The sequence below is a fragment of the Streptococcus sp. SM5 genome, assembly GCF_027497975.1.
Map to the genome: position 1 here is coordinate 171,397 of NZ_JAJNSC010000003.1, position 55,968 is coordinate 227,364.

A 55,968-nucleotide genomic window follows, 5' to 3' on the forward strand; every position below is an offset into this window, starting at 1 on the left:
AGCTTGAAGCGAGCTTCTTGACGATGACTAGTAACGGCAGAATACATAGATGCAAATTTTGAAGTATAGACTTTGACGTTTTCTTGACCGTACTCTTTGATTGCTTCTTCCTCAGTCAGACCGACTGTTCCGATTGCTGGGTGTGAAAAGACTACAGTTGGAATAGTAGTGTAGTCCATTTTGGCATTGGTTTTACCGTTGAAAAGTCTCTCGGATAGGGTACGACCAGCCTTGATTGCTACAGGCGTTAGTTCCTTTTCACCTGTAACATCCCCAAGAGCGTAGATTCCGTCAACGACTGTGTTCTGGTATTCATCAACCTGGATAAAGCCACGTTCATTGAGGGTAACACCAGCTTTTTCGAGTTGAAGTCCTTCAACGTTTGGACGGCGACCAGTTGCCCAGATAACTTGACTGGCAGTATGAGTGCTGCCATCTTCGAAATGAATAGTAATACCTTGAACTGTTTTTTCAAGTTTAGCAGGAACCTTGTGAGTGTGGAGGTTTAGTCCAGTATTGGCCATTTCTTGAACTAGACTCTCAACAATATAGCTATCAAATCCACGGAGCGGACGCTCGCGACGGACGAATAAATCTGTCTGCACACCAAGGGTATGGAGCACGCCAGCCAATTCAACAGCAATGTAACCTGCACCAAGAATGGCTACAGAATCTGGCAACTCTTCCCAAGCAAAGACATCATCTGAGCTACCCCCTAACTCAGCACCAGGAATAGCTGGAATATGTGGCTGAGCTCCAGTTGCAATGACAATGTGCTTGGCAAGGATCAATTCACCATTAACACTGACTGTATGAGCATCTACGAACTCTGCACGTCCTTCAATCAAATCAACTCCGTTACGTTTGAAGCTTCCATCATAAGAAGAACGAGCACGATCAATATAGGCTTCACGATTTTTACGAAGGGTAGAAAAATCAAAATTGACACCAGTATTTGTAAAACCATAGTCAGGTCCATACTGGTGGATACTTTCTGCAATTTGAGCTCCGTACCACATAATTTTCTTAGGAACACAACCTAAATTAACACAAGTTCCACCTAATTTATTTTCTTCGATTACTGCAGCCTTAGCACCGTGCTCACCAGCACGATTCATAGTAGCAATACCTCCGCTACCTCCTCCGATAGCAATGATGTCGTATTCTCTCATAGGATCTCCTTTGGTAATTTTCTAAGACATATTCTATCTTTTTTTAATACTGAATGCAAAAATCTGCTACGCTTAAAATTTTTAAGAAAATGCTTGCAAAAATAAAAAAGAAGTTGTATTATATAACTAACACAACAATAAAAGATTCGGCAATAATTTTTGGATGGTCGGAAATAAATTGTCCATTTTTAGGACTTGTGCTATAATCTTAATATATGTTTTAAAAAGAGGTATTAAAATGAAGAAGAAGTCAAAAGCTAAAAAATGGCCTTTATATACTGCTATCGGTGTTGCGACAGCCCTGGTGTTAGGGGCAGGAACTATCTTGCTTTTCAGACAACCGAGTGAAACAGTAGCTAGCGATGAACCGAGTCACATCGTGATTGCAAAAGAAGGAACGGTTGCTTCCTCGGTTCTCTTATCTGGTAGTGTAACTGCTCAAAATGAGCAATATGTTTATTTTGATGGAAGTAAGGGCGAACTAGATGAGGTCTTGGTTTCGGTTGGAGATCAGGTTAGTGAAGGGCAAGCTTTAGTAAAGTATAGTAGTTCTGAAGCGCAAGCTGCTTATGATGCTGCTACTCGTGCTATTGCTAAGGCTGACCGTCATGTCAATGAACTGTACCAAGCGCGTAATAATGCAGAGGCAACGCCAGCTATTCCTCAAGCAGGACTCGAAGGTAGTGTAGATGGAGCCCAAGCTCAAACGTCTGGTTCATCTGTATCTTCTATTGATTCACAAATTAGTGATGCACGTGACACTCGTGCAGATGCAGTAGCTCAACAAGAAAAAGCATTAGCTCAGTTGAATGCGACGACGGTATTAAGTACAGTTGAGGGTACTGTTGTTGAGGTAAACCGTAATGTTTCTAAAAATCCGACGGGAAATAGTCAAGTTTTGGTCCATATCGTAAGTAACGATAATTTGCAGGTTAAGGGAGAACTATCAGAGTATAATCTCGCTAACCTTTCAGTTGGTCAAGAAGTTACATTTACTACAAAGGTTTATCCTGATAAGACATGGACTGGAAAGATTTCATATATCTCAAACTATCCAAAAAACAACAGTGAATCAAATTCAAGTCAAAGTGGTTCTAATTCAGGATCTAAATACCCTTTCACTATTGATGTTACAAGTGAAGTTGGAGATTTGAAACAAGGTTTTACTGTTAGCATTGAAGTTAAGAATAGTAGCAAGGCCTTGATTGTTCCGATTACTAGTGTGGTCATGGAAGAAGATAAAAACTATGTTTGGATTCTTGATGAAAACAAGAAGGCTAAAAAAGTTGAAGTTGGGTTGGGTAATGCGGACGCAGAAAACCAAGAAATCACATCTGGTTTGACAGATGGAACAAAAGTCATCAGTAATCCGACAGCTTCCTTAGAAGAAGGAAAAGAGGTGAAGACTGATGAAGCAACTAATTAGCCTCAAAAATATCTGCCGTAGCTATCGAAATGGTGATCAAGAGCTTCAAGTTCTTAAAAATATTAACTTAGAAGTTCATGAGGGGGAATTCGTAGCGATTATGGGACCGTCAGGTTCTGGTAAGTCTACCCTCATGAATACCATTGGTATGTTGGATACCCCTACAAGCGGTGAGTACTACTTAGAAGGCAAAGAAGTGGCTGGTTTGGGTGAAAAACAGTTAGCCAAAGTAAGAAATCAAGAGATTGGTTTTGTCTTCCAACAGTTCTTTCTCTTATCTAAGATGAATGCATTGCAAAATGTGGAGTTGCCCTTGATTTATGCTGGAGTTCCTGCTTCAAAACGGCGTAAGTTAGCTGAGGAATATCTAGAAAAAGTAGAATTAACCGACAGAAGTCATCACTTACCATCAGAACTATCTGGTGGTCAAAAGCAAAGAGTGGCCATAGCGCGTGCACTCGTTAACAATCCTTCTATCATCTTGGCAGATGAGCCTACCGGAGCTCTTGATACCAAAACAGGAAACCAGATCATGCAACTCTTGGTTGAATTAAACAAAGAAGGAAAAACCATTATCATGGTTACGCATGAGCCTGAAATTGCTGCCTATGCTAAGCGACAAATTGTCATCCGTGATGGTATCATTTCGTCAGATAGTGCCCAAGAAGAAAAGGAGGAAAACTAAGATGCAAAATCTGAAATTTGCCTTTTCATCCATTATGGCTCACAAGATGCGTTCTTTCTTAACCATGATTGGGATTATTATCGGTGTATCATCAGTCGTTGTAATCATGGCCCTAGGAGATTCCATGTCTCGTCAGGTCAATAAAAACATGACAAAGTCCCAGAAAAACATCCATGTCTTTTTCTCACCCACAAAGAGTAAGGATGGTTCCTTCACTCAGAAGCAATCAGCACTTACCTTATCAGGTGCAGAAGAAGAAGTCGTGGTTGAACCACCAAAACCGCAAGAAGCTTGGGTTAGAGAAGCTGCTAAGCTCAAGGGTGTGGATAGTTATTATGTGACAAATACAACTAATGTTACCTTGACTTATAAGGATAAGACAGTTGAACGTGCAAACTTGACTGGTGGAAATATTACTTATATGGATGCGGTTGAGAATAAAATTGTTGCAGGACGTAGCTTAAGACCGCAAGATTTTAAAGATTTTGCTAGTGTGATTATTTTGGATGAAGAGCTTGCTAATAGTCTCTTTGGTTCAGCTCAAGAAGCCCTTAATCAAATCGTTGAAGTGAATGAACTCAGTTACCGTGTCATTGGTGTTTATAGTAGTACTGAGGCTAAGGCTGCTAAAACTTTTGGAATTGGTGGTATGCCAATTACGACCAATATTTCCCTTGCAGCTAACTTTCATACTGATGAAATTACTGATATTGTCTTCCGTGTCAATGATACTAGCTTAACACCGACCTTGGGTCCTGAACTGGCTAGTAAGCTGACTGAAATTGCAGGACTGCAACAAGGAGAATACCAAGTAGCTGATGCATCCGAGGCCTTCCAAGAAGTTCAGCAAATCTTTGGTTTTATGACGACTGTTATTAGCGCCATTGCGGGAATTTCTCTCTTTGTCGGCGGTACTGGTGTTATGAACATTATGCTTGTTTCTGTGACAGAGCGTACCCGTGAGATTGGTTTACGGAAAGCACTAGGAGCAACTCGGGGTAATATCCTAGTTCAGTTCTTGATTGAATCCATGATTTTAACCTTGTTAGGTGGACTTATTGGTCTAGTTAGTGCAGTGGGGATGACAGCAGTTGCTGGAGTTCTCTTGCAAAACATGGTTCAAGAATTAGAAGTTGGCGTTTCTATTCCAATCTCTCTATTCAGCTTAGCTGTTTCAGCCGGAATCGGAATAATCTTTGGTGTCTTACCAGCCAATAAAGCTTCTAAGCTCGATCCAATTGAAGCACTTCGCTATGAATAAGACAATCAACAGGAAAAACGAGATGGGCGCTTGTCTATCTTGTTTTTTGTATGGATTTCCCTATCGAAAATCACTAAAAATGTGATATAATGAAGTGTTAGAAAAACAGGTTTCATTAGCCTGGAAAGGAAATATTATGTCTGAAAAGAATTTTTATATTACAACACCGATTTACTATCCATCTGGTAAACTTCATATCGGTTCTGCCTATACAACCATCGCCTGTGATGTCCTAGCTCGCTACAAACGCCTGATGGGCTACGATGTCTTTTATCTGACAGGTCTTGATGAACATGGTCAAAAGATCCAACAGAAAGCTGAAGAAGCTGGGATCACACCTCAAGCCTATGTTGACGGTATGGCAGTTGGAGTTAAAGAACTCTGGCAATTATTGGATATCTCATACGATAAATTTATCCGTACCACAGATGACTACCATGAAAAAGTAGTGGCTCAAGTCTTTGAACGCTTGATTGCTCAAGATGACATCTACCTTGGTGAATACTCTGGTTGGTATTCAGTTTCAGATGAGGAATTCTTTACAGAAAGTCAACTTGCGGAAGTTTTCCGTGATGAGACTGGCAATGTAACAGGTGGTATCGCTCCATCAGGACACGAAGTGGAGTGGGTATCTGAAGAGTCTTATTTCCTTCGCCTAAGTAAATACCAAGACCGTTTGGTCGAATTTTTCAAATCTCATCCTGACTTCATCACTCCAGATGGCCGTCTCAATGAAATGTTGAAAAACTTTATTGAGCCTGGTTTGGAAGACTTGGCGGTATCTCGTACAACCTTTACCTGGGGTGTACCAGTCCCATCAAATCCTAAACACGTAGTCTACGTTTGGATTGATGCCCTTCTTAACTATGCGACAGCTCTTGGTTATGGTCAAGAGGATCATGCTAACTACGATAAATTCTGGAATGGGACAGTCTTTCACATGGTCGGAAAAGATATCCTTCGTTTCCACTCAATCTACTGGCCAATCCTTCTCATGATGTTGGATATGAAATTGCCTGATCGCTTGATTGCCCATGGTTGGTTTGTCATGAAAGACGGCAAGATGTCTAAGTCTAAAGGGAATGTCGTTTACCCTGAAATGTTAGTAGAGCGTTATGGTCTCGATCCACTTCGTTACTACCTCATGCGTAGCCTTCCAGTTGGTTCAGACGGAACCTTCACTCCAGAGGATTATGTAGGTCGTATCAACTATGAATTGGCAAATGACCTCGGAAACCTCCTCAACCGTACGGTTTCTATGATTAACAAGTACTTTGATGGTCAAATCCCTGCCTATGTAGAAGGTGTGACAGACTTTGACAATGCTCTTGCTCAAGTAGCAGAACAATCAATCGCTGACTACCACACCTACATGGAAGCAGTTGACTATCCACGTGCGCTTGAGGCAGTCTGGACTCTTATCTCACGTACCAACAAGTATATCGATGAGACAGCTCCATGGGTCTTGGCTAAGGATGAAGCTCATCGTGACCAATTGGCAAGTGTGATGAGCCACTTGGCGGCTAGCCTTCGTGTCGTTGCTCACTTGATTGAGCCATTTATGATGGAAACCAGTCGTGCAGTCTTGACTCAACTTGGTCTAGTAGAAGTTTCTAGCCTTGAGAATTTGAGCTTGGCTGCTTTCCCTGCAGGTGTAACAGTAGTTGCTAAAGGAACACCAATCTTCCCACGTCTCGACATGGAAGAAGAGATTGCCTATATCAAAGAACAAATGGAAAGCAACAAACCAGCCGTCGAAAAAGAATGGAATCCAGATGAAGTTGAACTCAAACTCAACAAGGATGAAATCAAGTTTGAAGACTTTGATAAGGTCGAGATTCGTGTCGCAGAAGTCAAAGAAGTGTCTAAAGTGGAAGGTTCTGATAAGTTGCTCCAATTCCGCCTTGATGCTGGTGACGGTGAAGACCGTCAAATCCTTTCTGGTATTGCAAAATACTATCCAAACGAACAAGAATTGGTCGGCAAGAAAGTCCAAATCGTTGCCAACCTTAAACCACGTAAAATGATGAAAAAATATGTCAGCCAAGGTATGATCCTCTCAGCTGAACATGATGGCAAATTAACCCTTCTCACAGTTGATCCAGCTGTACCAAACGGAAGTGTGATTGGCTAAGATTAAAAGAACCAGTTTGAGCTGGTTCTTTTCTATTGTAAGGTATCAGTTGATAAAAGTGTCATTCTGCTTTATAATGAAGAAAAACGGAGGAAGTTGCCATGAAATACATTCCATTTGGTCAAGAGAAAAGAGAATTATCAGAAATTGTCCTAGGCATGATGCGAATCAGTGATAAGTCGGTCAAAGAAGTTGAGGAGCTGGTTGAAACAGCCCTATCTGTAGGAATCAATGCTTTTGACTTGGCAGATATCTATGGTCGTGGACGTTGCGAAGAATTACTGGGTCAAGTGTTAAACAATCATCCTGACCTGAGAGAAAAGATGTGGATTCAGTCCAAGTGTGGCATTCGCATTGAAGAATTTACCTATTTTGATTTTTCAAGAGATTATATTTTAGAGTCAGTTGATGGGATTCTACAACGATTGCAGGTTGATTATTTAGATAGTTTGCTTCTCCATCGACCAGATGCTTTGATGGAAGCTGACCAAGTGGCAGAAGCTTTTGAAATTCTTCATAAATCAGGTAAAGTTCGTGACTTTGGTGTATCCAACCAAAATCCAATGATGATGGAATTGCTGAAGAAAGAAGTTAAGCAACCTCTAACTATTAATCAGCTACAGCTAAGCGCAGCTTTCACACCAGGATTTGAATCAGGTTTCCATGTCAATATGGAAGGTGACAAGTCAGCTTTGCGTGATGGTAGCGTCTTTGAATACTGCAAACTGAATGACATGGTCATTCAGGCTTGGTCAGTCTTGCAGTTTGGCTATTTTAAGGGTAATTTTGTTGGAAAAGAGCAATTTCATGATCTAAATGAAGTTCTAAATCGATTAGCCTTAAAATACGGTGTAAGCCCATCGGCTATTGCTATCGCTTGGGTGTTACGCTATCCAGCTAAGATGCAGGCAGTAGTAGGAACAACTAACCCTAAACATTTGATAGAAGCAAGCCAAGCAAGTAATGTTAACCTAACTCGAAAAGAATGGTATGAGATTTACCTCGCAGCAGGGAATGATTTGCCGTAAGTGGAATTTGCAATTCAGAAATCACAGTCAAAAAGCCGTTGGAAAGCGGTTTTTTGTTATAATTAAATTAAGGTATTTAGAAAATAAGGGAGAAAAACATGACATTCGAAGAAATTCTGCCTGGACTTAAGGCAAAAAAGAAATATGTACGAACTGGCTGGGGTGGAGCTGAGAACTATGTCCAGCTCTTTGATACCATTGAACAAAATGGTATCGCCCTTGAAGTGACACCTTATTTCCTCATCAACGTGTCTGGTGAAGGGGAAGGTTTTTCCATGTGGAGTCCGACTCCTTGTGATGTCCTAGCGACGGATTGGGTGGAAGTCCATGACTAAACGTGTACTCATTACGGGTGTTAGCTCAGGGATTGGCCTAGCACAGGCTCGACTCTTTTTAGAAAAAGGTTATCAGGTTTTCGGAGTGGATCAGGGTGAAAATCCTGATTTACAAGGCGACTTTCACTTTTTACAACGTGATTTAACACTTGACTTAGAACCAATTTTTGACTGGTGCCCTCAGGTGGATATTTTATGTAATACGGCTGGTGTTTTGGATGATTACAAACCTTTACTGGAACAATCTGCCCAGGAAATTCAAGAGATTTTTGAAATCAACTATGTGACTCCAGTGGAGTTAACCCGCCATTATTTAACGCAAATGCTAGGGAATAAAAAAGGAATCATCATCAATATGTGTTCCATTGCTTCAAATCTAGCTGGTGGTGGTGGTCACGCCTATACCTCGTCTAAACATGCCTTGGCGGGATTTACCAAGCAGTTGGCCCTGGATTATGCAGAAGCTGGTATTCAAGTTTTTGGCATTGCACCGGGGGCTGTCAAAACAGGTATGACCGCAGCTGACTTTGAGACAGGTGGTCTGGCTGACTGGGTAGCCAGTGAAACACCCATCAAACGCTGGATTGAGCCAGAAGAAGTGGCTGAAGTCAGTCTCTTTTTAGCAAGCGGAAAGGCAAGCGCCATGCAAGGACAAATCTTGACTATTGATGGTGGTTGGTCTTTGAAGTAATATAGTTGATACTTAATGAATATGTGGAGGTGAACTATGAAAAGAGATGAGTTTGGATTTGTCTTGCCCAATCTCTACTATCAGTTTTTAACGGACTGGAAAGAGATTGACCCCTATGAAATTGGAGATACAGGTATCTGTTTGTATGCCAAGGAGGATCTAGAGGAGCGAAATAAGACTTATCAGATTGAGGAAGTAGAGCCAGATTACTTTATGATTGGACAGGAAGGAGATTTGGCTTACTTTATCAAGAAAAATTCTGATGATTGCATTTATGAAAATGACCTGGGTGCTTTAGGCTCCTTAGAAATGAAAAAAGTTGCTACAAATGTCTATGACTTTATTGACAAGGTACTAAAAGAAGAATCGTAGAAAACTGAAGGGAGTAATCATGTTTAGGATGCTAGATGCAGATTCACCGATTTCAAAAAATGACCTTTTTCAATTTGAGGAGATTCTTGGAAAGAAATTACCGGAGGCTATGATGGACTTTTATCTCAAGCACAACGGTGGTCAGCCCCAAGTAAGGAGTGTCCACGATGACCGTCACCTCTTTCCTTTTAATTCCTTTGATTCACTGGAGGAGATGAGGAAGTCTCTTACCTGGTTTGACGATGAGGTGGTGCCTGCGGGATTTAAGGCTACAGACCTTCTTCATTTCGCCTATGATCCTGGTTCTGGCAACTATGCTCTTTCTCTAAGGGCAGAGGATTATGGCAAGGTTTATTTCTATGTCTTAGAAGAAACAGCTGAGATCTACGGTCAATGGGCTTCTTTTGAGGAATTTTTGAACTCTTTTGTTGAAGAGTGAGATTAAAAAGGAGACGGGATGCGAAAACACCAAGAACTTTCTCTCGAGCAGATAATCGAGCAGGTGCAAGCGGATCAATTATCTTCAGATGATTTTTGCCTCTATGGCAAGGAGAATAGAGAACTGACACTGGATAGCCTCTATTGGGTATCCGATTATCCGGATGTCGTGGAAGACTCTGATGTCTACCCGACGGATGTAGCGGAGCAAGATCTCCAGCTAGTCTACTATGGAGACCAGTTGATTGATGTCCTTGTAGTCGCACTTGAAGAAAAACCAAATGCAAGTCCCCAAGACTTGGTCGAGGCTTTAAATTATTATCAGCAGCATGATAACTTTATGAAATTTGAAGATTAGCTAGGCCGATTAGAGAAATGATATCCAATGACTGATAGTGATGAGGAGAAAAATGATAGTCGATATCAATGAATTAGTGAAGGAGCACGGTTTTTGTGTGGTGCCTACAAAGGAGAAACCATTTAGTCTGGATGAGGTCCGTTTCAACCTTTTGGCTTATTTAGAGGATTATTCTAAAATGGGATTTTCTTTTGTCAAAGCAGGCGAAGAACTAGTCGAACTAAGGAAAAATCAGGAGAGCTATAGGCTTTTTGGTCAGTGTTTTTTAGGTGCCTTTGTAATTGGAGAAGAGAAGCAGATCTTCTTGCTTTGCAATCGAGAAGGAAGGGAAGTTTTTCAAGAAGATAGAGTTTTTGTCAATTCTTCCTTGCAAGCTTTTGTTTCCTCTTATTCGATCTTTCTATCAAGCATCTTTCTTTTGAAAGCAAAGTTTTATGAGATTGAGCAAGATGAAGTCGAAGGAATTGCAGCAAACTTGAAGGATCAAGTACTTGCCTTGGAAAAGCCTCTTGAACAACAATTGCCCTTCTGGGAGCACATGGTGTATTTGATAGAAGACGATGGAATCGTTCTAAGAGACGATCTCTTTCATCTGGCGAATAGAGGTCAGTAAGTCTTGGCAGATAATTCGTCACCAAGCGGATTTTGATCCAAGCCCTTATAATGATTTAGCCTTTAAATGGGGAGATCCAAATGGTCCTCACTTTGGGAAGGACTGGCTAGATGGTAGGACAGAACCTAAGATTTTTTCTAGGGAAGAAGTTGAGGACCTGGACTGGGAAGTCTGTGTCGGAAGTATAGTTTATAACAGAATATTGGAAGAAGAACTGGACAAGCAAATGAAATAAAGGAGTTTGAGATGAACTATGTAGATGAGTTAACTTCAGGACGTACGCCCTTGGTAAAAAAAGCTGCGAAAAAAATTTTAAAGGGTAAACTAAAAGGATATGGACCATTTTTGCATCAGGCCTTGGAAGGGGAGATGGAAAAACCTAGATCGTGGGAATCACAAATGTACTTGCTCTACGCCATGGCCGCAACGGATTGTACAGAAGAGGTCCCCTATCTCAAGTCATTACTGCTGAGAGACATCCCAACCCCTGTAACCTACCGCTCTTTAGCAGTAGCGATTGCTTATCTAGAAAATTTAGAAACAGAGAACTTGTCTTTTGTCTATGAGTCTTTGGAATCGAATAACTCATCTCAAGCTGCAGGTGCTTGTGCAGCGATATATCAGAGAAAGATAGTGCTGAAAGATGACGATTTTAACAGAATTATGTATCATGTGACTCAATCTAAATACCTTGAGCATATTGGTCAAGTCATAAATCCATTTTTATTTATCTTAGCAGCATCTTATCTATATCCAGAACAGAATCGCCAGAAAATTGTTGACTTTTCTCGTCAGTTCGATATATCTATCGTCAAGGACTTAATCAATGACGTTACAAAAGGAAAGGACGGCAGGAGGGTCAGTCTATTCTAAAATCTCCTTAAAGAGCGAAACAATAACTCTTAAAAACAAGACTTTTATTCATTTTTAAAAAAGGAGTTCATATTGTGAAATGGTTTGAAAAAGCAGTGGGGAAGGAAAAGATTATTCATTTGTTTGATGGTGATTTGGACTTGAATAATGTATTTCTTGACACTGTATTATGTTACGATTACAAATTAGATCTTGTCTTTTATTTATTTGATTTGCCAACTAATTTCCCTGAAAAGTGGCAGAAAAGTGCATTCAATGCCATAAAAATTAATTTAGAGTTTTTTAATTTAGATGAAATCCATTTTTATTCTAAGGGGATTCATAAGGTGAATGGTCAACTGGAACTGCTTTTTTTAGAGAATAAGATTGAATTCAATTTTATAAACCAAAATGATGTGATGTTATCAGGATCTTCTGACCTTATTAGAATTGCTGAGATTGGGCCAGTGAAGATTGATACTTAAAGTTGAATTTCTAGCTTATTTGCGGAGATTCTGGATGATCAAACAATCCTCCATTGCTAGGAGGGACACCACGACTATGGGAAAATAGTGAAGGAAGAGCACAAACATTAGACCTTGACCTAAGGCTAAACCTTTCTACAAGAAAAAAACTACGAGACCACGAATATGAAGTTACAGTATTTTGAATTAGATAAGCCCTATGTAGAAAATCAACAGAGGATTGAGGAGCTGATGGACTCAGCTGCGCTAACCTACGAGGAAGCTAGAGTTGAAGACTATCGACAGAATTGGAAAGACCTGCGAAGAGCATTCGTATATGAATCCAAATGTATGACCTCTATGGTAGAGCGCCTCTTTAAACCAGTTGTGACCAAGGATTGTTGGAAAATCATCGTAGAATGTGTAGATACGATTAGCAATCCAGCTATCATGAACCTACTTGGTGTCTGTACTGTTCAGGTCTTATTTGATTTTTCTAGCTATGAAAGTTTGAGTCCATTGGAACAGAAAAAGTTGCTCTTAGAGGCCTTGTTAAAAGGAGTAAAGCACGTGTTTCAGGAACTCTCTATTCCATGCTCCTTGATAGAGGATGTAGTCAATGAAATAGAGAAAAACGATTACGAAAATAGCTGGGAGTGGAAAAGGAAGAAGATCCAATCCACGACCTATTCCATTCAAGTGGAGCATCAGCTGGATAAGGTGGATTTGTTTTGGAAGATAGAGCACAAGGATAAGAGCATCCGTCAGTTGATTCAATCCTGCCCTGCTCATGAGATAGACTATGGGGGCAAACTTGGTAGACTGGAAGCGAAAGGTAACTTCCTATATCTGTTGGATAAAGAGAATGAGGTTGTGAGCAAAATTTCTGTTTCAGAATGGTGGAGCAAGAACAATGAGTGACTTAAAAAAGAAATTATCCTTGTTAAAAGTGAAAAGACGAATCAAGGGTTTGAAGGGAATAAAGGATATCCATTTTCTGACCGATAAACCTAAAGAAATTGCTTGGTATGCTGGGGAGTTGAATCCTATAGACTCTCCACATCCTTGCCTTTATGAGTTTCCTGTTGCCCACACTACTCAAGATTTAAGTAGGTTAATTCAAAGTCTAGTTGGCAATAGTAGTCAGTTTATCCTAGTTTTTTGGGAATTTTCACCGATTTATGTCTTGTTTCAAATGGAGTCTTTGGATGACTTTTTGCCCTCTTATTTTAGTGAATTTTCTACCAGAGACTTGACACTTTTCTTTCAAGACCAGGAAAAAGTACTGGATCTCCATTTAGCGGAGGATAAAGTAGAAGTGAGAGTCTTGGAGAATAAGGCTAAGAACCCGTAGGTTCTATAAATTGAAAATGAATATAGAATTAGTCGATGAAAGAGGCAAAGAGGAAAGAACGCCATTCTTGGAGAGATAGATGGTAAAGGTGGTTCTAATGTGTGAAAAATAATATTATTATGGCAATAGTGAGTTTATGACAGGCCTAGGAGTTATTTATACAGAGTTTACTGGTCAGCGTGCAAGTCGACAAATTAACGTTTTGAATGGGCACTCTTATGCTTCCTCTTGCCTACAGGATTATGTTCCAGAAGTAGGGTTTCTACTCTATGATGGTCGAAAAGATGAGTTGGATCTATCAGACTCCATCAAGATTAGTCAAGAAGAATTTGAACGAATATGGGCTCAGGCTGTCGCTAGCGGTCAGAATGATACATAATCGTCAGTTGAAAATAGCCAAATATAAACCAAAAAATGTGAGAGGAGCCCAATAATGATGCTCAATTTGTTAAAGGAATTCGTAGAAGTCTATCATAGAAACAAGGGCTTAGGAGAGCTTGTATTTACTAGTGACTGTCTCCATGTCGAAAAGCCAGATTTGTCTGGTCAATTGAAAGAGTTCTACCAACATTTGAGCTTTGAGGAAGAAGCTTATTTTAGAGGAGCTCCCTATGATCTTGCTCTAATTCCTCTCCCTCTATGTGAAGCTGCATCAGAAGGATGGCAGGATCCTAGCTGGAAAGAGAGTTATGTGATTTTTGCCCACATGATGGGCGATGAGCCAATCTTTTGTGATCTAACTAGCGAGCTTAGTCCTGTATTTGGCAAGATTCCTGGGAATTCCAAGCTCTATTGCTTAAGCCCCTCTTTATCTACTTTCTTGTCTACCTATAGTCAGATGAAAAAGCTAGAAATCACCAAGTTTGAGAATGACATCTACATTGATGAGGACTTGTCGGATTATAAAGAAGGTTTTCTAACAGGAATCATGACTATTATCGAAAAGCAACTTCCTGAAGCCTATCGAAAAGACTTTATTGAATTTATGCTTGGCTAAAGCCAAAGATGAAGAGATGAGAAGCAAATGAAAATGAAGAATTTTTTAAAATGTTGTGAGGATCTGGTCATACAAGAAAGTGGGGCTTCAGCTCTTGAACTAGAAAAACTCAAAGCCAGACAGTTTCCTCAAGCTCACCTGGATTTGCTCTCCATGACCAATGGCTTGGAGTTTTATGGTGGCTATTATCGCTTGTTTGGGACGGATTCTGCTCAAGCCATCACGCTGGACTCTTGGAATTCGGATAGGCTATGGAAAGATGTCTGGAGGGATTATGTATCAGACTACTATTTTTTTGGTATGTCTGCTATTGGAGATCAATTCGCTTATAGAATGAAGGATGGGAACATTCAAAGTCATCAAGTTTATTATTTAGATGGGATTACTATGGATGTCATCGAGATCTACGACAGTTTTGAAGCATTTTTCGAGAGGGAATTTGTTCTGAAAGCCCAAGGTGGGATGGAATCTATTTTTGTTTCTGCTAGGGAACGATTTGGAAATCTAGACCTCTCCAGAAGCTGTATTTATTCCCCTTCCTTAATGATAGTGAATGATCCAAGTGTTGAAAATCTCATGCTTTTACCGACAAAGGATGTCATGACCATCAATGGGGATTTGTTTGTTCAATTGTCTGATTCAGAGGAGTCGATTACGAAACTAGAGCAATATCTAGACGCTTCGGGTAGAGCTAGAGTCAAGGTCATTTTTGATCGAGATTGAGCAAGCAGGATATAGTTTATTTAGAAAAAATACTCTGAAGATTCGTGATTTTAACCTTTTGGCGACAAGCGATGATTTAGTCTTCTAGTCAGGGTGTCATTGTAAAATGATTTAGGTTGAAAATAGAAAACGAAGCATTTAATTCATGAAAAGAGGTGAATAATGACCAGTTTAGATAAATATTTAGAGATCATTAAAAAAGGATTTTCCGAAAGAGAGAATCTAATGGCAATGGAGCCTCTGCATTCTATTGAAGAGATTGCACCATTATTGGATGAAACATTGACTTATAAAGAATTCATCGATATCAATCGCTTATTAAGACAAAAGTACATTGTCGAAAACCCAGAGGATATGCTAAAAGATGTAGATTTTAACCAGCTTTCTTTACCTAGCAATACGAGGGTGATTTACTTGATGGGAAGTAAATCTGATGTGCTAGACTTTTCAAAATATGAACAAGTAGAAAAGATTTTAATAGTTGGGGCTAGAAAAGTAAGAAAGATCATCTTACCCCAGAATGATTGTGTGAAAGCTCTAGGGATATCTTCCATGACAAATTTGGAAACGATAGAGAACATTTCTTTTCATAAAGGCATGCGTTATCTGCACTTTGATTATGGTGTAAAGTTGCCGGACTTTGATTTTATAAGGGATTTAAATCAGTTGCTCTATCTTTCATTTACAGCAAATAAAAATTTACCAGAATTGGATTTTATCCAGCCCTCTAGTGAACTTCGTTTTTTAGATTTTGTTGACACGTCTATTTTTAACTACGCATCAACAGTTAGCTACCTGAAGAGTCTGAAACATCTCCGATTTTTAACAACGGGAAGAACAAATCAAAAGCAAAGGGAACTTCTTAGAAGAGAGTTGCCACATGTTTGCATGCGTGAGGAGTAAAAAATGCCTTTAATACAGCTTTTTATGACCGATGTCTTCATAATAAACGAACCTTTAGTCCCGTTGTTTAAGTAGGAGGAATTATGAGCCATACGAATCTAGCAAAAGAAACCTTACTCCAGTTTATGCAGGCTATGTATACTTGGGAAAGAAAAGCCACTAGGAGCCTAAGAAACAAAGCTTATAAAGAGATGTTGAAGGATGAATTAGCTACGATTTTTGATCAGTTTTGTACATCTAAAAAAACACTCAGAGCAAGGGAAGAGGCCTTATCAGTCCGCTTTCCATTTGAATACAAATTTGAGACGCATCCTATCGTTGATGAAGAGCATGACGGGAATCAAGCTTATTTCTATATCAAGGAGAATCGTTCTGGTATAGAAACTCTCTATCGTTTTCAAATGGTGTTTCAAAAGGGGAAATGGTGGATTGATAAGAAAGAATGGCTCGATGATGGGAAGTGGATCAATTCTTCCTTGTGAAATACTGGATAGTATAGGAATGCAGGAAGAGATGTACTTCAAAAAACAGTGGTAGTTAAGTGTAAGAAATGAAATTTTAGAGGTCAATATGAATAAAACACTTTCAAATCAAAAAAGAAAATTAACTGCTATAAAAAATAAAATACTGAAGGCAAGAGATTTTCACTTAGAGGCAGAAAACCTATCTAATACTGAAGCCATTTTAACAGCTCTAAAATCTGATAAGAAAAGCGTTAAAGTTAACTATGAAGAAAATGGTGAGATGAGATCATATCTGTATGATCATATAGATATGATTGATTCTATAAGTCCGTATCCTCTAGTCTCTAATTTTATAGAAAGTAAAACATCTGAAAACTACCAGTTATTATTAAATGGCTGTTTTTGTTCTGTAATGGCAGATATGGCTTCTGCTAAATACTTGGCTAAAGGGGGCTCAAACTTTGATACAGATATTTGTTTAAATATCTTATTTGCCCTTGCCTATTTAGATGATACTTATGTAGAGTTTTTAATTGATAAATTAGCCTATTTTAAAGAAGCCCAAGTTGAAAAAGGGAAAAAAATTATTTTCTTTTCAGCCAAGAGTTTATTGCCTTTAGTCGTTTTTCTTTATGGAAATGGGGAGGGTGATCGGCTTGCTAACCTACTGGAGAATGCTTGTGATGCCAAATATCAACCCTTTGACACGAATCCTTATCAGAATGTGAATGATGCCTATAAACAGGTTATGGAAACTATTTTTTCAGAGGATGTTGATGTTTTTAGAGAAACAATTATATCCATGTGTGATTATCATTTAGCGAATACCAGAGATAGTCATTTAGTAGATTTCAATACCTTACTCTGGCAATATTTCCCAATTGAAATCTTGGTTTTATTAAAAGAACGTCAGAAAAAAGGTCTCTCAATAGATGGAATTAGTCATCCCTTGCTTGATGACTTTTGCCCTATTTCATGGATAACTTTCAGCTATCCGAGCAAAATAAGATGATTCTAGGAACGATTTTAGACTAGTTGTTTATAAAATATGGAAAATATACATACCCAATTTATCGCTATGACAATTGAATCAAGTCGGGATTACTGGTTTAAGATAAACGAATATCAGGTTATTCAAGTACAAATTTTTCTAACTTAAGATAAAACTAATTTTCTTACTTTGAAAATTTGCAAGAAGGGATTTTTCTTTTGATCAATTCAATGATGATTTTAGAAAGGAGACTATATGCCACTCATAGAAGAATTAACATCAAAGCGTTCACCTTTAGTTAAGAAAGCAGCTAAGAAAATTTTAAAGGACAGACTAAAAGGATATGGGCCATACCTACATAGTGCATTAGAGACGGAGATAGAGAAAAACAGAGCTTGGGAAACGCAAATGTACTTGCTCTACGCCATGGCCGCAACCGATTGCGCAGAAGAAATTCCCTATCTGAAGTCATTGATTCTAAGAGACATTCCAACACCTGTAACCTACCGCTCTCTAGCATTAGCCATTGTCTATCTAGAGAATTCAAAAATAGAGAATTTATCATTTGTTTATGAGTCCTTGGAATCGAATAGCTTCTCGAAAGCTGCAGGTGCTTGCGCTGCTATTTATATGAAAAAGTTAGTACTTAAAGATGATGATTTTAATAGAATTATGTCTTATGTAACTCAGCCTAAATACCTTGAGCATATTGGCAAAGTCACAAATCCATTTTTATTTATCTTAGCAGCATCTTATTTGTTTTCTGAGAGCAGTCGAGAGAAAATTTTGATCTTTTCGGAACAATTTGACGTTCAATTAGTGAGAGATATTATTTCAGATGTTAAAAAAGGAAAAGATGGAAAGCGTATTAACTTTTTTTAAGGGTACTTTATTATGAATAAATTTGATATTGATTTGGATTCTGTCGTTCTAACATCTACATATATTTTGGTTGATAAACAACCCATTTTACATGTGATATATGAAGATGATGGTAGTGGAATTTCTTGGCAATTTCATTGTGGAAATGGTGATTATTCTATGGATAAACTTCGTTTAGTATCCTTTCGGGATATTCTTGCTTTAGATGCAACAATTGAAAAACTTTATGACTTACCGGTAAATCATGAAGCAACAAGAAAATCAGTACAGGACAAATGGCAATATTCCGCTTTATAACTCTTTTAAACATTTGTCAGGAAAAGTAAAATAGCATGCACTGACGGTTATTATGTTCGTATTTGAAGTTAAAACTTAATGACTAGAACAGGCTTAGTAATGCAGTTACTTTATTGTGAATATAGCGCTCCTCTCGATGGTGCGCGTTTCCTGGTGCGTGCCTAAAATCTTTATAAGCTAATAAGAGAGAGCTAGAAACGCGTTGTACTGAAGGTAATATAATCTGTGGTATGACAAGATTCTATGTCAACACCCCTACGACAATCTAGGCAGACACACAAGCAGAATCAAAACGGGTTTTCAGCCCATTAGACCTTTTACAGGCCCAAGGCGGTGGTCGGCGTAATGAACTGACCGAAGAACCAGTCAATAATTATCAATCGAATCACACCGACCAGTTTTAATATGTTGTGGTAATCCTAGGAGCTACAAGAAAATCCCTCACAAGAACCGGTTATAGAAAGCCAAGACCAAACTGAAAAAATACCGGCAAAACTGATAGCCTTTCATCCAACGAAACGAGCGTAAGCCAACTAATTCAAGGCTATCGCTATCTGTATAAGCAAAATCAGTTAGTTGCTGAAGTACCATTGCAAATTAATGGTGTGGAAGTTAATCTAGCACTAACCCAAGCCAACTGGGAAGATGCGATTAACTGGCTGTATCAGGAAGATGATTTCACCCCGACGGCACGTTATGAAAAAGGCCAGTTACATTACACTGTTGCCGACCAGGTAGGGACGATTACCGAACTTTTAACCGAAGACGGGTATATCGACTACAGGCAGAAATTGAACCTATGGGGCGAAGCAGAGATTGACGGTCACCGCCATTATGCTGCAAATGATTCAAATCCTCTAAAATGTAACCATCGTTTTGTAGGGCAATATTATGATGAGGAAAGCGAGTTGCATTACAACCGCTTCCGTTATTATTCACCGGAGACCGGACAATATCTCAGCCATGACCCGATAGGGTTGTTGGGGGGACTTAATCCGTATGGGTATGTGGGAATACCGACGGCGTTTGTAGATCCGTTGGGGTTGGCGGGGTGTCCACATAATAATGATAGAAATTCAAATGCTGAAAGTGCTGCTAATGGTGCAAAATTACGTGAACATCTGAGACAACAGGAGAAGTATGGTCAAGGAGGAATGAAAGAATTGCCAGATGGAAGAATTAGATATTATGGTGAATTGAGAGAGGCGAGAACTCCAGGTCAAATGGCAGGTATGCGCCCAGTGCGAGAATGGAATCCAGAAACTGGACAAAAACGAACATGGATGGAAACAATTGACCATAATGGTAATGTTCGTCAGGTAAGACCTCAAGAAAGTATTACTAATGGACAAAAAATACATTATCGATTTGATAAAGACGGAAACTATATTGGTACCAAAGAAGGTATAACCAGAAGAGATGTAAAACCTAAATAGGAGTTTATATGATAAATGTAACTGAAGAAATAATGAAATTAGTTGAATTAGTATTAAATAATAAAGAATCTAGAGAAAAAGTTTCTCAAAGGGCCTCTAGTTTAATTGAAAATATAGAGGCCAATGATCTTAAAGTTGAACCTGATGTTTTTTCTTTCTTGCAATATATTGAAGGCTATGATACACCTGATTTTGATAGAGAGTATTTATTTAGTCTTGATGATTTTAAAATTGAATTTAATAAGATTAAAAGTAAGTTTTAATCTTCAAGTGAAGATAGTATATGGATGAAGGTTATGATTAATGATGCAGTTATAAAATATAAGAGATGAAGACAACTTATTTTATTTATCGAGATAGTAATGCTACAGAAAGACAAAGTGATGGGGTTGAGTTCTGTAAAATACCTGAGTTCTATGATGATCAGATCTATTTTTATTGCGATGAATATATGCTCTTTTGGACGTCCATTGATGATGTGGGGGAGATAGACAAGGCTCGGGATTTTAAATTAAAGGGTCAAATAGTGCCAGCAACCCTAGAGGAAATCAGTAAGGAAGGTTTGATCAGTTCCATTCATTCTGTTAAGCAATATGCGATTGAGAACGGGAAAGTTGTAGGGATAACCTATATCCATTTAGATTCCTAGGAAAATGCAATGAGGAACTCTCCACATCCTGTTAGAAATAGAGGTAATGAAATGAAAGAGGCCAAAGAACTCTTCCTAAAAAATGGCTTTTCACGACTAAGGCGAACCAATAACTATTATAAAATCAATCATGATTTTTACACGGTCATCTATTTTCAACGAAAATCAGATGGTAGTGCCTATTTTGTGAATGTTGGCCTTCACCCCCTCTTTCTGGACGCGGGACTGTTAGAAGAAGTGGATTGTGCTTTACGGACGCGATTAGGTTCTATCGATCTTAGAAATGGCGTGGATCAAGCTGAATTGGAAAAGGCTGTCCAAGAGGCCATTGATTTTACTGCTCAGTATGCGTCGTATCCTACCGTATTTTCGAGCATAGATCCCGAGAAGGATCTTGAGAAGGATTGGTTGCTAAAACAATTCTCTATCACCAAAGTGAACTTATGCAGATTGTATGTTGAGTATTATGATTCAATCGATTCTAAGAAGTTGGCTTTAGATTTTGCAAACTATGGCTTATCCATTACACCTAAGATTGCCTCTGTACCTAAAAACTTCTTTAAAACCTATATTCGTTTGGGAGAAATAATCAAAACTACTTATTAGGTCGGAATGAAAGTGCTGATTTACTGATCAACATCCTGACGAAAGGAACCGGTAGGAGAAAAGAAATGAATTTTAATGAACTCATCGAAGAGGTTGAAAATAATGTTGACTTAGCATCCTATATCAATCTTGTACCAAAAGGAAATAAGAAATGAAAAACTATTTACTTGATGAAAGGCTATTTCAGTATCCTGAATCGTTTAAAAAATTGATTGAACTCAATTTAGTTGATTTTGATTGTTGGTATCTGTTGGATTCAGAATGGGCCCTATCTTTGTATGAGGGATTGCAGGAAAGATACCCAAGCAGAAAGTTGATTCCATTTGCTAAAAGAGGAGATTGTGATGATACAGCTTGTTTTGAAATAGGAAAGGACAATAAGGTCCAACTCATTCATGATTTTGCTGCCGAAGGATGGGAGCAACGGAAAGAGTTTAACGATTTTTGGGAATGGGTAGAATATGCGGTAAAATGCATGATAGAGTACAACAAAGAGGATGGGATTGAATAATCACAAGCTCTTTTCTAGGGACGAAGGAACTCGTCCCTAATGATCTACAAGGTAAGGAGAACAAAATGGAAATGATCACCCAATTATTAAATGAGATTGAAAAAAGTCTCCGACAGCTAAATCATCCTTGTGTAGACCATCTAAATCCGGGAATAACTTCTTTAAAAATTCAAGAATTGTTTGAGGAAATCCCATTACAGCCAAACCAGGACTTGCATGCTCTTTATACATGGAGAAACGGATCAAAAGATAGTGAGGGAATCACACTCGGTGAGCTGGCATTTTTTCCTGGCTTCTATTTGATGTCTCTGGAAGAAAGTATCCAGACCTACATGGAACTAAGAGCAAGAGATGTTTGGAACAAATTTTGGTTCCCAATTTTTGCCAGTGGAGGGGGAGATTTTTATGCCATGAACTTGGCTCCAGAATCTCAGGGTCAAATACATGGTGTTTACGTGTATGAAGAGGAACCTCAGGTCGAATACCGGTCATTGAAATCCATGCTCACAACCTTTAAAGTATGTTATGAACAAGGTGTTATTTTCAGGAATGAACAAGGCTACTTGGATATGGATTATAGGGAGCATGCTGAGGTAGCGCATGAGATAAATCCAGATGTGAAGATGTGGCTGGAATTCTTAAAGGAGACGGAAGAGGAATGACCAAGGAGAGAAAAATGGCAGTAGTGACTGTATTAAAAAAGATCATTAGACTCTATGAGGAAACAACGTTTATTCCCCAATCAGTGAGTTTTTCAGATGAAAAATTGAGGATCCAGTCCTCAGATTTGACAGGAGAATTACTTGATTATTATCAACACATAGAGTTCGATAAGGATTTGTTTTTTGCCAATCAAAATTTTAATATTGTTTTGTTGCCATTAGACTCTCCTGCAAGGACAGTCGAATCTTGGGCCTTACAAGATGTCCTTCAATTTAGTGAAGGGCAATACCAGATATTCGCTACTACAGATACAGACGATATTCTTTTTTGCGATATGAAAGATGAAAAATCCCCTGTTTACGCGGGCAGTCCTGGAAATCCTAATTTCTATAAACTCAGTGAAAGTTTGACGGAGTTTTTTGAGTTCTATTTCGCTTTTTCAAATTTCTGGGGTCAAAGAGAAGATGTCCCTCTGGAGGGATATATTGCAGGGACAGGTGATTTGATAGAGCGCTACCTTTCCCCAAGTGTCCAAACAACAGCGAAAGAATATCTATTTCGGTAAGATTGACCTGAGAAAAGCTTTTCTCAGTAACAAAAAGTGAATTGGATAGGAGAAAAGAAATGAATGTGAAAGAACTAATCGAAGAGGTTGAAAATAATCTTGAGTTAGTATCTTATTTAAACCTAGTTCCCAAAAAGAATAAGAAAACCCAAGCTAGCTATCTCGAATCGCTAAATCATCTGGCCTATTTACTTTATCTGGATGGTCAAGAAGAAATGGCTAAGAAATTATTAGATAAGATCATACAAGTTCCATTTGAAGGGAATTATAACACTTGGACCTTTGTTGCTAGCTCTCTGGTTTTATTGGCCTATCTGGAAAGAGAGACAGAAAATCAGGTATTCGTCTATAAGAAACTCCTTTTATCCCCATTAGAACAAGGGGAGGAATCCACTCAAAAAATAAGAAGGAGAGTTCATCAGAGATTTTTGAATGGTGAGAGCTTGGAGCAAAAGATTGCAAAAATCAAGCAAGCTTCAAGTTCTGAATCAGAAATGGAACGCCGTCTGTTATACTTGACAGATTTATTGAAAATTCACCTCTTTATTACTGAGTCAACTTGTGAAGAGACAGATATTCTGGCAAAAATTGAAGAGAATATGGAGATACTGAAGAAGTATATCAAAGAGCATGAAATCTATAGCCTCTTTCCTTTTAAGGGATAAGGTGAGCTGACAATCTTTGATTTTTAGAAAGAGTGGAATATGGAAATCAAAAATCACTTTGGTGTATACGGGGTCTGTCTTCAAGACGGGAAATTGCTTTGCATTGAAAAAACGAGAGGACCTTATCAGCATCGTTTTGATTTACCGGGTGGTAGCCAGGAAGTAGGGGAAGGGCTGACAGAAACCCTCAAGAGAGAGGTTCTGGAGGAGACAGGCTATACGCTTAGCCGTTATTCAAATCCTAGGATGTATGACGTGATGGTTCAAGAAGAGGGCAAAGATTTTGCAGTACACCATATCATGGCCTTTTATGATATCGTACTCGATTTAGAGAGCTCTCAACAATCCCTTCCTCAGGAGGTTCTTGATGGAAGCAATGATTCAGCAAATGCAGTTTGGTTGAATGTGGAAGAAATTACTGAAGACAATGCTTCTCCTTTAGTATTGAAGGTGAAGGCGGAGTTACGAGGATTTCCAGAATTAGAACTAACAAGTTATAGGAATTGGAAAGTGAAATAGAGGGATAATGGAACTATTTAAAACATGGAAGAAATATATGGTTCTCTATGGTCTTAAATCTCAAATCGGTACTGTTTATCGAAACAGTGATAGGACAACGAGCTTTTTTGATATTGGAAATTTTCTATACCTAGCAGGGGAGTTGGATTCCAGATTTTGGGAAGATTTTGTTAGGCAATATGGTTTAGATTATAAGATTATTATTTCAGAAGACACTAAGTGGCAAGATTTTCTGCATCGGCAAGGTGGGTTAATTTCTTTTACTCGCTATTCTTTTAAGGATAAGGCAAATTTTCAAGTTGAACTTCTAAATGATCTAGTTACTCAGTTAGAGGAAGGTTACAATATTGTGCCTATTGATAATCGTATTTATAACTGCCTTTCTGAGGAAGAATGGTCACAAGATTTACAGGGGGATTTTGAGTCCTACCAGGATTTTGCTTTAAAAGGTGGATTTGGCTTTGTGATTCTTAAAAATAATGAAGTGATTGCTGGGATTTCCTCAGGGTTAGTTTACCAAGGAGCAGTTGAAGTGGAAGTTGCAACTAGACCAAACGAACAAGGAAATGGATTTGCTAAAAAGCTTGGTGCTGCAATGATTTTAGAGAGTTTAAATAGAGATATGTTTCCACTTTGGGATGCTCATAACGAGGCTTCCAAAAAAGTAGCAGAATTTTTAGGATATGAGTTAGTTGAACCTTATGAAGCTTTTGAACTAGAGGAAAGTGTCGTATAATGATATCTGATATTGTATCTTTTAAGACGAGGTGAATGAACATGCAAAATCAACTAGCTCTTAGTGGCGAAAAAATTGTTGAAAAAGTTTATCCCCATTTATTGCACCACGTCGGCTTGATTCGTGGGGAATACTTGTTGAGAGAACTAAACCAAAACATACTATTACCAAATTGTCAACAATGTGTGAAAGATTATCTAGACACTATTTGTCATTTGTACTCAGATGAAGAAGTCTGGTATCGCTTTTCAGAGTTAACAAATGCAGAAGCAAATATCCTAGACGGGACTAAAGAGTATTTTGACGAACGCCACCCCTTATTTGGATACAGAGGTATCAGGCGTTTGTTGGCGTGTCCAGATGAATTTCAGGCTGAGACAAATGTTGTTACAGAAGTTTTTCAAACCAATCCCAATCTGTCTGTTATTTTTCCTTTTGTCAATGATGCCGAACAATTAAAACAAGCTATTACAGTATTGCGTCAGTATGGTTTTACCGGGAAAGTCGGCACGATGATTGAATTACCGTCAGCTTATTTTGGCTTGGACAGAATAATAGAAACGGGTATTTCAAAGATTGTAGTGGGAATGAATGATTTGACTTCTTTTGTTTTTGCGACTGTGAGAAATAGTCAATGGCATGATATAGAAAGTCCAATAATGTTAGATATGCTGAGAAATATGCAGGATAAAGCAAGGACGAAAAAGATAGATTTCGCCGTAGCAGGATATCTGAATGCTTCTTTCATACAAAAAATGAATCAAATGGATATCAAGTGTATTCTCCATTATAGTTCTATTCCAGAGATTTTTAATTTAGAGATTGACCATCCATATCATCTCAAACGTGTAAAAGAAGAAAGTAAAAAAAGACAAAGGAGCAACCCATGACACCTCAAGAAATGTGGAATGCCTACAAGCAAATCAACCCCTCTATTGGAGATGAAATAGACGCCTGGGCCTTTGGAGTGGCCCCAGATCTTTTAGCGGATCTGGTCTTTACAGGCGAAAAAACAGCAACAGCCTCAGCTTACGACCTCTACGAATTAGAGGACGAACCCCTTCCCCAAGAAGGGACCTTCGATGTCATTTTAGACAGTCAAAATCAGGCTGTCTGCATTGTCGAAATTACAAAGGTTTCTGTTCAGCCCTTCCATCAAGTGTCAGCCGACCATGCCTACAAGGAAGGTGAAGGCGATAAATCCTTAGCCTACTGGCGTCAGGTTCATGAGGAGTTTTTCACGGAGTGGCTGGAGGAAGCAGGTCTGACGTTTACACCTGACAGCAAGGTGGTTTTAGAAGAATTTCGCAAGGTCTACCCTCTGTAGACTACTAGAAGGAAGAAAGTTTTGGAAATCACTGTCCAAAGCGTTTTTCTGACTTAAAATATGATAAAATAGGTATGTTTGAACTAGAGCATATGCTCAGAAATATAGAATAGGAGAATATGATGCAAGCAGTAGAACATTATATCGAAAAATTTGTTCCTGAACATTATGATTTATTTTTAGACTTGAGTCGTGAGACCAAGACTTTTTCAGGAAAAGTAACCATTACCGGTCAAGCTAAAAGTGACCGTATTTCCCTTCACCAAAAGGATTTGGAGATTTCTTCAGTTGAAGTAGGAGGACAAGCTCGTCCATTTACAGTTGATAACGAAAATGAAGCCCTTCATATCGAACTTGAAGAAGCAGGTTCAGTTGAATTGGTTATGGCTTTTTCAGGTGAAATCACAGACAACATGACAGGAATCTATCCATCATACTACACAGTTGATGGAGTTAAGAAGGAAGTCTTGTCTACTCAGTTTGAGAGCCACTTTGCCCGTGAAGCCTTCCCATGTGTGGATGAGCCAGAAGCTAAAGCAACCTTTGACCTAGCACTTCGTTTTGATCAAGCAGAAGGTGAACTTGCTTTGTCAAACATGCCTGAGATTGACGTTGAAAACCGCAAAGAAACAGGTATCTGGAAGTTTGAGACAACACCTCGCATGTCTTCTTACTTGTTAGCTTTTGTGGCTGGTGATTTGCAAGGAATTACTGCTACAACTAAAAACGGTACTCTCGTTGGTGTTTACTCAACTAAGGCACACCCACTTTCAAATCTTGAGTTTTCACTAGATATTGCCGTTCGCTCAATCGAGTTTTACGAAGATTACTATGGAGTTAAATATCCAATCCCTCAATCTCTTCACATCGCCCTTCCTGACTTCTCAGCTGGTGCTATGGAAAACTGGGGGCTTGTGACTTACCGTGAAGTTTACTTGGTTGTGGATGAGAACTCAACCTTTGCTAGCCGTCAACAAGTAGCCCTCGTTATTGCCCACGAACTTGCTCATCAATGGTTTGGTAACCTTGTGACTATGAAGTGGTGGGATGACCTTTGGCTCAATGAAAGCTTCGCGAACATGATGGAATACGTCTGTGTGGATGCTATCGAGCCAAGCTGGAATATCTTTGAAGACTTCCAAACAAGTGGTGTTCCATCTGCTTTGAAACGTGATGCGACTGATGGTGTTCAGTCTGTTCACGTTGAAGTTAGCCACCCAGATGAAATCAATACGCTCTTTGATGGTGCTATCGTTTATGCGAAGGGTAGCCGTCTCATGCACATGCTTCGTCGTTGGTTAGGAGATGCTAATTTTGCTAAAGGCTTGCATGCTTACTTTGAAAAACACCAATACGGAAATACTATTGGCCGTGACCTTTGGAATGCACTCGGACAAGCATCTGGTCGTGATGTAGCAGCCTTCATGGATTCTTGGTTGGAACAACCTGGCTATCCAGTTTTAACTGCTACAGTTGAAAATGATGTGTTGAAGATTTCACAAAAACAATTCTTTATCGGTGAGCACGAAGATAAGAATCGTCTCTGGGTAGTGCCACTGAACAGTAACTGGAAAGGACTACCAGATACTCTGGAAACTGAAAGTATCGAAATTCCTGGCTATGCAGCGCTTCTTGCTGAAAACAAAACAGCTCTTCGTCTAAATACTGAAAACACAGCCCACTACATTACTGACTATCAAGGTGAATTATTGGATGCTATTCTTTCAGAATTAGTTGAACTTGATAATACAAGCAAACTACAAATCGTCCAAGAACGTCGCTTGCTTGCTGAGGCAGGACACATTTCATTTGCAGACTTACTTCCAGTCTTTGATAAACTTGCCAAGGAAGAATCTTACCTGGTTGTTGCTGCAGTTTCTCAAATTATTAGTGCCCTTGAGCGCTTTATCGATGAAGGAACAGAAGTTGAGAAAGACTTTAATAACCTCATTGCTAAATTGGCTCGTCACAACTATGAACGACTTGGTTTTGAAGCTAAAGAGGGTGAATCTGATGAAGATGAATTGGTTCGTCAATTAACTATTTCTATGATGATTCGTTCAATTGATGATGAAGCTAGTCAGGTAGCAAGTCAAATCTTTGAAGCCCATAAAGAAAAAATTGCAGGACTTCCAGCAGCCATTCGTGCTCAAGTCCTTATCAATGAGATTAAACACAATGAGACTAAGGACTTGGTAGCGACTTATCTAGACCTATACACTCATGCAACAGATGCAGTTTTCAAACGTCAATTAGCAGCTGCGCTTGCTTATTCTACAGATGCAGAAAATATCCAAACCTTGATTAATTCATGGAAGGATAAATTTGTGGTGAAACCACAAGACTTGTCTGCATGGTATTATCAGTTCTTAGGTCATAAGGAAACTCAGGAACCAGTTTGGGCTTGGGCGCGTGAAAACTGGGATTGGATTAAGGCTGCTCTTGGTGGAGATATGAGCTTTGATAGCTTTGTTATTCTGCCTGCCCATGTATTTAAGACAGAGCAACGCTTGACAGAATACAAGGCCTTCTTTGAGCCACAACTTTCTGACCTTGCCCTTAGCCGTAACATCGGTATGGGAATCAAGGAAATCGCAGCACGCGTTGAATTGATCAAGCGTGAAAAAGCAGCAGTTGAAGTAGCTGTTGCTCAATATAGCAAAGCTTAAAAGATTCTAGTCTAACTAGATTACAAAAACTCAACTTTCTCTTGGAAAAACAAGGGAAGTTGAGTTTTTTTTAAGATAATTTTGCTATAATGGATATAATAAGGAGGAATTTTTGATGATCAAAATTCTATTAGTGGAAGATGACCTAGGCCTGTCAAATTCAGTCTTTGATTTTTTGGATGATTTTGCAGATGTCATGCAGGTATTTGATGGTGAAGAAGGTCTCTATGAGGCTGAGAGTGGCGTTTATGATTTGATTTTATTGGACTTGATGTTGCCTGAGAAAAATGGGTTCCAGGTTTTAAAAGAATTGCGTGAAAAAGGTATTTCGACTCCTGTTCTGATCATGACGGCTAAGGAAAGCTTGGATGATAAGGGACATGGTTTTGAGCTGGGCGCAGATGATTATCTGACCAAACCATTCTACCTAGAAGAACTCAAGATGCGTATACAAGCCCTTCTCAAACGTTCTGGGAAATTTAACGAAAATACGCTTGCTTATGGTGATTTGACAGTTAATTTATCTACTAATGAGATTAAAGTCAATGATACTGTTGTTGAACTGTTAGGTAAAGAGTTTGAACTCTTGGTTTATTTCCTCCAAAACCAAAATGTCATCTTACCGAAAACTCAAATTTTTGACCGTTTATGGGGATTTGACAGTGATACAACCATCTCTGTAGTAGAAGTATATGTATCAAAAGTTCGTAAGAAATTAAAAGGCTCAGCCTTTGCTGAAAACCTTCAAACTTTACGTAGTGTTGGGTATATTTTAAAACATGTTTAGTAAAATAAGAAAGAATTGGTACACAGAAGATTTTAGTTACTTCGTCCGTAACTTTGGTGTCTTTACACTCATCTTCTCTGCTATGACCTTGATCATCTTGCAAGTTATGCACTCGAGCCTCTATACTTCTGTAGATGAAAAGTTGCAAGTTCTGAGTAGCAATCCTCAAGATGTGATTCAGTTGGCTTTAAATAGAGCGTCAGAGGATATAAAAGATCTGAACAATGAATCTGTTGCAAAATCGAGTGATAAGAAACCAACTGTTAGTTCTAATACAGAAGTAATCCTGTTCGATGAAAATCTGAATCAATTGTTAGCGGGGAATCGCTTTTTAGGCTTAGACAAGGTTACCTTTAATAAAAAGGATTTAAATCATATCCGCCAGCTTCATGTTCAGAATAGCTTTGGACAGGATGAGATTTATCGAGTTCTCCTAACAGAAATGCATATCGAGACTACCACGACAAATATTAAATACGCTGCAATATTAATCAATACCAGTCAGCTAGAGCAAATCAGTCAGAATCACGAACAGCTGATTGTAGTTGTAATGGCGAGTTTTTGGATTTTATCCCTCCTAGCTAGTCTATATCTGGCTAGAGTTAGTGTCAAACCCTTGCTTGAAAGCATGCAAAAACAACAGGCTTTTGTCGAAAATGCCAGTCATGAGCTTCGTACACCTTTAGCAGTTTTGCAAAATCGTTTGGAGACACTTTTTCGCAAACCTGAGGCTACCATTATGGAGTCTAGTGAGAGTATAGCTTCAAGTCTAGAAGAAGTTCGTAATATGCGCTTTTTAACAACCAATCTTCTTAATCTAGCCCGTCGTGACGATGGTATTAAACCAGATTTAGGTGAGGTTCAACCAGAATTCTTTAACACAATCTTTGCAAACTATGAAATGATTGCTACTGAGAATCATAAAGTCTTTCGTTTTGAAAATAGAATCAAGCGTACCATAATTACAGACAAGCTTCTCCTTAAACAATTAATGACGATTCTGTTTGACAATGCTGTGAAATATACAGAAGAGGACGGAGAAATAAATTTTGTGATTACTGCAACAGATCGCAACTTGTATTTGACTGTATCGGATGACGGCATTGGTATATCACAAGCAGATAAAAAGAAAATTTTTGACCGCTTTTACAGAGTTGATAAGGCTAGAACTAGACAAAAAGGTGGATTTGGTCTTGGTTTATCCCTAGCTAAACAAATCGTTGATGCTCTTAAAGGCTCTATCAGTGTTAAAGATAACAAACCTCATGGAACTATTTTTGAGGTGAAAATCGCTATTCAAACACCACCCAAACGTAAAAATAAATAAAAAAACCTTCGATGAATCGAAGGTTTTTATTTGAATCTTTTCTTGATAAAAGTACGTTGAATTTTCAAGGTTCCGAGACTAAGTCCTACGGCCAATACCAAGGATAGAATGGTATTTAATTTTAATGATAGGAATACAAAACTAAAGATTGCTAAAAAGACACAGAAACAAGCAATATTTACAAAGAAAAGAACTTCTTTTATACTAGTGACAGAAGTATTCTCTGGAATGTAATCTTGATACTGGGTTGTTTTTGTTCTTTCTTGTTCAAACTCATACGATTGTAATTTTCTTGCGGGCATTTCTCTCTCCTTACACTACACCTTCTATTTTATCATTTTTTATATTGAAAATTATTACAGGATTGTTACAAATTGCATAAATGCTATTTTTTGTCTCAAATCTCTCTTCTTGACACCCCTGCCGGAAAATGATAGGATGAGTAAACCGTTTAAAATTTATCATTTTTCTCTCATTTCAACGAGGGGAAATTTGATGGTTAAAACGAATAAAAATCATACACAGATGCAAATAAATTCAATTTTGAAGTAAGGACAGGATTCTTTTAAATTGATTCTAGTTGTTCATGTCGAGATAGTTTTCTATCTTTAGTGCTATGATAGAGGGGAGATATGTTCCCTCGACAACAGAATACTTAAAGGAGATTGGCATGTATCTTGCTATCAAAGAAATTTTACAGAATAAACTGCGTTACAGTTTAATTCTAACAACCATTTTTCTCATTGCTTTTATGGTCTTTTTTATGACCAGTTTGGCTCTCGGGCTTGTTCGGAATAACAGGGCTGCTATTGATAATTGGCAAGCAACAGGAGTTGTGCTATCCGATTATGCAAATGATAATTTGACTGCATCCTTTATACCAGAAAAAGACTACAAGGATAAGGTGTCTGAGGATGCTGTTCCCTTAAGCTATATGTTTGCTGTAACAAACTTGGTTAATAGTAGTGATAAAATTAATGTCTCCATTTTTGGCCAAGAGTGGGACAGTTTTATCTCTCCGACCTTGATTGAAGGACATTACCCAGAAAATGACCAAGAAGTTGTAGTGGATCAGTCTTTTGAAAATTATGGCATCAAACTTGGGGACGCAATTCAACTCAACGGGAGTGAGACAAGTTTTAAGATTGTAGGTTTGACCAAAGGAAATAAATTTTTCACGGAACCTGTTGTCTTTACAAGCTTAACAACGTATTGGAATTTACAAGGAACAACAAAAGCCAATCGTTCAATCTCTGCATTGGTATTGCAAAATGATGTAGAAGTGACTGGCGATGGTTTGAAGCAGATTTCTATTCAAAAAATGATTTCGAAAATTCCTGGCTATACCCCTCAGGTCAATGTATTCTCAGGAATGATTCTAGCTATGATCGTCATTACAGGTTTAATTGTAGGAATTTTTATCTACATCATTACTATTCAAAAATTAGGCCTCTATGGAATTATGCGAGCGCAAGGGATTCAGATAAAATCCATCGTATGGTCCCTTTTCTGTCAAATCTTTCTCTTATCTGGTTTGGGTATCGGATTGGCCTTAGTAGCCATTGGGGCTGTCATTTTAGTCTTACCTGCAACCTTCTTTTTCTATCCTAGTTGGCTGGCATACTTTGTGTTAAGTCTAGTCATTTGCTTGATGGCACTTCTAGGTGGCGTCATTTCGCTTCCGCGTCTACTTAAAGTAGATCCAATTACAGCGATTGCAGAATGATAAGGAGAATGATATGACGACATTTATTGAGATGATTCAAGTGACAAAAACATATGGCGAAGGCAATATGAAAGTTACAGCTCTCCATGAGACCGATTTTCAGCTAAAAGCTGGGGAGTTTGTAGCGATTGTAGGACCTTCTGGATCAGGGAAAACAACCTTTTTAACGACTCTGGGCCAACTTCAGGAAGCTTCAAGTGGAAAGATTCTAGTAAAGGGAAAAGAGACTGGGCATTTATCTGAAAAAGAAAAAACGGATTTGCGCTTTAGTGAATTTGGTTTTATCCTCCAGGCTTCAAATCTGATTCCCTTTTTAACGGTTAAGGAGCAATTAGATTTAATTGACCGTTTGGATAAAAAGAAATCTATAAAAAGTGACCGACAAGAGTTGTTCAGTTTGTTGGACTTGGAAAAGGTTCAAAACCACTATCCCAAAGCTCTCTCTGGTGGAGAACGTCAACGAGCTGCAATTGCTAGAGCCCTATACAATAATCCGAGTATCGTGCTTGCAGATGAGCCGACAGCTAGCTTGGATACACAACGTGCTTATCAAGTGACGGATATGTTGGCTTCAATTGCTCATGAGCAAGGCAGGGGAGTTGTCATGATTACGCATGATACTCGCTTGCTAGATAAGATTGACCGTATTTATGTGATGAATGACGGACGACTTGTTGAAAAGACACAGGCATAAATCTAAAAAGTGAACTGTTATTGATACGGTTCACTTTTTTTAAAAAATTTGGACTAACAAGTCCCACTTTTCTGTATAGCTGATTTTTTGGAAATGTGGTATAATTTTCTCTATGGAAAAGATTATCATTACAGCAACTGCTGAAAGTATTGAACAAGTAAAACAGCTACTTGAAGCTGGTGTCGACCGCATTTATGTCGGTGAGAAAAATTTTGGTCTTCGTTTGCCAACTACCTTCAGTCATGAAGAATTGCATGAAATCGCAAAAATTGTTCATGATGCCGGTAAGGAATTAATCGTTGCGGTCAATGCTCTTATGCACCAGGATATGATGGACCGTATCAAGCCATTCTTGGACTTTTTAGAGGAAATCAAGACGGACTACATTACTGTTGGGGATGCAGGTGTCTTTTACGTTGTCAACCGTGATGGCTATTCTTTCAAAACGATCTACGATGCATCAACCATGGTCACTAGCAGTCGTCAGATTAATTTCTGGGGACAAAAAGCAGGAGCATCAGAAGCTGTTTTGGCGCGTGAAATCCCATCTGCAGAACTCTTCAAGATGCCTGAGATTTTAGAAATTCCTGCTGAGGTCTTGGTATACGGTGCTAGTGTTATCCACCATTCGAAGCGTCCACTCTTGCAAAACTACTATAATTTCACACAGATTGATGATGAAAAATCTCGTCAACGTGACTTGTTCTTGGCTGAGCCAAGTGACCCAGAGAGCCATTATTCTATTTTTGAAGACAATCATGGGACTCATATCTTTGCTAACAATGACCTTGATTTGATGACCAAGTTAACAGAATTAGTTGAGCATGGATTCACTCATTGGAAACTTGAAGGTCTCTACACTCCAGGCCAAAATTTTGTAGAAATTGCAAAACTCTTTATCCAAGCGCGTAACTTGATTCAAGAAGGCAAGTTTACACATGACCAAGCCTTCTTGCTCGATGAAGAAGTTCGCAAGCTTCATCCTAAAAATCGTTTCCTTGATACTGGATTTTACGATTACGATCCTGATATGGTTAAATAAAGATCACAAAACCCGACATAAATTGTTCGGGTTTTTCTAGTGCAAGGATGAATTTAAAGCGTATTCATGCTATAATAGAAATAGCTCTACTTTGGAGGTGTAAAAGTGGAAAATCTGAAAAAAATGGCAGGAATTAAGGCTGCTGAGTTCGTCAAGGATGGTATGGTTGTCGGACTTGGAACAGGCTCAACTGCCTACTATTTCGTAGAAGAGATAGGTCGTCGTATCAAGGAAGAAGGCTTGCAGATTACAGCGGTAACGACTTCTAGTGTAACCAGCAAGCAAGCAGAAGGACTCAATATTCCTCTTAAGTCAATTGACCAAGTGGACTTTGTTGACCTGACAGTCGATGGTGCAGATGAAGTGGACAGTCAGTTTAATGGCATCAAAGGTGGTGGAGGTGCCCTTCTCATGGAAAAGGTCGTCGCAACTCCATCCAAAGAATATATCTGGGTCGTTGATGAAAGTAAATTAGTCGATAAACTGGGAGCCTTTAAACTTCCAGTAGAGGTTGTTCAGTACGGTGCCGAACAGGTCTTCCGTCGATTTGAGAGAGCTGGTTATAAACCAAGCTTCCGAGAAAAGGATGGCCAACGTTTTGTGACGGATATGCAGAACTTTATCATTGACCTCGCCTTGGAAGTGATTGAAGATCCAATTGCTCTGGGACAAGAATTAGATCACGTCGTTGGTGTCGTTGAGCACGGCTTGTTTAATCAAATGGTGGATAAGGTCATCGTTGCTGGACAAAAGGGCGTTCAGGTTTTAACTTCAACAAAAGCGAAATAATCAAAATAATAAGGAGACATACTATGACAAAATTTAATCGTATTCACTTGGTAGTATTAGATTCTGTAGGAATCGGTGCAGCACCAGATGCTCATAACTTTGTCAACGCTGGTGTTCCTGATGGTGCATCGGACACGCTTGGACATATTTCAAAATCAGTAGGTTTGAATGTTCCAAATATGGCAAAACTTGGTCTTGGGAACATTCCTCGCGAAACACCATTAAAGACAGTTCCAGTTGAGAGCAATCCAACAGGTTATGCGACTAAACTTGAAGAGGTATCTCTAGGTAAAGATACCATGACTGGTCACTGGGAAATCATGGGACTCAATATCACTGAACCTTTCGATACTTTCTGGAACGGTTTCCCAGAAGAAATATTGACTAAAATCGAAGAATTTTCAGGACGCAAGGTTATACGTGAAGCTAACAAACCTTACTCAGGAACAGCTGTCATCGATGACTTTGGACCACGCCAAATGGAAACTGGCGAGTTGATTATCTATACATCAGCTGACCCAGTTCTTCAAATCGCAGCCCACGAAGACATTATTCCTTTGGATGAACTCTACCGTATCTGTGAATACGCTCGTTCGATTACTTTAGAGCGTCCAGCTCTTCTTGGACGTATTATTGCTCGTCCTTATGTTGGTGAGCCTGGAAACTTCACACGTACTGCAAATCGTCGTGACTTGGCTGTATCTCCATTTGCCCCAACTGTTTTGGACAAATTGAATGAAGCAGGTATCGATACATATGCAGTTGGTAAGATTAACGATATCTTCAACGGTGCAGGTATCAACCACGATATGGGCCACAACAAATCAAACAGCCACGGTATTGACAACTTGATCAAGGCTATGAAATCAGAAGACTTCAAACATGGCTTCTCATTTACAAACTTGGTTGACTTCGATGCCCTATATGGACACCGTCGTGATCCACACGGCTATCGTGATTGCTTGCATGAGTTTGATGAGCGCTTGCCAGAAATTATGGCAGCAATGAGAGAAGATGACCTTCTTTTGATTACTGCTGACCATGGTAACGACCCAACCTATGCTGGTACAGACCATACTCGTGAATATATCCCACTCTTGGCATACAGTCCAGCCTTCAAAGGTAGTGGCTTGATCCCAGTTGGGCACTTTGCCGACATCTCAGCAACGATTGCGGATAACTTTGGCGTTGAAACTGCCATGATTGGTGAAAGTTTCTTAGATAAATTGGTATAAGATGACACGATATGCTTTACTTGTTCGGGGCATTAATGTAGGTGGAAAGAACAGGGTAGGCATGGGTCAGTTGCGTCAAGAATTGACGGAGTTGGGATTAGAGAGTGTTGAAAGCTACATTAATAGTGGCAATATTTTCTTTGACACAAATATGACTAGAACTCAGTTAGTTGAGGATTTAAAGGGATTCTTTGAAAGACACTATCCATTTATTCAGAGTTTTTCCTTGTTGAGTCTTGAAGACTATGAAGAGGAGCTTAGAAATCTTCCCGATTGGTGGAACCATGAGATGGCTCGAAAGGATGTACTCTTTTACACTGAGGGCTTGGATAGGAAATTTGTAGAAGAGAAGTTGCTCGCGTTGAAGCTAGGAGAAGAAGTTCTTCATTTTGGGAAACTAGGAATCTTTTGGGGCAAATTGTCAGAAGAGACCTACGCTAAAACAGTCTATCACAAACAACTACTGAAGTTGCCTTTCTATTGCAATATTACCATTCGTAACGCTAATACCTTTGATAAAATTGGTCAATTTTTAAAACATAAAAAAGGAGATAGATAATGACATTATTAGCAAAAATCAATGAAACAGCTGCTTTTTTGAAAAGTAAGGGAGTAGAAGCACCTGAGTTTGGTCTAATCCTTGGATCAGGACTTGGAGAACTGGCAGAAGAAATCGACAATCCAGTTGTTGTAGACTACGCTGAAATTCCTAACTGGGGTCGTTCAACAGTTGTTGGACACGCTGGTAAATTGGTGTACGGTGAGCTCGCAGGACGTAAGGTTTTGGCCCTTCAAGGACGCTTCCATTTCTATGAAGGAAATCCTCTCGAGATTGTGACTTTCCCAGTTCGTGTCATGAAGGTTTTGGGCTGTGAAGGGGTGATTGTAACCAACGCTGCTGGTGGTATCGGCTTTGGTCCAGGTACCTTGATGGCAATCACTGACCACATCAACATGACGGGTCAAAACCCATTGATTGGTGAAAACTTGGATGACTTCGGTCCACGTTTCCCTGATATGTCAAAAGCATATACCCCAGAATATCGTGCTACAGCGCATGCAGTTGCTGAAAAACTAGGTGTTAAACTTGATGATGGTGTTTATATCGGTGTAACTGGTCCAACTTACGAAACTCCAGCTGAAATTCGTGCGTATAAGACACTTGGGGCAGATGCTGTCGGGATGTCAACAGTTCCTGAAGTCATCATTGCAGCTCACTCTGGCCTAAAAGTCCTTGGTATCTCATGCATTACTAACTTTGCTGCAGGTTTCCAAGAAGAACTCAACCACGAAGAAGTCGTAGAAGTGACAGAACGAGTTAAGGGCGACTTCAAAGGCTTGCTTAAAGCTATTCTTGCTGAATTGTAATAAACATTAATAAAAGAAAGGTAGGGCGTGTGTTCAGATTTGAACACGAGCGGAAATCTTTTCTACAAACAAAAAATGAAAGGATGGGTAAACTGTATTAGCTGAACTGAATACTGTTTACTCTTCTCTAAATCATAAAAATTAAGAAAGAAAGGAATTGAACCCACCCTAAAAGCAGTGGGAAAAAGATAGTTGGTCTAGCGAGCATCGCTCACTGCGCCCAACTCCTATTTTCCCTTTGCTTTTTGACGGGTTTGGTATCTTATATTATGTCTATCCATATTGCTGCTAAGCAAGGTGAAATTGCTGATAAAATTCTTCTTCCTGGGGATCCTCTTCGTGCGAAATTTATCGCTGAGAATTTCCTTGAAGATGCTGTTTGTTTTAACGAAGTCCGTAACATGTTTGGCTACACTGGTACTTACAAGGGTCACCGTGTATCTGTTATGGGAACTGGGATGGGGATGCCATCCATTTCGATTTATGCACGCGAGTTGATTGTTGACTACGGTGTGAAGAAATTGATCCGTGTGGGAACTGCTGGTTCTTTGAATGAGGATGTACACGTTCGTGAATTGGTCTTGGCTCAAGCAGCTGCAACCAACTCAAACATCATCCGTAATGACTGGCCTCAATACGATTTCCCGCAAATCGCTAGCTTTGATTTGCTAGATAAAGCCTACCACATTGCCAAAGACCTTGGCATGACTACACACGTAGGTAATGTTTTGTCATCTGATGTCTTTTACTCAAACTACTTTGAAAAAAATATCGAACTTGGTAAATGGGGAGTCAAGGCTGTGGAAATGGAAGCAGCAGCTCTTTACTATTTGGCTGCTCAACACCATGTTGATGCTCTTGCCATTATGACGATTTCTGACAGCTTGGTTAACCCAGAAGAAGACACTACAGCTGAAGAACGCCAAAACACCTTCACTGATATGATGAAGGTTGGTTTGGAAACTTTGATTGCTGAATAAGACTCTTGGCTTTGAAGCTAATCTTCTTGCTTGCGATTTTTAATAGCTGAAAGCTTGATATCCAATAATCATCAAATAAAGTTGAAAGCCCAGTTTGTAATAGCTAAAGGTTTTCAACTTTTTTCGAACTAAAGACTGAAGGAGAAGTAAGATGGATAAAATTGAACAATTACAGGAACTGATAGACCAAAGTCAAAGCATTGTTTTTTTCGGTGGAGCAGGAGTTTCTACTGAGTCTAATATTCCAGATTTTCGTAGTTCAGACGGCTTATATAGTCTTAAGTTAGGTAGGCATTTTTCTGCGGAACAATTAGTTTCTCATACTATGTTTGTACGTTATCCAGAGGAATTTTTCGATTTTTACAAAAAACATCTCGTATATCCAGAAGCTAAGCCAAATTTAGCCCATTATTATCTGGCTTCATTAGAAAAGGCCGGTAAGCTGAAGGCTGTTGTAACTCAAAATATCGATAGTCTTCACGAGATGGCAGGTTCGAAGAAGGTTTTGAAGCTACATGGTTCTGTGGACCGAAATTACTGTCTTGGCTGTCATCGATTTTATGATTTAAATAGTTTTTTGGCTCTCGAAGGTCCTGTTCCATACTGCCTAGATTGTGGCCAGGTTGTTAAACCCGATGTGACCCTTTATGAGGAGCCACTTGATATGGATGTTTTTAGTCAAGCGGCTCAGGTTATCCAGAAAGCTGATTTATTGATTATTGGTGGGACTTCTTTGGTTGTTTATCCTGCAGCTAGTTTGATTAATTACTTCTCAGGTTCAAAACTTGTTGTTATAAACAAGTCAAGTACTCCTCAAGACAGTAGAGCTGATTTAGTAATTGAGGGAAAAATTGGAGAAGTCTTTTCTAAATTGAGACAATAAAATATACAAAAATATATATAAAATGAGGGCTCAATTTTTGAGTCCTCATTTTTGATTTAAGAATTGATCTAGTTCTCTTTGATTGTTAATAATCGTAATTTTTCGAGTATAATCGAGAAAAATTCTTTTGTACTGATTTTTGTGTACAGAGCTACGACCATCCCAGAGAATCCAGCGGATAAACTCCCAGTTGAATTGTTCAGGGCAGCCAGCTGCCATGCTTTCTCTAACTTTGCCTCTATATTTGAGATAGCGTCTAAAGGCTCTAAAAAGACAAGACCAGGACGAAAAATTAAGAAAGATGATTTGGTCAGCCTCTTCCATCCTTTCTTCATAGCAACACCAAGTATAGTTGCCATCAATAACCCAGTTCTCGTTTTTCGCTAAAAAAGTCTGCATTTCTTTTAGCATCCAATCTCGATTACTTTCTTGCCATCCTGGTTGAAATTGGAGAGTATCTATATGGAGTTTAGGAATGGAGTAGTAAGTGGCAAGTTTGTCTGCTAGAGTTGATTTTCCTGACCCAGAGTATCCAATTATAGAAATTTTCATGTTGTTCCCTCTAAAATTTGGTACAAAAAAAGCTCCGTAGAGCTCATTTTGTTTTTAGTCTTGATTAACCAAGTTTAGCAGCAAGACGTGCTTTATCACGGCTAGCTTTGTTTTTGTGGATCAAACCTTTAGTTTCTGCTTTATCGATAGCTGAGCTTGCAGCACGGTAAAGTTCTTCAGATGGGTTTGCTTCAAAAGCTTTGATAGCAGTACGCATAGCTGATTTTTGAGCTGAGTTTTTTTCGTTTTGTTTAACGTTCAATTCAGCACGTTTGATAGCTGATTTAATGTTTGCCAATGTTCTTACCTCCATATTTACTAACTATACCATTATATCTGAAAACTTATATTTTGACAAGGGGAAATCATTTTTTTAAATAAATTTCATCAATTTCGTGATTTTTAGACTTATGGAGAATAACTTCAGCCCGATTTCGTGTCGGTTCTATATAGTTTTGGAGGTTAATCAGATTAATACTTGTCCAAACTTGGTGAGCTAAATCCTTTACTTCACCTAAAGGTAGCTGAGTGTAGCTATAGTAGTAGCTATCAGGATCATCCTGAGCCAAACTTAATAATTTTAGGAATCTATCTAAATACCAACTCTCGATATCCTCTACAGATGCGTCAACATAAATTGAAAAATCAAAGAAATCAGTTATATAGAGACGAGCATTTTGAGGATTTTGGAAAACATTAATTCCTTCAACAATTACAAAATCAGCGGCTTCTACTCGTTGCTTTTGCTCTGGGACGATATCGTAGATTTCATGAGAGTAGACTGGGATATCAACATCTTGACCATTCTTAAGTTGATCAAGGAAATTGATGAGAGCTTCCATGTCATAACTTTCTGGGAAACCTTTCCTAGTCAAAATACCTCGTTCGATTAAGGTATCATTAGGGAATAGGAAACCATCAGTTGTAACTAACTCTACTGTAGCTCCAGGAACAATACGTGAAAGCAATATTTGTAAAAGACGACTTGTAGTAGATTTTCCAACAGCCACACTCCCTGATACACCAATGATAAAGGGCTGGATTTTACTTTCTCTTTGAAGGAAAATACTTTTAGAGAATGCAAGGTCTTCTTTTGAACGCTTGTAGATTTGAATCAGATTCGCAAGTGGTAAATAAATATCTGTTACATCATCTAAGCTAATTTGGTCATTAAAACTCTTGATTGAATCCAATTCGTCTTCAGTCAAAGGTGGAGTTGTTTTACGATGTAAAGATTGCCACGTTTTTCGGCTTATTTTTTCAAAATGTAAAAATTCATTAGTCATATTTATTCCTCGTTAACTATCCCAGTATATCATATTTCCTTTATAAAAGGGGAACAAATGATTTGAGAAAAAGCGCTTTCTTTGTTAATATATAAGTAAAGATTACATATAAGGGAGGGTCAAGTGACAGAGGTTTTTACAGAAAAAAGACTCGGATGGTCAATCCTTTTAGTAGTCTTTTTATGGTTGTCTCCAACCTTCTTTAACCTTAATATCTCAATTGGAAATCAGCAATATAGTTGGGGCTATTTGGTACTCTTTGTTTTATTACCAACTTTTTGTATTTGTTATATAATTTTAGCTTTTCTAAAAAGACAATGGTGGCTGATATTGATTGGTCTAGCTTGCCTATTTTCTTTTTTTATCAGTATGTTGATAGGCTATATCTTTTTAGGTCCATAGTTGGTATAGACCTTGTAAACGATTCAAATTATCTTATTTTTATGGTAAAATAATACTATGAGTAAAATGTATTATGCAGAAAATCCCGATGCAGCTCATGATATTCATGAACTAAAGGTTGAGTTACTGGGACAAAATATGAGCTTTCTGACGGATGCAGGAGTCTTTAGCAAAAAAATGATTGATTTTGGAAGTCAATTGTTGTTAAGATGTCTTGATGTCAAAAAAGGTGAAAAAATTCTTGATGTTGGTTGTGGCTATGGTCCACTAGGTTTGTCTCTAGTTAAAGCTTATGGGGTTGAGGCAGCCATGGTGGATATCAATAGTCGTGCTTTGGATTTAGCCCAGCAAAATGCTGTGAGAAATAAAGTTCAAGCAAGCATCTTCCAGTCCAATATTTATGAGCAAGTTGAAGGTCAATTTGATCATGTGATTTCGAATCCACCCATTCGTGCAGGAAAGCAAGTTGTTCATGAAATCATCGAGAAAAGCATTGATTATCTTGTAGACGGTGGTGATTTGACCATTGTTATCCAGAAAAAACAAGGAGCTCCAAGTGCCAAAAACAAGATGGAAGAAGTATTTGGCAACTGCGAGGTTGTAAAGAAAGATAAGGGATATTATATCCTTAGAAGTGTGAAAGAATGAGAGCAGTAGATCTAATCCAGAAAAAAAGAGACGGACAAGAACTAACTTCGAGTGAAATCAAGTGGTTGATTGAAGGTTATGTTGCTGGAACAGTTCCTGACTACCAGATGTCTGCTTTTGCTATGGCTGTTTATTTTAAAGGTATGACCACTAGAGAGATCTCTGACTTGACCATGAATATGGTGAAGACAGGTCAGGAATTTGATTTATCAGCTATTAAAGGTATCAAGGTTGATAAACATTCTACAGGCGGAGTCGGTGATAAGGTTACCTTGATTTTAGCTCCTTTAGTCGCTAGTTTTGACGTACCAGTTGCCAAGATGAGTGGTCGAGGTTTGGGACATACAGGTGGAACCATTGACAAATTAGAGTCCATCAAAGGCTTTCAAGTCGAACGCAGTCAGGATGACTTTATCAAACAGGTTCAGGATATCGGGGTTTCGGTTATTGGCCAATCTGACCAACTGGTTAAAGCTGATAAACTTCTTTATGCCCTTCGTGATGTGACAGCAACGGTTGATACCATTCCTTTGATTGCTAGCTCTGTCATGAGCAAAAAGATTGCTGCTGGAGCAGATGCTATTTTGCTGGATGTTACAGTCGGTGAAGGTGCCTTTATGAAGACAGTTGATGAGGCGCGTGAATTGGCTCAAACCATGGTAAACCTTGGTAAGGCTGTAGGTCGTAAGACAGTAGCAGTCATTACAGACATGAGTCAACCATTGGGACGTGCCATTGGGAATCGCTTGGAAATTCTAGAAGCACTAGATATTCTTCAAGGAAAAGGACGTCAAGATATTAGTCACTTTATCTGTGAGTTAGCTCAGATTATGCTTTCTCTGGCAAATGTTGAAAAAACTGTTGAGGAAGTGAAAAAGCATCTTGAGAATGGCAAGGCTCTTAAAAAATTTGAAGAGATGGTTCTTGCTCAGGGTGGTGATTTAGAAGATCTCTATCGCCCTGTGAATGTTGCTCATGTTATAGAAATACCAGCACATGAGGAAGGTGTCATTGCAGAACTACCAGCTATGGAGTTTGGTTTATACGCTATGAGACTGGGTGCTGGTCGTGCAGTCAAAACCGATGCTCTTGACTATGAGACAGGGATTGTTTTTGAGAAGAAAGTTGGAGAATCAGTCAAAAAGGGTGAAATTGTCGCAAAAGTATATGCAAATGGCAAAATTTCTCCGGAACTAGTTACAGATTTCCAAAAATATGTTAAAATTAAGGTAAGTGATGAAGCGTTAACATTACGTGAAATCATTGAAATTATCTCCTAATTTAAGGAAAAAACGATATGAAATTAAATAAATACATTGATCATACGCTTTTGAAGCAAGATGCGACAGTAGAACAAATTGATTCTTTGTTATCTGAAGCAAAAGAGTATGATTTTGCCAGTGTTTGTGTGAATCCTTGCTGGGTTTCTTACGCACATTCTGGTCTTCAGGGGACAGATGTCAAAGTTTGTACAGTTGTAGGTTTCCCTCTTGGAGCTACAACATCTGCAGTCAAGGCTTTTGAAACAAAAGAAGCTATCCTGAACGGAGCAGATGAAATTGATATGGTGATCAATGTTGGAGCTCTCAAGTCAGGGAATGCTGACTTGGTTGAATCAGACATTCGAGCAGTTGTAGAGGCAAGTGGAGATAAGCTTGTTAAGGTGATTATCGAAGCTTGTTTATTGACAGATGATGAAAAAGTTTTGGCATGCCAATTAGCCCAAAAAGCAGGAGCAGATTATGTTAAGACTTCTACAGGTTTTTCAACAGGTGGCGCAACGCTGCCAGATGTTAAATTGATGTGTCAGACAGTCGGACCTGATATGGGTGTCAAGGCTGCTGGAGGAGCTCGCTCGTATGCAGACGCTGTTGCCTTTGTTGAAGCGGGGGCTACACGTATCGGGACATCTTCTGGTGTAGCAATCTTAAAAGGAGAGTTAGCTGATGGCGACTACTGAGTTGATTGATTTAGCGATTGAAACTAGTAAAAACGCCTATGTACCCTATTCACATTTTCCAATTGGTGCCGTATTGGTAGCCAAGGACGGAAGTATCTATACAGGGGTTAACATTGAAAATGCTAGCTATCCCTTGACCAACTGTGGCGAAAGGACGGCAATCTTTAAGGCGGTTTCTGAAGGACAACGAGACTTTTCAGAATTGATTGTCTATGGTCAAACTGAAAAACCAATTTCGCCTTGCGGTGCTTGTCGCCAAGTCATGGTCGAATTTTTTAAACCAGATCTAAAGGTGACTCTAGTCGCCAAAGATAAAACGACGGTCGAGATGACGGTCGGGGAATTACTTCCATATTCCTTTACAGACTTGCATTAGTCTGCGTCACTCCTTGAGTGACAAGGTCCTTGTGACCAATCAATCCATACTTGCAACTTTGTTGCGCATCTTATTTAGGAGGTTCAGTAATGAACAAAAAACAATGGCTAGGCCTTGGTCTAGTTGCAGTAGCAGCATTTGGACTTGCTGCATGTGGTAATCGCTCTTCTCGTAACGCAGCTTCATCTTCTTCTGATGTGAAGACTAAAGCAGCTATCGTTACAGATACAGGTGGTGTTGATGATAAATCATTTAACCAATCAGCTTGGGAAGGTCTTCAAGCTTGGGGTAAAGAGCACAATCTTTCAAAAGATAATGGCTTTACTTACTTCCAATCAACAAGTGAAGCTGACTACGCTAACAACTTGAACCAAGCGGCTGGAAGCTACAATTTAATCTTTGGTGTTGGTTTTGCCCTTCATAACGCTGTTGAAGAAGCAGCAAAAGAACACGCAGATAAAAACTATGTTTTGATTGACGATGTGATTAAAGATCAAAAGAACGTTGTTAGCGTTACTTTCGCTGACAACGAAGCAGCTTACCTTGCTGGTGTAGCAGCTGCTAAAACTACAAAAACTAAACAAGTTGGTTTTGTAGGTGGTATGGAATCTGAAGTTATTTCTCGTTTCGCAGCTGGTTTCAAAGCTGGTGTTGAGTCAGTTGACCCATCTATCAAAGTACAAGTAGACTACGCTGGTTCATTTGGTGATGCCGCTAAAGGTAAAACAATCGCTGCGGCTCAATACGCTGCAGGTGCAGACGTTATCTACCAAGCAGCTGGTGGTACTGGAGCAGGTGTCTTCTCTGAAGCTAAATCATTGAACGAAAGTAAAAATGAAGACGAAAAAGTTTGGGTTATCGGTGTAGACCGTGACCAAGTTGATGAAGGTAAATACACTTCTAAAGACGGTAAAGAAGCTAACTTCGTACTTGCTTCTACATTGAAACAAGTTGGAACAACAGTTCAAGATATCTCAAACAAGGCTGAAAAAGGTGAATTCCCTGGTGGTCAAGTTATCGTTTACTCATTGAAGGATAAAGGTGTTGACTTGGCAGTAACTAACCTTTCTGAAGAAGGTAAAAAAGCTGTTGAAGATGCAAAAGCTAAAATCCTTGATGGTAGCATCAAAGTTCCTGAAAAATAATTGAAGGAAGTCATTTCTTAGGAAGCGGCCAGTGGCCGCTTCTTTAAGAATTGAGACAAATGGTTTTGTCTCAATAGAGCTTGCTAAATTTCTTTAGCAGGTTTTATTGAAACAAAATAAAACTCTGAAAGGAAGAGCACATGACACACGAAAATGTCATTGAGATGCGTGAAATTACCAAAGTTTTTGGTGAATTTGTTGCTAACGACAAGATTAACCTTGAACTTCGTAAAGGTGAAATTCATGCACTTTTAGGAGAAAATGGAGCTGGGAAATCCACTCTTATGAACATGCTAGCAGGGCTTCTAGAACCAACTAGTGGTGAAATTGTGGTTAACGATCAAGTTGTAAAACTAGACTCTCCGTCAAAAGCAGCTAGTCTAGGAATTGGAATGGTTCACCAGCACTTTATGTTGGTAGAAGCTTTCACTGTTGCTGAAAATATCATTTTAGGAAGCGAATTAACCAAAAATGGTGTCCTAGATATTGCTCGGGCAACTCGAGAAATTAACGAACTATCGGATCGTTATGGTCTTGCTGTGGATCCTACCGCCAAAGTAGCAGACATCTCTGTCGGTGCTCAACAACGTGTCGAAATTCTAAAGACACTATATCGTGGAGCTGATATCCTTATCTTTGACGAACCGACTGCCGTTTTAACGCCATCAGAAATTGATGAATTGATGGCTATCATGAAGAACTTGGTCAAAGAAGGTAAATCAATTATCTTGATTACCCATAAGCTGGATGAGATTCGTGCTGTATCTGACCGTGTTACAGTTATCCGTCGTGGTAAATCTATTGAAACAGTAGAGATTTTAGGAGCAACCAATGCTGACTTGGCAGAAATGATGGTAGGGCGTTCTGTTTCCTTTAAGACAGAGAAGCAAGCAGCTCAACCTAAAGAAGTCGTTCTATCAATTCAAGATTTGGTAGTCAATGAAAACCGTGGAGTTCCTGCAGTAAAAAATCTTTCTCTCGATGTTCGAGCGGGTGAGATTGTCGGTATTGCCGGGATTGATGGTAATGGACAGTCAGAATTAATCCAAGCTATCACTGGACTCCGTAAGATTGAGTCTGGTAGTGTGGAGTTGAAAGGCCAGTCTATCGTAGGTTTACACCCTCGCCAAATTACAGAAATGAGTGTGGGCCACGTTCCTGAAGACCGTCACCGTGATGGTTTGGTCTTGGAAATGATGATTTCTGAGAACATTGCTCTTCAAACCTACTATAAGGAACCTCTTAGCAAGAAGGGAATCTTAAATTACACCAATATCATCGGGTACGCTAAGCAATTAATGCAAGAATTCGATGTACGTGCTGCTAGTGAGATCGTTCCAGCCTCAGCTCTTTCTGGAGGAAATCAACAAAAAGCAATTATCGCTCGTGAAGTTGATCGAAATCCTGATCTCCTCATCGTCAGCCAACCAACTCGTGGTTTGGACGTCGGTGCCATTGAGTACATTCACAAACGCTTGATTCAAGAACGTGATAATGGAAAAGCTGTCCTCGTAGTCAGCTTTGAACTAGATGAGATTCTAAATGTCTCTGATAGAATTGCTGTTATCCATGATGGTAAGATTCAAGGGATTGTAACGCCAGAAACAACTAACAAGCAAGAGCTTGGAGTCTTGATGGCTGGTGGTGAATTGGAAAAGGAGAAGAGTGATGTCTAAAAAATTACAACAAATTTCGGTTCCCTTGATTTCTGTTATTTTAGGAATTCTACTCGGAGCCATCGTCATGTGGATTTTCGGTTACGATGCTATCTGGGGTTATGAAGAACTGTTCTACACCGCCTTTGGTAGCGTTCGAGGAATCGGTGAAATCTTCCGTGCCATGGGACCTTTGATTTTGATTGCTCTTGGATTTGCAGTTGCAAGTCGTGCTGGTTTCTTTAACGTCGGACTTCCAGGACAAGCTCTCGCAGGCTGGGTTATGAGTGGCTGGTTCGCTCTTTCTTTCCCGGATTTACCACGACCATTGATGATTCTTGCAACGATTGTAATCGCCTTAGTTGCGGGAGGAATTGTTGGTGCCATTCCTGGTATTTTAAGAGCCTACCTTGGGACATCTGAGGTTATCGTAACCATTATGATGAACTACATAGTTCTTTATGTGGGAAATGCCTTTATCCACCACTTCCCTAAAGAAATTATGCAGAGTACGGATTCTTCTATTCGTGTTAGTGCCAATGCAACTTACCAAACACCTTGGCTTGCTGAGTTAACAGGAAACTCTCGTATGAATATCGGGATTTTCTTTGCTATTATTGCAGTAGGTCTTATCTGGTTCTTGCTTAAGAAGACAACTCTCGGTTTTGAAATCCGTGCAGTTGGTCTCAATCCAAATGCTTCTGAATACGCAGGTATTTCAGCCAAACGTACCATTATTCTATCAATGATTATTTCTGGTGCCCTTGCAGGTCTTGGTGGAGCAGTAGAAGGACTTGGTACCTTCCAAAACGTCTATGTTCAAGGTTCATCATTAGCAATCGGATTTAACGGTATGGCAGTAAGTCTACTTGCTTCAAACTCACCAGTTGGAATTCTATTTGCAGCCTTCCTTTTCAGTGTTCTTCAAGTTGGAGCTCCTGGTATGAATGCTGCACAAGTACCATCTGAGCTTGTAAGTATCGTTACAGCCTCAATTATCTTCTTTGTCAGCGTTCACTACATTATCGAACGCTTTGTCAAACCAAGAAAACAACTTAAAGGAGGTAAATAAGGATGTCGATTACAACAATGTTAACCCTTATGGTTTCTTCAATGTTGATTTATGCAGCACCACTTATTTTCACAAGTATCGGAGGAGTTTTCTCCGAACGTGGTGGAGTTGTTAACGTTGGTCTTGAAGGAATCATGGTCATGGGTGCCTTTTCTGGAGTTGTTTTTAACCTTGAATTTGCACAAGATTTGGGAGCACTAACTCCTTGGTTGGCTCTCCTGGTTGGTGGATTAGTTGGAGCTATCTTCTCGCTCATTCACGCAGTAGCTACAGTTCATTTCCGCGCAGACCATGTTGTCAGTGGTACCGTACTTAACTTGATGGCGCCAGCCTTGGCAGTCTTCTTGGTAAAGGTGCTTTATAATAAGGGACAAACCGATAACTTAACGCAAACTTTTGGGCGTTTTGACTTTCCGGTATTAGCTAATATTCCTGTTATCGGAGATATCTTCTTCAAGTCAACTAGTCTACTAGGTTACCTAGCAATTGCTTTCTCATTCCTAGCTTGGTTTATCCTCTTTAAGACTCGCTTTGGGCTTCGCCTTCGTTCAGTTGGTGAACACCCACAAGCAGCAGATACTTTGGGGATCAATGTTTACAAGATGAGATATCTTGGAGTTGTGATTTCAGGTTTCCTTGGAGGAATCGGTGGAGCTATTTACGCTCAGTCAATTTCCGTTAACTTCTCAGTTACGACGATCGTTGGACCTGGATTTATCGCTCTTGCAGCTATGATTTTTGGTAAATGGAATCCTGTTGGTGCTATGCTTTCAAGTCTCTTCTTTGGACTATCACAAAGTTTGGCAGTTATCGGTTCTCAACTTCCTTTCTTGCAAGGAGTTCCAGCCGTTTACTTGCAAATCGCACCATATCTCTTGACTATTGTCGTCCTCGCTGCCTTCTTTGGTAAAGCTGTTGCGCCGAAGGCAGATGGTATCAACTATATCAAGTCTAAATAGCATAAAAAAACGTCAGTTGAAACTGACGTTTTATTTTTTTGGTTCTTGGTGTGTTATGTTAAGTCCCCAAGGAATGAGATTTTCTGTTTTATTTTGGATCCGTTTGATATTGTCCTTGTGGCGTACAATTACTAGACTTGCAAGACCAATAATAATTAAAGTAAAAAGTAGGTCATAACTACTCAAGATAAATCCAAAGAGAGGAAATAGAAGGACTCCAATAATCGCAGCAATAGCAGCAGAGATACTCGAGAGAGAAATCATACTTCCAAGATAAAGGATTCCAAAGAAAATGACTGCAAGGTAGAGGCAAAAGAGAGGAGCAAATCCAAAAATAACTCCTGCGCTGGTAGCGACAGCCTTGCCACCCTTGAATTTGGCAAAGATTGGGAAGGTGTGGCCAATGACTGCTAAAAGCCCATAGACGATTGGTGAAACTCCTTGTACATGGAAGATGAGTGGAAGTAGAGTGGCCAAAGTACCTTTAAAGAAATCAATTACAAAGGTTGCCATTCCAGCTTTCTTGCCTAGGATTCGGAAGGTATTGGTCGTTCCAGTATTACCAGATCCATGTTCTCTTAGATTGATGTTAAAGAAGATTTGTCCAATCCACAGTCCTGAAGGGATTGAACCTAATAAATAAGCTAAAATTAATAATACTATTGTCATCATGTTTCTATTATACCATGAAATAGGAGAGAAACGAAACTGAATCTTTTCACCACTTGTGACATCTGATAATTTTATAAGTAGAAAAAGTTTTAAATGAATAGTATGATTATTTGGAAATCAAGTCTAAAGTTTTAAAAATTCATGAAAGTTTCTGAAAAACTTGATTTTGTGTTTATTTATGCTATAATAGGAACAATTATTTTTAGGAGGTGGAATATGTCTTACTTATTTGAGATATTACCAAGTTTATTGAGCGGTGCGACAATGACTTTACAAGTTTTTGCACTGGTCTTACTTTTTTCAATCCCTTTAGGCATTTTGGTTGCCTTTTGCTTACAGGTGCATTGGAAACCCCTCCATTACATGATTGATGTTTATATTTGGGTGATGCGTGGAACACCCTTACTTTTGCAGTTGATTTTTATTTATTATGTCCTACCAAGTATCGGAATTCGTCTTGACCGAGTACCAGCAGCCATTATTGCCTTTACGCTTAATTATGCAGCTTATTTTGCAGAAATATTCCGTGGAGGAATTGCAACCATTCCTCAGGGGCAATATGAAGCAGCTAAGGTTTTAAAATTCAAACCTATCGATACCGTCCGCTATATTATCTTGCCACAAGTGACCAAGATTGTTTTGCCAAGTGTATTTAACGAAGTTATGAGTTTGGTTAAAGATACTTCTTTGGTATACGCACTCGGTATTTCAGATTTAATCCTAGCCAGTCGAACTGCGGCCAATCGTGATGCTAGTTTGATTCCGATGTTTCTAGCGGGAGCTATCTATCTTCTAATGATTGGCGTTGTTACAATCCTAGCTAAGAAACTTGAGAAAAAGTTCAGCTACTATAGATAGGAGGTTATCCATGTTAGAGTTAAGAAATATCAGCAAAAAATTTGGAAAAAAAGAAATTTTATCCAATTTCAGTTTAACAATTCCTGAAAAGCAGATTTTGGCCATCGTTGGACCTTCTGGTGGTGGAAAGACAACCTTACTTAGAATGTTAGCTGGACTTGAGACTATTGATTCAGGTGAGATTTTTTATAATGGAGAATCGTTACCTTTGGATGAACTTGAAAAACGACACTTGTTAGGATTTGTTTTTCAAGATTTTCAGCTCTTTCCGCACCTTTCCGTTATGGAGAACTTGATTTTGTCGCCAATCAAAACTATGGGGATGTCTGAAGCAGATGCTAAGAAGAAGGCGGTAGAATTACTAACTCGTTTAGGTCTTGAAGCGCACGCAGATGCCTATCCATACTCCTTATCTGGTGGTCAAAAGCAACGTGTTGCCTTAGCACGTGCAATGATGATAGATCCAGAAGTGATTGGGTATGATGAACCAACTTCTGCCCTTGATCCAGAGTTGCGTCTCGAAGTTGAAAAACTCATTTTACAAAATCGAGAATTAGGTATGACTCAAATTGTCGTAACCCACGATCTCCAGTTTGCAGAGAATATCGCTGACCAAATTCTCAAAGTAGAGCCTAAGTAGGAGGTGTCTATGAATCGAAAGAAAATCAGCCTTGTTTTGGTATTCTTCCTTGCTTTTTTCCTAGTAGGATGCACTCAAAAAGCTAGTGATCCCAAAGTCGATAATTGGGAAAAATACCAAGAACAGGGTACAATTACAATCGGATTTGACAATACCTTTGTTCCCATGGGTTTTGAAGAAAAGAATGGGCAATATGCTGGATTTGATATTGATTTAGCCCAAGCCGTTTCTGAAAAACTTGGGTTCAAGGTACAGTTTCAACCCATCGATTGGGATATGAAGGAAACCGAACTTCAAAATGGCACCATTGATGAAATTTGGAATGGATATTCCGCGACGGATGAACGTCGTGAGAAAGTAGCCTTTACTATTCCTTACATGGAAAATCAGCAAGTTCTTGTCTCTAAGAAATCACAAAATATCCAATCAGTGTCTGATATGGCAGGTAAAGTTTTAGGTGCTCAGGCCGGTTCTTCGGGTTATCTGGACTTTGAAGCGCAACCTGACCTTTTGAAAAATATCGTAAAAGATCAAAAAGCCAACCAATATCAAAGTTTTAATGAAGCCTTGATTGACTTACAAAATGACCGGATTGATGCCCTTCTAATTGACCGTGTTTATGCCAACTATTATCTTAAAACTGAAGGAATCTTGGACCAATATGAGATTTTCCCAGCTGGTTTTGAGAGTGAATCCTTTGCAGTTGGAGTAAGACCAGCTGATAAGACCTTGTTAGCAAATTTGAATAAAGCTTTTGTCGAGCTCTATCAAGAAGGAAAATTCCAAGAAATCAGCCAGAAATGGTTTGGCGAAGATGTGGCTACTAGCCAAATTAAAGGAAAAGAAAACTAAGATTTTGTCTTGGTTTCTTTTTTTGGTGAAGATGGACGATTTATTGCTAAAAAGGACTTGGGAATAGGCTTTTTAACTAGAAAAGCTTTGCAAAATTCCTAGAAAACCTGTAAAATAGAAAAGATGAACAAATAGGAGGTTCCTTGTGTCAAAAAAGGAAATCAATATTAACAATTATAATGATGACGCCATTCAGGTGCTAGAAGGGTTGGATGCGGTCCGTAAACGTCCAGGGATGTATATCGGATCGACCGATGGTGCTGGTCTCCATCATCTAGTCTGGGAAATTGTCGACAATGCAGTTGATGAAGCCTTATCTGGATTTGGTGATCGTATTGATGTAACGATTAATAAAGATGGTAGTTTAACGGTTCAAGACCATGGGCGTGGGATGCCAACTGGTATGCACGCTATGGGGATTCCAACGGTTGAGGTCATCTTTACCATTCTCCACGCTGGAGGAAAATTCGGTCAAGGTGGTTACAAGACCTCTGGTGGTCTCCACGGAGTTGGTTCTTCTGTCGTCAATGCCCTCTCTAGTTGGCTGGAAGTAGAAATTACTCGTGATGGAACGGTTTATAGGCAGCGTTTTGAAAATGGTGGGAAGCCAGTAACAACTCTTGAAAAGGTTGGAACGGCACCTAAGTCTAAAACAGGTACCAAAGTGACCTTTATGCCGGATGCTAGTATCTTTTCTACGACAGACTTCAAGTACAATACCATTTCAGAGCGTCTCAATGAGTCAGCCTTTCTCTTGAAAAATGTAACCTTGTCATTAACGGACAAGCGAACAGACGAGTCAATCGAGTTCCACTATGAGAATGGGGTGCAGGACTTTGTTTCCTACCTCAACGAAGACAAGGAAACCTTGACACCAGTTCTCTACTTTGAAGGGGAAGACAATGGTTTCCAAGTGGAAGTAGCCCTTCAGTATAACGATGGATTTTCAGATAACATCTTGTCCTTTGTCAATAACGTTCGTACCAAGGACGGTGGAACGCATGAGACAGGGCTTAAGTCTGCCATTACCAAAGTCATGAACGACTATGCACGTAAGACGGGTCTTCTCAAGGAAAAGGATAAAAATCTTGAAGGATCCGATTACCGTGAAGGATTAGCGGCCGTTCTTTCTATCTTGGTTCCTGAAGAACATTTGCAGTTTGAGGGACAGACCAAGGATAAACTAGGAAGTCCACTAGCTCGTCCGGTTGTAGATGGGATTGTAGCTGATAAATTGACTTTCTTCCTCATGGAAAATGGGGAACTAGCTTCAAATCTGATTCGTAAAGCTATCAAGGCTCGTGATGCCCGTGAAGCAGCACGTAAGGCGCGTGATGAGAGCCGAAATGGCAAAAAGAATAAGAAAGACAAGGGCTTGCTTTCTGGTAAATTAACCCCAGCCCAGTCTAAAAATCCAGCTAAGAATGAACTCTACCTAGTCGAGGGTGATTCTGCCGGTGGATCTGCCAAACAAGGTCGTGACCGCAAGTTCCAGGCTATCTTGCCACTTCGCGGTAAAGTTATCAATACAGCCAAGGCCAAGATGGCAGATATCCTGAAAAATGAAGAAATCAATACCATGATTTATACCATCGGTGCTGGTGTTGGAGCAGATTTCTCACTTGAAGATGCCAACTATGACAAGATCATTATCATGACCGATGCGGATACCGATGGTGCCCACATTCAAACACTTCTCTTAACCTTCTTTTACCGCTATATGCGTCCACTAGTTGAGGCTGGTCATGTTTATATCGCCCTTCCACCTCTTTACAAGATGTCAAAAGGGAAAGGTAAGAAAGAAGAAGTGGCCTACGCTTGGACGGATGGTGAGCTAGAAGAACTACGTAAGCAGTTTGGTAAAGGTGCAACCCTCCAACGCTACAAGGGGCTTGGTGAGATGAATGCGGACCAACTCTGGGAAACAACCATGAATCCAGAAACGCGCACCCTCATCCGTGTCACAATCGAAGATCTAGCACGAGCAGAACGTCGCGTCAATGTCCTCATGGGGGACAAGGTCGAACCACGCCGTAAGTGGATTGAAGACAATGTCAAGTTTACCTTGGAAGAAGCGACAGTGTTTTAAAAACTATAAAGAAATACAAATGGAGGACCAAATATGTCTGAAAATCTTAGTGAAGAGCAAGTAAAGGAAGCTCTCGAAAGTGGCTATGCGCAATCTGAGGCATTATTAAATGATAAAGATGAATTAGATGATTTTTTGTATCGTTTGGAGCAAAAATTTAACGATATGCCATTTGTTGGAAAGAAATTTTCGATGATCCCAGTCATGATTTCTTTAGTGAAAAATTATGTTCAAGGGAAATACACCACGGTTCCTTATGGGACTATTTTAGCTATTTTAAGTGCACTTATTTATTTCCTTGCTCCTATTGATATTTTTCCTGATTTTATCCCTCTAGCAGGTTACTTGGATGATATGGCTGTTGTAGGACTTTGTATGACAATGGTTAAAACTGATCTTGAAACCTATGAAAAATGGCGCCAAGCTCAAGGATTAATCTGAAAAATCGTCTATATTTCTTAATCTTAGCTCTTTAAAAGATGTGTAAATCATGATCAGTTTATTGTTTGATACTCCTTTTCTTGTGATAGTCCTGTTACTAGGCGCAGTTACGTATATGATTGCTAAACCAGGAAAACCTGAAAAAATTCGCTTTCTTGAATTCTTACTATTAACTATAGTAACCACAGGTGTCTTTTTATTTGATAATCCTTTTAGGTCTAATCCTTATGCAGGTTTGCTCTTCTATGTTTTTGACTTTTATATTTTTACACCAGTGAGCCTTGCTTTTGGATTCACAGCTATTTATAAGAGCAATAAACATATCATACATTATCCTAGTGCATATTCAAATCTTCTAAGAGTAAATGCCTGGTTTTTAGCAATATTTTCGATTATTAACTTTCTCTTTTTAATGCTGACTGAAGAAATGGGAATTCTATTTCTATTACCACTTTTTGGGATCAGTTCTATCATTCAATTTATCTTTGGAGAACTTGAAAGAAAAAGAGTGCAGAATCTTCAACAACAAAAGCAAGAAGATGTTCCTATCCCTGGCTTAATTTCAAACGACGGTGACATAGATGAGAACTGAAACAGAAATACTAAATTTGCTCTTGCAAGTTGCGAAGACCTTAAAAGTCGAAGCCATGGCTCTATCGGGTTCTAGAACCAATGGTCAAGCTCCAAAAGATGAATTTCAAGACTATGATGTTGTTTATCTCGTAGAGAATCTGGACGAACTGA

67 protein-coding genes and 1 pseudogene (2 of these 68 cut by a window edge) are annotated in these 55,968 nt (G+C 39.2%); 62 read left to right on the plus strand and 6 right to left on the minus strand.

All coding sequences use genetic code 11. The annotated features are described in order from the left end of the window. Nucleotides 1-1,172, minus strand: partial view of a glutathione-disulfide reductase gene (gor, locus tag PAN07_RS03415; protein ID WP_269797065.1) — the 5' portion only. The gene continues 175 nt to the left of window position 1, outside the view; 1,172 of the gene's 1,347 nt are visible here — the first part of the coding sequence; the start codon lies at nt 1,170-1,172; its stop codon lies beyond the left edge, outside the window. 238 nt (nt 1,173-1,410) lie between these two features. On the opposite strand from gor, the gene PAN07_RS03420 reads away from it, so the two are divergent. The 38 genes from PAN07_RS03420 (at nt 1,411) to PAN07_RS03605 (ending at nt 30,900) form a co-directional block, all read left to right on the plus strand. Next, the gene (locus PAN07_RS03420; RefSeq protein ID WP_269797066.1) at nt 1,411-2,598 is read left to right on the plus strand and encodes an efflux RND transporter periplasmic adaptor subunit; all 1,188 of its coding nucleotides are present in this window, start codon (nt 1,411-1,413) and stop codon (nt 2,596-2,598) included. After that, nucleotides 2,582-3,283 (plus strand): ABC transporter ATP-binding protein, encoded by a 702-nt coding sequence (locus PAN07_RS03425; protein WP_269797067.1) that lies wholly within the window; start codon nt 2,582-2,584, stop codon nt 3,281-3,283. Before PAN07_RS03420 ends, PAN07_RS03425 begins: the two co-directional genes overlap by 17 nt. Before the next feature lies 1 nt (nt 3,284). After that, complete coding sequence (locus PAN07_RS03430) at nt 3,285-4,544, plus strand: ABC transporter permease (protein ID WP_269797068.1); 1,260 nt, start codon at nt 3,285-3,287, stop codon at nt 4,542-4,544. Between the two features lie 136 nt (nt 4,545-4,680). Next, on the plus strand, nt 4,681-6,678 hold the full coding sequence (metG, locus tag PAN07_RS03435; RefSeq protein WP_269797069.1) for a methionine--tRNA ligase: 1,998 nt from the start codon (nt 4,681-4,683) through the stop codon (nt 6,676-6,678). Nucleotides 6,679-6,779: 101 nt separating this feature from the next. After that, nucleotides 6,780-7,706: an aldo/keto reductase gene (locus tag PAN07_RS03440; RefSeq protein WP_269797070.1), complete on the plus strand. Its 927-nt coding sequence runs from the start codon at nt 6,780-6,782 to the stop codon at nt 7,704-7,706. A gap of 98 nt (nt 7,707-7,804) precedes the next feature. Then, on the plus strand, nt 7,805-8,041 hold the full coding sequence (locus PAN07_RS03445; RefSeq protein ID WP_049479736.1) for a DUF2829 domain-containing protein: 237 nt from the start codon (nt 7,805-7,807) through the stop codon (nt 8,039-8,041). Beyond that, the gene (locus tag PAN07_RS03450; RefSeq protein WP_269797071.1) at nt 8,034-8,732 is read left to right on the plus strand and encodes a 3-oxoacyl-ACP reductase; all 699 of its coding nucleotides are present in this window, start codon (nt 8,034-8,036) and stop codon (nt 8,730-8,732) included. Before PAN07_RS03445 ends, PAN07_RS03450 begins: the two co-directional genes overlap by 8 nt. A 36-nt stretch (nt 8,733-8,768) precedes the next feature. Then, entirely contained in the window at nt 8,769-9,104 is a 336-nt protein-coding gene (locus PAN07_RS03455) for a hypothetical protein (RefSeq protein WP_269797072.1), read from the plus strand. A 19-nt stretch (nt 9,105-9,123) separates the two neighbouring features. After that, entirely contained in the window at nt 9,124-9,543 is a 420-nt protein-coding gene (locus tag PAN07_RS03460) for an SMI1/KNR4 family protein (RefSeq protein WP_269797073.1), read from the plus strand. 18 nt (nt 9,544-9,561) lie between these two features. Beyond that, entirely contained in the window at nt 9,562-9,900 is a 339-nt protein-coding gene (locus PAN07_RS03465; RefSeq protein WP_269797074.1) for a hypothetical protein, read from the plus strand. 52 nt (nt 9,901-9,952) lie between these two features. Then, complete coding sequence (locus tag PAN07_RS03470; protein WP_269797075.1) at nt 9,953-10,513, plus strand: immunity protein; 561 nt, start codon at nt 9,953-9,955, stop codon at nt 10,511-10,513. Nucleotides 10,514-10,759: 246 nt separating this feature from the next. Further along, nucleotides 10,760-11,386, plus strand: coding sequence for a hypothetical protein (locus PAN07_RS03475; protein WP_269797076.1), 627 nt, complete (start codon nt 10,760-10,762; stop codon nt 11,384-11,386). A 74-nt stretch (nt 11,387-11,460) separates the two neighbouring features. Beyond that, a complete protein-coding gene (locus tag PAN07_RS03480) occupies nt 11,461-11,850 on the plus strand; it encodes an Imm50 family immunity protein (protein WP_269797077.1) in 390 nt (129 codons plus the stop codon). Between the two features lie 165 nt (nt 11,851-12,015). Continuing rightward, nucleotides 12,016-12,750 carry a hypothetical protein gene (locus tag PAN07_RS03485; RefSeq protein ID WP_269797078.1) on the plus strand — a complete coding sequence of 245 codons (735 nt, stop codon included), beginning with the start codon at nt 12,016-12,018 and terminating at the stop codon, nt 12,748-12,750. Beyond that, nucleotides 12,743-13,183 carry a hypothetical protein gene (locus PAN07_RS03490; protein WP_269797079.1) on the plus strand — a complete coding sequence of 147 codons (441 nt, stop codon included), beginning with the start codon at nt 12,743-12,745 and terminating at the stop codon, nt 13,181-13,183. Before PAN07_RS03485 ends, PAN07_RS03490 begins: the two co-directional genes overlap by 8 nt. A 136-nt stretch (nt 13,184-13,319) precedes the next feature. Continuing rightward, nucleotides 13,320-13,562, plus strand: coding sequence for a hypothetical protein (locus tag PAN07_RS03495; protein WP_269797080.1), 243 nt, complete (start codon nt 13,320-13,322; stop codon nt 13,560-13,562). 54 nt (nt 13,563-13,616) lie between these two features. Next, on the plus strand, nt 13,617-14,180 hold the full coding sequence (locus PAN07_RS03500) for a hypothetical protein (protein WP_269797081.1): 564 nt from the start codon (nt 13,617-13,619) through the stop codon (nt 14,178-14,180). Nucleotides 14,181-14,213: 33 nt separating this feature from the next. Beyond that, nucleotides 14,214-14,903, plus strand: a complete 690-nt coding sequence (locus PAN07_RS03505; protein WP_269797082.1) for an SMI1/KNR4 family protein — start codon at nt 14,214-14,216, stop codon at nt 14,901-14,903. A gap of 162 nt (nt 14,904-15,065) precedes the next feature. Further along, entirely contained in the window at nt 15,066-15,806 is a 741-nt protein-coding gene (locus tag PAN07_RS03510; protein ID WP_269797083.1) for a hypothetical protein, read from the plus strand. A gap of 83 nt (nt 15,807-15,889) precedes the next feature. Beyond that, nucleotides 15,890-16,288: an NTF2 fold immunity protein gene (locus PAN07_RS03515; RefSeq protein ID WP_269797084.1), complete on the plus strand. Its 399-nt coding sequence runs from the start codon at nt 15,890-15,892 to the stop codon at nt 16,286-16,288. A gap of 88 nt (nt 16,289-16,376) precedes the next feature. Continuing rightward, nucleotides 16,377-17,282 carry a hypothetical protein gene (locus tag PAN07_RS03520; protein WP_269797085.1) on the plus strand — a complete coding sequence of 302 codons (906 nt, stop codon included), beginning with the start codon at nt 16,377-16,379 and terminating at the stop codon, nt 17,280-17,282. Between the two features lie 234 nt (nt 17,283-17,516). After that, complete coding sequence (locus tag PAN07_RS03525; RefSeq protein ID WP_269797086.1) at nt 17,517-18,143, plus strand: hypothetical protein; 627 nt, start codon at nt 17,517-17,519, stop codon at nt 18,141-18,143. 12 nt (nt 18,144-18,155) lie between these two features. Further along, complete coding sequence (locus PAN07_RS03530) at nt 18,156-18,440, plus strand: hypothetical protein (RefSeq protein ID WP_049514873.1); 285 nt, start codon at nt 18,156-18,158, stop codon at nt 18,438-18,440. A gap of 605 nt (nt 18,441-19,045) precedes the next feature. Further along, entirely contained in the window at nt 19,046-19,876 is an 831-nt protein-coding gene (locus PAN07_RS03535) for an RHS repeat-associated core domain-containing protein (RefSeq protein WP_269797087.1), read from the plus strand. Between the two features lie 8 nt (nt 19,877-19,884). Continuing rightward, on the plus strand, nt 19,885-20,139 hold the full coding sequence (locus PAN07_RS03540) for a hypothetical protein (RefSeq protein ID WP_049515112.1): 255 nt from the start codon (nt 19,885-19,887) through the stop codon (nt 20,137-20,139). A 65-nt stretch (nt 20,140-20,204) separates the two neighbouring features. Continuing rightward, on the plus strand, nt 20,205-20,525 hold the full coding sequence (locus PAN07_RS03545; protein WP_269797088.1) for a hypothetical protein: 321 nt from the start codon (nt 20,205-20,207) through the stop codon (nt 20,523-20,525). Nucleotides 20,526-20,576: 51 nt separating this feature from the next. After that, on the plus strand, nt 20,577-21,131 hold the full coding sequence (locus tag PAN07_RS03550) for a DUF4304 domain-containing protein (RefSeq protein WP_269797089.1): 555 nt from the start codon (nt 20,577-20,579) through the stop codon (nt 21,129-21,131). 151 nt (nt 21,132-21,282) lie between these two features. Continuing rightward, a complete protein-coding gene (locus PAN07_RS03555; protein WP_269797090.1) occupies nt 21,283-21,642 on the plus strand; it encodes a hypothetical protein in 360 nt (119 codons plus the stop codon). A gap of 65 nt (nt 21,643-21,707) precedes the next feature. Then, a complete protein-coding gene (locus tag PAN07_RS03560) occupies nt 21,708-22,304 on the plus strand; it encodes an SMI1/KNR4 family protein (protein WP_269797091.1) in 597 nt (198 codons plus the stop codon). 14 nt (nt 22,305-22,318) lie between these two features. Beyond that, complete coding sequence (locus PAN07_RS03565) at nt 22,319-22,870, plus strand: hypothetical protein (RefSeq protein WP_269797092.1); 552 nt, start codon at nt 22,319-22,321, stop codon at nt 22,868-22,870. Nucleotides 22,871-22,929: 59 nt separating this feature from the next. Continuing rightward, the gene (locus tag PAN07_RS03570) at nt 22,930-23,535 is read left to right on the plus strand and encodes a DUF6707 family protein (RefSeq protein WP_269797093.1); all 606 of its coding nucleotides are present in this window, start codon (nt 22,930-22,932) and stop codon (nt 23,533-23,535) included. Nucleotides 23,536-23,574: 39 nt separating this feature from the next. Continuing rightward, complete coding sequence (locus PAN07_RS03575) at nt 23,575-24,054, plus strand: NUDIX hydrolase (protein ID WP_269797094.1); 480 nt, start codon at nt 23,575-23,577, stop codon at nt 24,052-24,054. A 7-nt stretch (nt 24,055-24,061) separates the two neighbouring features. Then, nucleotides 24,062-24,790 carry a GNAT family N-acetyltransferase gene (locus tag PAN07_RS03580; RefSeq protein WP_269797095.1) on the plus strand — a complete coding sequence of 243 codons (729 nt, stop codon included), beginning with the start codon at nt 24,062-24,064 and terminating at the stop codon, nt 24,788-24,790. Nucleotides 24,791-24,831: 41 nt separating this feature from the next. Beyond that, nucleotides 24,832-25,680: a putative PEP-binding protein gene (locus PAN07_RS03585; protein WP_346658443.1), complete on the plus strand. Its 849-nt coding sequence runs from the start codon at nt 24,832-24,834 to the stop codon at nt 25,678-25,680. Then, entirely contained in the window at nt 25,677-26,117 is a 441-nt protein-coding gene (locus tag PAN07_RS03590; protein WP_269797096.1) for an ASCH domain-containing protein, read from the plus strand. The genes PAN07_RS03585 and PAN07_RS03590 overlap by 4 nt, the downstream gene beginning before the upstream one ends. Before the next feature lie 122 nt (nt 26,118-26,239). Next, entirely contained in the window at nt 26,240-28,786 is a 2,547-nt protein-coding gene (locus tag PAN07_RS03595) for a M1 family metallopeptidase (protein ID WP_269797097.1), read from the plus strand. Between the two features lie 115 nt (nt 28,787-28,901). Next, nucleotides 28,902-29,573, plus strand: a complete 672-nt coding sequence (locus tag PAN07_RS03600) for a response regulator transcription factor (RefSeq protein ID WP_269797098.1) — start codon at nt 28,902-28,904, stop codon at nt 29,571-29,573. Further along, nucleotides 29,566-30,900: a HAMP domain-containing sensor histidine kinase gene (locus tag PAN07_RS03605; RefSeq protein ID WP_269797099.1), complete on the plus strand. Its 1,335-nt coding sequence runs from the start codon at nt 29,566-29,568 to the stop codon at nt 30,898-30,900. Before PAN07_RS03600 ends, PAN07_RS03605 begins: the two co-directional genes overlap by 8 nt. Before the next feature lie 26 nt (nt 30,901-30,926). On the opposite strand, the gene PAN07_RS03610 is transcribed toward PAN07_RS03605, so the two are convergent. Next, entirely contained in the window at nt 30,927-31,202 is a 276-nt protein-coding gene (locus tag PAN07_RS03610) for a DUF3270 family protein (RefSeq protein ID WP_269797100.1), read from the minus strand. Between the two features lie 368 nt (nt 31,203-31,570). Between PAN07_RS03610 and PAN07_RS03615 the strand changes: the two genes are divergently transcribed. The 9 genes from PAN07_RS03615 (at nt 31,571) to PAN07_RS03655 (ending at nt 39,617) form a co-directional block, all read left to right on the plus strand. Continuing rightward, on the plus strand, nt 31,571-32,626 hold the full coding sequence (locus PAN07_RS03615; RefSeq protein ID WP_269797101.1) for an ABC transporter permease: 1,056 nt from the start codon (nt 31,571-31,573) through the stop codon (nt 32,624-32,626). Between the two features lie 13 nt (nt 32,627-32,639). Continuing rightward, a complete protein-coding gene (locus tag PAN07_RS03620) occupies nt 32,640-33,320 on the plus strand; it encodes an ABC transporter ATP-binding protein (RefSeq protein WP_269797102.1) in 681 nt (226 codons plus the stop codon). Between the two features lie 112 nt (nt 33,321-33,432). Beyond that, complete coding sequence (locus PAN07_RS03625) at nt 33,433-34,362, plus strand: peptidase U32 family protein (RefSeq protein ID WP_269797103.1); 930 nt, start codon at nt 33,433-33,435, stop codon at nt 34,360-34,362. Between the two features lie 105 nt (nt 34,363-34,467). Then, nucleotides 34,468-35,151, plus strand: coding sequence for a ribose-5-phosphate isomerase RpiA (gene rpiA, locus PAN07_RS03630; protein WP_269797104.1), 684 nt, complete (start codon nt 34,468-34,470; stop codon nt 35,149-35,151). A gap of 23 nt (nt 35,152-35,174) precedes the next feature. After that, nucleotides 35,175-36,386 (plus strand): phosphopentomutase, encoded by a 1,212-nt coding sequence (locus PAN07_RS03635; RefSeq protein ID WP_269797105.1) that lies wholly within the window; start codon nt 35,175-35,177, stop codon nt 36,384-36,386. A 1-nt stretch (nt 36,387) separates the two neighbouring features. After that, nucleotides 36,388-36,945, plus strand: coding sequence for a DUF1697 domain-containing protein (locus PAN07_RS03640; RefSeq protein WP_269797106.1), 558 nt, complete (start codon nt 36,388-36,390; stop codon nt 36,943-36,945). After that, complete coding sequence (locus PAN07_RS03645; RefSeq protein WP_269797107.1) at nt 36,945-37,754, plus strand: purine-nucleoside phosphorylase; 810 nt, start codon at nt 36,945-36,947, stop codon at nt 37,752-37,754. The genes PAN07_RS03640 and PAN07_RS03645 overlap by 1 nt, the downstream gene beginning before the upstream one ends. A 269-nt stretch (nt 37,755-38,023) precedes the next feature. After that, nucleotides 38,024-38,734 (plus strand): purine-nucleoside phosphorylase, encoded by a 711-nt coding sequence (gene deoD / locus PAN07_RS03650; RefSeq protein ID WP_178894854.1) that lies wholly within the window; start codon nt 38,024-38,026, stop codon nt 38,732-38,734. Nucleotides 38,735-38,885: 151 nt separating this feature from the next. Next, complete coding sequence (locus tag PAN07_RS03655; RefSeq protein ID WP_269797108.1) at nt 38,886-39,617, plus strand: NAD-dependent protein deacylase; 732 nt, start codon at nt 38,886-38,888, stop codon at nt 39,615-39,617. Between the two features lie 45 nt (nt 39,618-39,662). Here the strand turns inward: PAN07_RS03655 and PAN07_RS03660 are convergent, their stop codons facing one another. The 3 genes from PAN07_RS03660 to coaA all read right to left on the minus strand — a co-directional run bounded on the left by PAN07_RS03660 (nt 39,663) and on the right by coaA (nt 41,455). Next, complete coding sequence (locus PAN07_RS03660; protein WP_269797109.1) at nt 39,663-40,169, minus strand: DNA topology modulation protein; 507 nt, start codon at nt 40,167-40,169, stop codon at nt 39,663-39,665. A gap of 64 nt (nt 40,170-40,233) precedes the next feature. Beyond that, nucleotides 40,234-40,482, minus strand: a complete 249-nt coding sequence (gene rpsT / locus PAN07_RS03665) for a 30S ribosomal protein S20 (protein WP_029689628.1) — start codon at nt 40,480-40,482, stop codon at nt 40,234-40,236. Between the two features lie 52 nt (nt 40,483-40,534). After that, complete coding sequence (gene coaA, locus PAN07_RS03670; protein ID WP_269797110.1) at nt 40,535-41,455, minus strand: type I pantothenate kinase; 921 nt, start codon at nt 41,453-41,455, stop codon at nt 40,535-40,537. Nucleotides 41,456-41,914: 459 nt separating this feature from the next. Between coaA and PAN07_RS03675 the strand changes: the two genes are divergently transcribed. The 8 genes from PAN07_RS03675 to PAN07_RS03710 all read left to right on the plus strand — a co-directional run bounded on the left by PAN07_RS03675 (nt 41,915) and on the right by PAN07_RS03710 (nt 49,672). Then, nucleotides 41,915-42,505 carry a class I SAM-dependent methyltransferase gene (locus PAN07_RS03675; protein ID WP_269797111.1) on the plus strand — a complete coding sequence of 197 codons (591 nt, stop codon included), beginning with the start codon at nt 41,915-41,917 and terminating at the stop codon, nt 42,503-42,505. Next, nucleotides 42,502-43,785, plus strand: coding sequence for a pyrimidine-nucleoside phosphorylase (locus PAN07_RS03680; RefSeq protein WP_269797112.1), 1,284 nt, complete (start codon nt 42,502-42,504; stop codon nt 43,783-43,785). The genes PAN07_RS03675 and PAN07_RS03680 overlap by 4 nt, the downstream gene beginning before the upstream one ends. Before the next feature lie 17 nt (nt 43,786-43,802). Next, the gene (gene deoC / locus PAN07_RS03685; protein ID WP_269797113.1) at nt 43,803-44,465 is read left to right on the plus strand and encodes a deoxyribose-phosphate aldolase; all 663 of its coding nucleotides are present in this window, start codon (nt 43,803-43,805) and stop codon (nt 44,463-44,465) included. Continuing rightward, entirely contained in the window at nt 44,452-44,841 is a 390-nt protein-coding gene (locus PAN07_RS03690; protein ID WP_269797114.1) for a cytidine deaminase, read from the plus strand. Before deoC ends, PAN07_RS03690 begins: the two co-directional genes overlap by 14 nt. Nucleotides 44,842-44,930: 89 nt before the next feature. Beyond that, the gene (locus tag PAN07_RS03695) at nt 44,931-45,986 is read left to right on the plus strand and encodes a BMP family protein (RefSeq protein WP_269797115.1); all 1,056 of its coding nucleotides are present in this window, start codon (nt 44,931-44,933) and stop codon (nt 45,984-45,986) included. A gap of 140 nt (nt 45,987-46,126) precedes the next feature. Further along, nucleotides 46,127-47,662 carry an ABC transporter ATP-binding protein gene (locus PAN07_RS03700; protein WP_269797116.1) on the plus strand — a complete coding sequence of 512 codons (1,536 nt, stop codon included), beginning with the start codon at nt 46,127-46,129 and terminating at the stop codon, nt 47,660-47,662. Next, complete coding sequence (locus PAN07_RS03705; RefSeq protein ID WP_269797117.1) at nt 47,655-48,713, plus strand: ABC transporter permease; 1,059 nt, start codon at nt 47,655-47,657, stop codon at nt 48,711-48,713. Before PAN07_RS03700 ends, PAN07_RS03705 begins: the two co-directional genes overlap by 8 nt. Nucleotides 48,714-48,715: 2 nt before the next feature. Next, on the plus strand, nt 48,716-49,672 hold the full coding sequence (locus tag PAN07_RS03710; protein WP_045615115.1) for an ABC transporter permease: 957 nt from the start codon (nt 48,716-48,718) through the stop codon (nt 49,670-49,672). Nucleotides 49,673-49,702: 30 nt separating this feature from the next. Here the strand turns inward: PAN07_RS03710 and plsY are convergent, their stop codons facing one another. Continuing rightward, the gene (plsY, locus tag PAN07_RS03715) at nt 49,703-50,344 is read right to left on the minus strand and encodes a glycerol-3-phosphate 1-O-acyltransferase PlsY (protein ID WP_269797118.1); all 642 of its coding nucleotides are present in this window, start codon (nt 50,342-50,344) and stop codon (nt 49,703-49,705) included. 216 nt (nt 50,345-50,560) lie between these two features. Here plsY and PAN07_RS03720 point away from each other — a divergent pair, with 216 nt between their 5' ends. The 7 genes and pseudogenes from PAN07_RS03720 to PAN07_RS03750 form a co-directional block, all read left to right on the plus strand. After that, the gene (locus tag PAN07_RS03720) at nt 50,561-51,202 is read left to right on the plus strand and encodes an amino acid ABC transporter permease (protein ID WP_269797119.1); all 642 of its coding nucleotides are present in this window, start codon (nt 50,561-50,563) and stop codon (nt 51,200-51,202) included. A 10-nt stretch (nt 51,203-51,212) separates the two neighbouring features. Continuing rightward, the gene (locus tag PAN07_RS03725) at nt 51,213-51,842 is read left to right on the plus strand and encodes an amino acid ABC transporter ATP-binding protein (protein WP_016465680.1); all 630 of its coding nucleotides are present in this window, start codon (nt 51,213-51,215) and stop codon (nt 51,840-51,842) included. Nucleotides 51,843-51,851: 9 nt separating this feature from the next. After that, the gene (locus PAN07_RS03730) at nt 51,852-52,694 is read left to right on the plus strand and encodes an amino acid ABC transporter substrate-binding protein (protein WP_269797120.1); all 843 of its coding nucleotides are present in this window, start codon (nt 51,852-51,854) and stop codon (nt 52,692-52,694) included. A 145-nt stretch (nt 52,695-52,839) separates the two neighbouring features. Further along, nucleotides 52,840-54,783: a DNA topoisomerase IV subunit B gene (parE, locus tag PAN07_RS03735; protein ID WP_269797121.1), complete on the plus strand. Its 1,944-nt coding sequence runs from the start codon at nt 52,840-52,842 to the stop codon at nt 54,781-54,783. 33 nt (nt 54,784-54,816) lie between these two features. Beyond that, on the plus strand, nt 54,817-55,224 hold the full coding sequence (locus PAN07_RS03740) for a YkvA family protein (protein ID WP_269797122.1): 408 nt from the start codon (nt 54,817-54,819) through the stop codon (nt 55,222-55,224). Nucleotides 55,225-55,339: 115 nt separating this feature from the next. After that, nucleotides 55,340-55,816 carry a hypothetical protein gene (locus tag PAN07_RS03745; protein WP_269797123.1) on the plus strand — a complete coding sequence of 159 codons (477 nt, stop codon included), beginning with the start codon at nt 55,340-55,342 and terminating at the stop codon, nt 55,814-55,816. Then, nucleotides 55,806-55,968, plus strand: a pseudogene (locus PAN07_RS03750) (aminoglycoside 6-adenylyltransferase); its annotated part runs 359 nt beyond the window's last position; the annotation flags it as partial. The gene PAN07_RS03745 and the pseudogene PAN07_RS03750, both read left to right, overlap by 11 nt.

Coding starts and splice junctions, on each gene's coding strand:
- PAN07_RS03420 (WP_269797066.1), top strand. CDS start 1,411: ATGAAGAAGAAGTCAAAAGCTAAAAAATGGCCTTTATATACTGCTATC.
- PAN07_RS03425 (WP_269797067.1), top strand. CDS start 2,582: ATGAAGCAACTAATTAGCCTCAAAAATATCTGCCGTAGCTATCGAAAT.
- PAN07_RS03430 (WP_269797068.1), top strand. CDS start 3,285: ATGCAAAATCTGAAATTTGCCTTTTCATCCATTATGGCTCACAAGATG.
- metG (WP_269797069.1), top strand. CDS start 4,681: ATGTCTGAAAAGAATTTTTATATTACAACACCGATTTACTATCCATCT.
- PAN07_RS03440 (WP_269797070.1), top strand. CDS start 6,780: ATGAAATACATTCCATTTGGTCAAGAGAAAAGAGAATTATCAGAAATT.
- PAN07_RS03445 (WP_049479736.1), top strand. CDS start 7,805: ATGACATTCGAAGAAATTCTGCCTGGACTTAAGGCAAAAAAGAAATAT.
- PAN07_RS03450 (WP_269797071.1), top strand. CDS start 8,034: ATGACTAAACGTGTACTCATTACGGGTGTTAGCTCAGGGATTGGCCTA.
- PAN07_RS03455 (WP_269797072.1), top strand. CDS start 8,769: ATGAAAAGAGATGAGTTTGGATTTGTCTTGCCCAATCTCTACTATCAG.
- PAN07_RS03460 (WP_269797073.1), top strand. CDS start 9,124: ATGTTTAGGATGCTAGATGCAGATTCACCGATTTCAAAAAATGACCTT.
- PAN07_RS03465 (WP_269797074.1), top strand. CDS start 9,562: ATGCGAAAACACCAAGAACTTTCTCTCGAGCAGATAATCGAGCAGGTG.
- PAN07_RS03470 (WP_269797075.1), top strand. CDS start 9,953: ATGATAGTCGATATCAATGAATTAGTGAAGGAGCACGGTTTTTGTGTG.
- PAN07_RS03475 (WP_269797076.1), top strand. CDS start 10,760: ATGAACTATGTAGATGAGTTAACTTCAGGACGTACGCCCTTGGTAAAA.
- PAN07_RS03485 (WP_269797078.1), top strand. CDS start 12,016: ATGAAGTTACAGTATTTTGAATTAGATAAGCCCTATGTAGAAAATCAA.
- PAN07_RS03490 (WP_269797079.1), top strand. CDS start 12,743: ATGAGTGACTTAAAAAAGAAATTATCCTTGTTAAAAGTGAAAAGACGA.
- PAN07_RS03495 (WP_269797080.1), top strand. CDS start 13,320: ATGACAGGCCTAGGAGTTATTTATACAGAGTTTACTGGTCAGCGTGCA.
- PAN07_RS03500 (WP_269797081.1), top strand. CDS start 13,617: ATGATGCTCAATTTGTTAAAGGAATTCGTAGAAGTCTATCATAGAAAC.
- PAN07_RS03505 (WP_269797082.1), top strand. CDS start 14,214: ATGAAGAATTTTTTAAAATGTTGTGAGGATCTGGTCATACAAGAAAGT.
- PAN07_RS03510 (WP_269797083.1), top strand. CDS start 15,066: ATGACCAGTTTAGATAAATATTTAGAGATCATTAAAAAAGGATTTTCC.
- PAN07_RS03515 (WP_269797084.1), top strand. CDS start 15,890: ATGAGCCATACGAATCTAGCAAAAGAAACCTTACTCCAGTTTATGCAG.
- PAN07_RS03520 (WP_269797085.1), top strand. CDS start 16,377: ATGAATAAAACACTTTCAAATCAAAAAAGAAAATTAACTGCTATAAAA.
- PAN07_RS03525 (WP_269797086.1), top strand. CDS start 17,517: ATGCCACTCATAGAAGAATTAACATCAAAGCGTTCACCTTTAGTTAAG.
- PAN07_RS03530 (WP_049514873.1), top strand. CDS start 18,156: ATGAATAAATTTGATATTGATTTGGATTCTGTCGTTCTAACATCTACA.
- PAN07_RS03540 (WP_049515112.1), top strand. CDS start 19,885: ATGATAAATGTAACTGAAGAAATAATGAAATTAGTTGAATTAGTATTA.
- PAN07_RS03545 (WP_269797088.1), top strand. CDS start 20,205: ATGAAGACAACTTATTTTATTTATCGAGATAGTAATGCTACAGAAAGA.
- PAN07_RS03550 (WP_269797089.1), top strand. CDS start 20,577: ATGAAAGAGGCCAAAGAACTCTTCCTAAAAAATGGCTTTTCACGACTA.
- PAN07_RS03555 (WP_269797090.1), top strand. CDS start 21,283: ATGAAAAACTATTTACTTGATGAAAGGCTATTTCAGTATCCTGAATCG.
- PAN07_RS03560 (WP_269797091.1), top strand. CDS start 21,708: ATGGAAATGATCACCCAATTATTAAATGAGATTGAAAAAAGTCTCCGA.
- PAN07_RS03565 (WP_269797092.1), top strand. CDS start 22,319: ATGGCAGTAGTGACTGTATTAAAAAAGATCATTAGACTCTATGAGGAA.
- PAN07_RS03570 (WP_269797093.1), top strand. CDS start 22,930: ATGAATGTGAAAGAACTAATCGAAGAGGTTGAAAATAATCTTGAGTTA.
- PAN07_RS03575 (WP_269797094.1), top strand. CDS start 23,575: ATGGAAATCAAAAATCACTTTGGTGTATACGGGGTCTGTCTTCAAGAC.
- PAN07_RS03580 (WP_269797095.1), top strand. CDS start 24,062: ATGGAACTATTTAAAACATGGAAGAAATATATGGTTCTCTATGGTCTT.
- PAN07_RS03585 (WP_346658443.1), top strand. CDS start 24,832: ATGCAAAATCAACTAGCTCTTAGTGGCGAAAAAATTGTTGAAAAAGTT.
- PAN07_RS03590 (WP_269797096.1), top strand. CDS start 25,677: ATGACACCTCAAGAAATGTGGAATGCCTACAAGCAAATCAACCCCTCT.
- PAN07_RS03595 (WP_269797097.1), top strand. CDS start 26,240: ATGCAAGCAGTAGAACATTATATCGAAAAATTTGTTCCTGAACATTAT.
- PAN07_RS03600 (WP_269797098.1), top strand. CDS start 28,902: ATGATCAAAATTCTATTAGTGGAAGATGACCTAGGCCTGTCAAATTCA.
- PAN07_RS03605 (WP_269797099.1), top strand. CDS start 29,566: ATGTTTAGTAAAATAAGAAAGAATTGGTACACAGAAGATTTTAGTTAC.
- PAN07_RS03610 (WP_269797100.1), bottom strand. CDS start 31,202: ATGCCCGCAAGAAAATTACAATCGTATGAGTTTGAACAAGAAAGAACA.
- PAN07_RS03615 (WP_269797101.1), top strand. CDS start 31,571: ATGTATCTTGCTATCAAAGAAATTTTACAGAATAAACTGCGTTACAGT.
- PAN07_RS03620 (WP_269797102.1), top strand. CDS start 32,640: ATGACGACATTTATTGAGATGATTCAAGTGACAAAAACATATGGCGAA.
- PAN07_RS03625 (WP_269797103.1), top strand. CDS start 33,433: ATGGAAAAGATTATCATTACAGCAACTGCTGAAAGTATTGAACAAGTA.
- PAN07_RS03635 (WP_269797105.1), top strand. CDS start 35,175: ATGACAAAATTTAATCGTATTCACTTGGTAGTATTAGATTCTGTAGGA.
- PAN07_RS03640 (WP_269797106.1), top strand. CDS start 36,388: ATGACACGATATGCTTTACTTGTTCGGGGCATTAATGTAGGTGGAAAG.
- PAN07_RS03645 (WP_269797107.1), top strand. CDS start 36,945: ATGACATTATTAGCAAAAATCAATGAAACAGCTGCTTTTTTGAAAAGT.
- deoD (WP_178894854.1), top strand. CDS start 38,024: ATGTCTATCCATATTGCTGCTAAGCAAGGTGAAATTGCTGATAAAATT.
- PAN07_RS03655 (WP_269797108.1), top strand. CDS start 38,886: ATGGATAAAATTGAACAATTACAGGAACTGATAGACCAAAGTCAAAGC.
- PAN07_RS03660 (WP_269797109.1), bottom strand. CDS start 40,169: ATGAAAATTTCTATAATTGGATACTCTGGGTCAGGAAAATCAACTCTA.
- rpsT (WP_029689628.1), bottom strand. CDS start 40,482: ATGGAGGTAAGAACATTGGCAAACATTAAATCAGCTATCAAACGTGCT.
- coaA (WP_269797110.1), bottom strand. CDS start 41,455: ATGACTAATGAATTTTTACATTTTGAAAAAATAAGCCGAAAAACGTGG.
- PAN07_RS03675 (WP_269797111.1), top strand. CDS start 41,915: ATGAGTAAAATGTATTATGCAGAAAATCCCGATGCAGCTCATGATATT.
- PAN07_RS03680 (WP_269797112.1), top strand. CDS start 42,502: ATGAGAGCAGTAGATCTAATCCAGAAAAAAAGAGACGGACAAGAACTA.
- deoC (WP_269797113.1), top strand. CDS start 43,803: ATGAAATTAAATAAATACATTGATCATACGCTTTTGAAGCAAGATGCG.
- PAN07_RS03690 (WP_269797114.1), top strand. CDS start 44,452: ATGGCGACTACTGAGTTGATTGATTTAGCGATTGAAACTAGTAAAAAC.
- PAN07_RS03695 (WP_269797115.1), top strand. CDS start 44,931: ATGAACAAAAAACAATGGCTAGGCCTTGGTCTAGTTGCAGTAGCAGCA.
- PAN07_RS03700 (WP_269797116.1), top strand. CDS start 46,127: ATGACACACGAAAATGTCATTGAGATGCGTGAAATTACCAAAGTTTTT.
- PAN07_RS03705 (WP_269797117.1), top strand. CDS start 47,655: ATGTCTAAAAAATTACAACAAATTTCGGTTCCCTTGATTTCTGTTATT.
- PAN07_RS03710 (WP_045615115.1), top strand. CDS start 48,716: ATGTCGATTACAACAATGTTAACCCTTATGGTTTCTTCAATGTTGATT.
- plsY (WP_269797118.1), bottom strand. CDS start 50,344: ATGATGACAATAGTATTATTAATTTTAGCTTATTTATTAGGTTCAATC.
- PAN07_RS03720 (WP_269797119.1), top strand. CDS start 50,561: ATGTCTTACTTATTTGAGATATTACCAAGTTTATTGAGCGGTGCGACA.
- PAN07_RS03725 (WP_016465680.1), top strand. CDS start 51,213: ATGTTAGAGTTAAGAAATATCAGCAAAAAATTTGGAAAAAAAGAAATT.
- PAN07_RS03730 (WP_269797120.1), top strand. CDS start 51,852: ATGAATCGAAAGAAAATCAGCCTTGTTTTGGTATTCTTCCTTGCTTTT.
- PAN07_RS03740 (WP_269797122.1), top strand. CDS start 54,817: ATGTCTGAAAATCTTAGTGAAGAGCAAGTAAAGGAAGCTCTCGAAAGT.
- PAN07_RS03745 (WP_269797123.1), top strand. CDS start 55,340: ATGATTGCTAAACCAGGAAAACCTGAAAAAATTCGCTTTCTTGAATTC.